Origin of the sequence: Sphingobium agrisoli (assembly GCF_041877245.1) — a bacterium.
GTDB lineage: Bacteria > Pseudomonadota > Alphaproteobacteria > Sphingomonadales > Sphingomonadaceae > Sphingobium.
The window spans coordinates 219,374-275,136 of sequence record NZ_JBHDJI010000003.1; the positions used below are offsets into that span (position 1 = coordinate 219,374).

At 65.5% G+C, this 55,763-nt stretch carries 56 protein-coding genes and 2 tRNA genes (2 of these 58 running past the window's edge); 30 read left to right on the forward strand and 28 right to left on the reverse strand.

Annotation, left to right across the window (positions count from 1 at the left end; all coding sequences use genetic code 11):
* A protein-coding gene (tgt, locus tag ACETPF_RS07565; protein WP_373933799.1) for a tRNA guanosine(34) transglycosylase Tgt crosses the window boundary here: on the reverse strand, positions 1-1,086 show its 5' portion. The gene continues 45 nt to the left of window position 1, outside the view; only the first 1,086 of its 1,131 coding nucleotides appear in the window; the start codon lies at positions 1,084-1,086; its stop codon lies off the left edge, out of view.
* A 44-nt stretch (positions 1,087-1,130) separates the two neighbouring features.
* The gene (locus ACETPF_RS07570) at positions 1,131-1,310 is read right to left on the reverse strand and encodes a hypothetical protein (protein WP_373933801.1); all 180 of its coding nucleotides are present in this window, start codon (positions 1,308-1,310) and stop codon (positions 1,131-1,133) included.
* A gap of 236 nt (positions 1,311-1,546) precedes the next feature.
* On the opposite strand from ACETPF_RS07570, the gene ACETPF_RS07575 reads away from it, so the two are divergent.
* Complete coding sequence (locus ACETPF_RS07575; protein ID WP_373933803.1) at positions 1,547-2,503, forward strand: crotonase/enoyl-CoA hydratase family protein; 957 nt, start codon at positions 1,547-1,549, stop codon at positions 2,501-2,503.
* A gap of 120 nt (positions 2,504-2,623) precedes the next feature.
* On the opposite strand, the gene bdcA is transcribed toward ACETPF_RS07575, so the two are convergent.
* A complete protein-coding gene (gene bdcA / locus ACETPF_RS07580; RefSeq protein WP_373933805.1) occupies positions 2,624-3,337 on the reverse strand; it encodes an SDR family oxidoreductase in 714 nt (237 codons plus the stop codon).
* A gap of 73 nt (positions 3,338-3,410) precedes the next feature.
* Between bdcA and ACETPF_RS07585 the strand changes: the two genes are divergently transcribed.
* Positions 3,411-4,004, forward strand: a complete 594-nt coding sequence (locus ACETPF_RS07585) for a TetR/AcrR family transcriptional regulator (protein WP_373933807.1) — start codon at positions 3,411-3,413, stop codon at positions 4,002-4,004.
* On the opposite strand, the gene ACETPF_RS07590 is transcribed toward ACETPF_RS07585, so the two are convergent.
* The 4 genes from ACETPF_RS07590 to ACETPF_RS07605 form a co-directional block, all read right to left on the reverse strand.
* Positions 4,001-4,987, reverse strand: a complete 987-nt coding sequence (locus ACETPF_RS07590) for a nucleotidyltransferase domain-containing protein (RefSeq protein WP_373933809.1) — start codon at positions 4,985-4,987, stop codon at positions 4,001-4,003. The genes ACETPF_RS07585 and ACETPF_RS07590 overlap by 4 nt on opposite strands.
* Positions 4,984-5,847 carry an HprK-related kinase A gene (locus ACETPF_RS07595; protein ID WP_373933810.1) on the reverse strand — a complete coding sequence of 288 codons (864 nt, stop codon included), beginning with the start codon at positions 5,845-5,847 and terminating at the stop codon, positions 4,984-4,986. Before ACETPF_RS07595 ends, ACETPF_RS07590 begins: the two co-directional genes overlap by 4 nt.
* Entirely contained in the window at positions 5,844-6,026 is a 183-nt protein-coding gene (locus tag ACETPF_RS07600; RefSeq protein ID WP_373933811.1) for an HPr-rel-A system PqqD family peptide chaperone, read from the reverse strand. The genes ACETPF_RS07595 and ACETPF_RS07600 overlap by 4 nt, the downstream gene beginning before the upstream one ends.
* Positions 6,027-6,205: 179 nt before the next feature.
* Positions 6,206-6,631 (reverse strand): hypothetical protein, encoded by a 426-nt coding sequence (locus ACETPF_RS07605; RefSeq protein ID WP_373933971.1) that lies wholly within the window; start codon positions 6,629-6,631, stop codon positions 6,206-6,208.
* 100 nt (positions 6,632-6,731) lie between these two features.
* Between ACETPF_RS07605 and ACETPF_RS07610 the strand changes: the two genes are divergently transcribed.
* The 7 genes from ACETPF_RS07610 (at position 6,732) to phoB (ending at position 14,131) form a co-directional block, all read left to right on the forward strand.
* Positions 6,732-8,024 (forward strand): ATP-binding protein, encoded by a 1,293-nt coding sequence (locus ACETPF_RS07610; RefSeq protein ID WP_373933813.1) that lies wholly within the window; start codon positions 6,732-6,734, stop codon positions 8,022-8,024.
* Between the two features lie 105 nt (positions 8,025-8,129).
* Positions 8,130-9,179, forward strand: a complete 1,050-nt coding sequence (locus ACETPF_RS07615) for a substrate-binding domain-containing protein (protein ID WP_373933814.1) — start codon at positions 8,130-8,132, stop codon at positions 9,177-9,179.
* Positions 9,180-9,191: 12 nt separating this feature from the next.
* Entirely contained in the window at positions 9,192-10,586 is a 1,395-nt protein-coding gene (pstC, locus tag ACETPF_RS07620; protein WP_373933816.1) for a phosphate ABC transporter permease subunit PstC, read from the forward strand.
* Positions 10,583-11,830: a phosphate ABC transporter permease PstA gene (gene pstA / locus ACETPF_RS07625; protein WP_373933818.1), complete on the forward strand. Its 1,248-nt coding sequence runs from the start codon at positions 10,583-10,585 to the stop codon at positions 11,828-11,830. Before pstC ends, pstA begins: the two co-directional genes overlap by 4 nt.
* A gap of 5 nt (positions 11,831-11,835) precedes the next feature.
* Entirely contained in the window at positions 11,836-12,624 is a 789-nt protein-coding gene (pstB, locus tag ACETPF_RS07630) for a phosphate ABC transporter ATP-binding protein PstB (protein ID WP_373933820.1), read from the forward strand.
* 107 nt (positions 12,625-12,731) lie between these two features.
* Entirely contained in the window at positions 12,732-13,427 is a 696-nt protein-coding gene (gene phoU, locus ACETPF_RS07635; protein WP_373933821.1) for a phosphate signaling complex protein PhoU, read from the forward strand.
* Positions 13,428-13,429: 2 nt separating this feature from the next.
* Entirely contained in the window at positions 13,430-14,131 is a 702-nt protein-coding gene (gene phoB, locus ACETPF_RS07640; RefSeq protein WP_373933823.1) for a phosphate regulon transcriptional regulator PhoB, read from the forward strand.
* 4 nt (positions 14,132-14,135) lie between these two features.
* Here phoB and ACETPF_RS07645 read toward each other — a convergent pair whose 3' ends face one another.
* From ACETPF_RS07645 to recR, 4 genes are all read right to left on the reverse strand, one after another.
* Positions 14,136-14,804, reverse strand: a complete 669-nt coding sequence (locus ACETPF_RS07645) for a hypothetical protein (RefSeq protein ID WP_373933824.1) — start codon at positions 14,802-14,804, stop codon at positions 14,136-14,138.
* A 64-nt stretch (positions 14,805-14,868) separates the two neighbouring features.
* Positions 14,869-15,171 carry a hypothetical protein gene (locus tag ACETPF_RS07650; RefSeq protein WP_373933826.1) on the reverse strand — a complete coding sequence of 101 codons (303 nt, stop codon included), beginning with the start codon at positions 15,169-15,171 and terminating at the stop codon, positions 14,869-14,871.
* Between the two features lie 207 nt (positions 15,172-15,378).
* The gene (gene def, locus ACETPF_RS07655) at positions 15,379-15,909 is read right to left on the reverse strand and encodes a peptide deformylase (RefSeq protein ID WP_373933828.1); all 531 of its coding nucleotides are present in this window, start codon (positions 15,907-15,909) and stop codon (positions 15,379-15,381) included.
* Positions 15,910-15,946: 37 nt separating this feature from the next.
* Positions 15,947-16,543, reverse strand: a complete 597-nt coding sequence (gene recR, locus ACETPF_RS07660; protein ID WP_373933829.1) for a recombination mediator RecR — start codon at positions 16,541-16,543, stop codon at positions 15,947-15,949.
* Positions 16,544-16,596: 53 nt separating this feature from the next.
* Here recR and fmt point away from each other — a divergent pair, with 53 nt between their 5' ends.
* Positions 16,597-17,505 carry a methionyl-tRNA formyltransferase gene (gene fmt / locus ACETPF_RS07665; RefSeq protein ID WP_373933831.1) on the forward strand — a complete coding sequence of 303 codons (909 nt, stop codon included), beginning with the start codon at positions 16,597-16,599 and terminating at the stop codon, positions 17,503-17,505.
* 5 nt (positions 17,506-17,510) lie between these two features.
* Entirely contained in the window at positions 17,511-18,266 is a 756-nt protein-coding gene (truA, locus tag ACETPF_RS07670) for a tRNA pseudouridine(38-40) synthase TruA (protein ID WP_373933833.1), read from the forward strand.
* Here truA and ACETPF_RS07675 read toward each other — a convergent pair.
* Together ACETPF_RS07675 and ACETPF_RS07680 are read right to left on the reverse strand one after the other, a co-directional pair.
* The gene (locus ACETPF_RS07675; protein ID WP_373933835.1) at positions 18,259-19,218 is read right to left on the reverse strand and encodes a GGDEF domain-containing protein; all 960 of its coding nucleotides are present in this window, start codon (positions 19,216-19,218) and stop codon (positions 18,259-18,261) included. The genes truA and ACETPF_RS07675 overlap by 8 nt on opposite strands.
* A gap of 53 nt (positions 19,219-19,271) precedes the next feature.
* The gene (locus ACETPF_RS07680) at positions 19,272-19,991 is read right to left on the reverse strand and encodes a queuosine precursor transporter (RefSeq protein ID WP_373933837.1); all 720 of its coding nucleotides are present in this window, start codon (positions 19,989-19,991) and stop codon (positions 19,272-19,274) included.
* 68 nt (positions 19,992-20,059) lie between these two features.
* On the opposite strand from ACETPF_RS07680, the gene ACETPF_RS07685 reads away from it, so the two are divergent.
* The 4 genes from ACETPF_RS07685 to ACETPF_RS07700 all read left to right on the forward strand — a co-directional run bounded on the left by ACETPF_RS07685 (position 20,060) and on the right by ACETPF_RS07700 (position 23,173).
* A tRNA-Arg gene (locus tag ACETPF_RS07685) sits at positions 20,060-20,136 on the forward strand.
* A 90-nt stretch (positions 20,137-20,226) separates the two neighbouring features.
* Positions 20,227-21,132, forward strand: a complete 906-nt coding sequence (locus ACETPF_RS07690; protein ID WP_373933841.1) for an aldo/keto reductase — start codon at positions 20,227-20,229, stop codon at positions 21,130-21,132.
* Between the two features lie 97 nt (positions 21,133-21,229).
* Positions 21,230-22,090, forward strand: a complete 861-nt coding sequence (locus ACETPF_RS07695; protein ID WP_373933843.1) for a hypothetical protein — start codon at positions 21,230-21,232, stop codon at positions 22,088-22,090.
* A gap of 123 nt (positions 22,091-22,213) precedes the next feature.
* Positions 22,214-23,173: a hypothetical protein gene (locus tag ACETPF_RS07700; RefSeq protein WP_373933845.1), complete on the forward strand. Its 960-nt coding sequence runs from the start codon at positions 22,214-22,216 to the stop codon at positions 23,171-23,173.
* A gap of 31 nt (positions 23,174-23,204) precedes the next feature.
* On the opposite strand, the gene ACETPF_RS07705 is transcribed toward ACETPF_RS07700, so the two are convergent.
* On the reverse strand, positions 23,205-24,287 hold the full coding sequence (locus ACETPF_RS07705; RefSeq protein ID WP_373933846.1) for an anhydro-N-acetylmuramic acid kinase: 1,083 nt from the start codon (positions 24,285-24,287) through the stop codon (positions 23,205-23,207).
* A gap of 55 nt (positions 24,288-24,342) precedes the next feature.
* On the opposite strand from ACETPF_RS07705, the gene tyrS reads away from it, so the two are divergent.
* The 6 genes from tyrS (at position 24,343) to ACETPF_RS07735 (ending at position 30,647) form a co-directional block, all read left to right on the forward strand.
* Positions 24,343-25,560, forward strand: a complete 1,218-nt coding sequence (tyrS, locus tag ACETPF_RS07710) for a tyrosine--tRNA ligase (protein ID WP_373933848.1) — start codon at positions 24,343-24,345, stop codon at positions 25,558-25,560.
* A gap of 76 nt (positions 25,561-25,636) precedes the next feature.
* Complete coding sequence (locus ACETPF_RS07715; RefSeq protein WP_373933849.1) at positions 25,637-25,996, forward strand: PilZ domain-containing protein; 360 nt, start codon at positions 25,637-25,639, stop codon at positions 25,994-25,996.
* A 102-nt stretch (positions 25,997-26,098) separates the two neighbouring features.
* The gene (locus tag ACETPF_RS07720; protein WP_373933851.1) at positions 26,099-26,689 is read left to right on the forward strand and encodes an anthranilate synthase component II; all 591 of its coding nucleotides are present in this window, start codon (positions 26,099-26,101) and stop codon (positions 26,687-26,689) included.
* Positions 26,690-26,795: 106 nt separating this feature from the next.
* Complete coding sequence (locus ACETPF_RS07725; RefSeq protein WP_373933853.1) at positions 26,796-28,001, forward strand: saccharopine dehydrogenase family protein; 1,206 nt, start codon at positions 26,796-26,798, stop codon at positions 27,999-28,001.
* Positions 28,002-28,106: 105 nt separating this feature from the next.
* The gene (locus ACETPF_RS07730) at positions 28,107-29,294 is read left to right on the forward strand and encodes a carboxynorspermidine decarboxylase (protein ID WP_373933854.1); all 1,188 of its coding nucleotides are present in this window, start codon (positions 28,107-28,109) and stop codon (positions 29,292-29,294) included.
* A 147-nt stretch (positions 29,295-29,441) separates the two neighbouring features.
* Complete coding sequence (locus ACETPF_RS07735; protein WP_373933856.1) at positions 29,442-30,647, forward strand: type III PLP-dependent enzyme; 1,206 nt, start codon at positions 29,442-29,444, stop codon at positions 30,645-30,647.
* Positions 30,648-30,709: 62 nt separating this feature from the next.
* Here ACETPF_RS07735 and ACETPF_RS07740 read toward each other — a convergent pair whose 3' ends face one another.
* Genes ACETPF_RS07740 through ACETPF_RS07770 form a run of 7 tightly spaced genes read right to left on the reverse strand, consistent with a single transcriptional unit; the run spans position 30,710 to position 38,546 of the window.
* Positions 30,710-31,915, reverse strand: a complete 1,206-nt coding sequence (locus ACETPF_RS07740) for a class I SAM-dependent RNA methyltransferase (RefSeq protein ID WP_373933858.1) — start codon at positions 31,913-31,915, stop codon at positions 30,710-30,712.
* Positions 31,912-33,303 (reverse strand): NAD(P)H-hydrate dehydratase, encoded by a 1,392-nt coding sequence (locus ACETPF_RS07745; RefSeq protein WP_373933860.1) that lies wholly within the window; start codon positions 33,301-33,303, stop codon positions 31,912-31,914. Before ACETPF_RS07745 ends, ACETPF_RS07740 begins: the two co-directional genes overlap by 4 nt.
* Positions 33,300-33,674 (reverse strand): hypothetical protein, encoded by a 375-nt coding sequence (locus ACETPF_RS07750; RefSeq protein WP_373933862.1) that lies wholly within the window; start codon positions 33,672-33,674, stop codon positions 33,300-33,302. The genes ACETPF_RS07745 and ACETPF_RS07750 overlap by 4 nt, the downstream gene beginning before the upstream one ends.
* Entirely contained in the window at positions 33,671-34,387 is a 717-nt protein-coding gene (locus ACETPF_RS07755) for an N-formylglutamate amidohydrolase (RefSeq protein ID WP_373933864.1), read from the reverse strand. The genes ACETPF_RS07750 and ACETPF_RS07755 overlap by 4 nt, the downstream gene beginning before the upstream one ends.
* Positions 34,384-35,265, reverse strand: a complete 882-nt coding sequence (locus ACETPF_RS07760; RefSeq protein WP_373933866.1) for a 4-(cytidine 5'-diphospho)-2-C-methyl-D-erythritol kinase — start codon at positions 35,263-35,265, stop codon at positions 34,384-34,386. Before ACETPF_RS07760 ends, ACETPF_RS07755 begins: the two co-directional genes overlap by 4 nt.
* The gene (locus tag ACETPF_RS07765) at positions 35,252-36,874 is read right to left on the reverse strand and encodes a tetratricopeptide repeat protein (protein WP_373933972.1); all 1,623 of its coding nucleotides are present in this window, start codon (positions 36,872-36,874) and stop codon (positions 35,252-35,254) included. The genes ACETPF_RS07760 and ACETPF_RS07765 overlap by 14 nt, the downstream gene beginning before the upstream one ends.
* 19 nt (positions 36,875-36,893) lie before the next feature.
* Positions 36,894-38,546 carry an electron transfer flavoprotein-ubiquinone oxidoreductase gene (locus ACETPF_RS07770; RefSeq protein ID WP_373933973.1) on the reverse strand — a complete coding sequence of 551 codons (1,653 nt, stop codon included), beginning with the start codon at positions 38,544-38,546 and terminating at the stop codon, positions 36,894-36,896.
* A gap of 132 nt (positions 38,547-38,678) precedes the next feature.
* On the opposite strand from ACETPF_RS07770, the gene ACETPF_RS07775 reads away from it, so the two are divergent.
* The 4 genes from ACETPF_RS07775 (at position 38,679) to ACETPF_RS07790 (ending at position 42,958) form a co-directional block, all read left to right on the forward strand.
* On the forward strand, positions 38,679-39,410 hold the full coding sequence (locus tag ACETPF_RS07775; RefSeq protein WP_373933868.1) for a uracil-DNA glycosylase family protein: 732 nt from the start codon (positions 38,679-38,681) through the stop codon (positions 39,408-39,410).
* Positions 39,407-41,191, forward strand: a complete 1,785-nt coding sequence (locus ACETPF_RS07780) for a lytic transglycosylase domain-containing protein (RefSeq protein ID WP_373933870.1) — start codon at positions 39,407-39,409, stop codon at positions 41,189-41,191. The genes ACETPF_RS07775 and ACETPF_RS07780 overlap by 4 nt, the downstream gene beginning before the upstream one ends.
* Positions 41,191-41,718, forward strand: coding sequence for a molybdenum cofactor biosynthesis protein B (gene moaB / locus ACETPF_RS07785; protein ID WP_373933871.1), 528 nt, complete (start codon positions 41,191-41,193; stop codon positions 41,716-41,718). The genes ACETPF_RS07780 and moaB overlap by 1 nt, the downstream gene beginning before the upstream one ends.
* 172 nt (positions 41,719-41,890) lie before the next feature.
* The gene (locus ACETPF_RS07790; protein WP_373933872.1) at positions 41,891-42,958 is read left to right on the forward strand and encodes a PA0069 family radical SAM protein; all 1,068 of its coding nucleotides are present in this window, start codon (positions 41,891-41,893) and stop codon (positions 42,956-42,958) included.
* Positions 42,959-42,987: 29 nt separating this feature from the next.
* Here ACETPF_RS07790 and ACETPF_RS07795 read toward each other — a convergent pair whose 3' ends face one another.
* Entirely contained in the window at positions 42,988-43,551 is a 564-nt protein-coding gene (locus ACETPF_RS07795) for a TetR family transcriptional regulator (RefSeq protein ID WP_373933873.1), read from the reverse strand.
* Between the two features lie 86 nt (positions 43,552-43,637).
* Between ACETPF_RS07795 and ACETPF_RS07800 the strand changes: the two genes are divergently transcribed.
* Both ACETPF_RS07800 and mtgA read left to right on the forward strand, forming a co-directional pair.
* Positions 43,638-44,927 carry an MFS transporter gene (locus tag ACETPF_RS07800; protein WP_373933874.1) on the forward strand — a complete coding sequence of 430 codons (1,290 nt, stop codon included), beginning with the start codon at positions 43,638-43,640 and terminating at the stop codon, positions 44,925-44,927.
* A gap of 30 nt (positions 44,928-44,957) precedes the next feature.
* A complete protein-coding gene (gene mtgA / locus ACETPF_RS07805) occupies positions 44,958-45,656 on the forward strand; it encodes a monofunctional biosynthetic peptidoglycan transglycosylase (protein WP_373933875.1) in 699 nt (232 codons plus the stop codon).
* 52 nt (positions 45,657-45,708) lie between these two features.
* Here mtgA and ACETPF_RS07810 read toward each other — a convergent pair whose 3' ends face one another.
* The 6 genes from ACETPF_RS07810 to ACETPF_RS07835 all read right to left on the reverse strand — a co-directional run bounded on the left by ACETPF_RS07810 (position 45,709) and on the right by ACETPF_RS07835 (position 53,859).
* A complete protein-coding gene (locus ACETPF_RS07810; protein ID WP_373933876.1) occupies positions 45,709-48,291 on the reverse strand; it encodes a TonB-dependent receptor in 2,583 nt (860 codons plus the stop codon).
* Positions 48,292-48,658: 367 nt separating this feature from the next.
* Entirely contained in the window at positions 48,659-49,927 is a 1,269-nt protein-coding gene (gene clpX, locus ACETPF_RS07815) for an ATP-dependent Clp protease ATP-binding subunit ClpX (protein WP_373933877.1), read from the reverse strand.
* Positions 49,928-50,068: 141 nt separating this feature from the next.
* The gene (clpP, locus tag ACETPF_RS07820) at positions 50,069-50,704 is read right to left on the reverse strand and encodes an ATP-dependent Clp endopeptidase proteolytic subunit ClpP (protein WP_328274229.1); all 636 of its coding nucleotides are present in this window, start codon (positions 50,702-50,704) and stop codon (positions 50,069-50,071) included.
* Positions 50,705-50,793: 89 nt separating this feature from the next.
* Positions 50,794-51,771, reverse strand: a complete 978-nt coding sequence (locus ACETPF_RS07825) for a glycosyltransferase family 2 protein (protein WP_373933878.1) — start codon at positions 51,769-51,771, stop codon at positions 50,794-50,796.
* Positions 51,772-52,087: 316 nt separating this feature from the next.
* The gene (gene tig, locus ACETPF_RS07830) at positions 52,088-53,707 is read right to left on the reverse strand and encodes a trigger factor (protein WP_373933879.1); all 1,620 of its coding nucleotides are present in this window, start codon (positions 53,705-53,707) and stop codon (positions 52,088-52,090) included.
* A gap of 67 nt (positions 53,708-53,774) precedes the next feature.
* A tRNA-Leu gene (locus tag ACETPF_RS07835) sits at positions 53,775-53,859 on the reverse strand.
* A gap of 123 nt (positions 53,860-53,982) precedes the next feature.
* On the opposite strand from ACETPF_RS07835, the gene ACETPF_RS07840 reads away from it, so the two are divergent.
* The 3 genes from ACETPF_RS07840 to ACETPF_RS07850 all read left to right on the forward strand — a co-directional run.
* Positions 53,983-54,180, forward strand: coding sequence for a hypothetical protein (locus tag ACETPF_RS07840; RefSeq protein WP_373933880.1), 198 nt, complete (start codon positions 53,983-53,985; stop codon positions 54,178-54,180).
* 200 nt (positions 54,181-54,380) lie between these two features.
* The gene (locus ACETPF_RS07845; RefSeq protein ID WP_373933974.1) at positions 54,381-54,986 is read left to right on the forward strand and encodes a sigma-70 family RNA polymerase sigma factor; all 606 of its coding nucleotides are present in this window, start codon (positions 54,381-54,383) and stop codon (positions 54,984-54,986) included.
* Positions 54,904-55,763 carry the 5' portion of a FecR family protein gene (locus ACETPF_RS07850; protein WP_373933881.1) on the forward strand. Its footprint extends 163 nt past the window's final position, so only the first 860 of its 1,023 coding nucleotides appear in the window; the start codon lies at positions 54,904-54,906; its stop codon lies beyond the right edge, outside the window. Before ACETPF_RS07845 ends, ACETPF_RS07850 begins: the two co-directional genes overlap by 83 nt.

The following is a 55,763-nucleotide window of genomic DNA, read 5'->3' on the forward strand; positions in this document are numbered from 1 at the left end:
AAATCGCCCGGCAGCGATATTCTCGCGGATCGCCTGCATCAGTTCCTGATAGAAATGGATATTATGCTGGGTCATCAGCATCGCCCCCAGCATCTCGCCCGCCTTGACCAGATGATGCAGATAGGCGCGGCTCCACGTCGCGCATACCGGGCATCCGCATCGCGGATCGATCGGCCCCTGATCCTCGTTGAACTTCGCGTTGCGGATGTTGAGCGGCCCCGCCCAGGTGAATGCCTGCCCGTTCCGCCCGGACCGGGTCGGCAGCACGCAATCGAACATGTCGATGCCGCGCTCGACCGCGCCGACGATGTCGTCAGGCTTGCCCACGCCCATCAGGTAGCGGGGCCGGTCGGCCGGCAGCATGTCCGGCGCGAAATCGAGCGTGGCGAACATCGCCTCCTGCCCCTCGCCCACCGCCAGCCCGCCCACGGCATAACCGTCGAAGCCGATCTCGATCAGCTTCTCCGCCGACACCCGCCGCAGCCCTTCGTCCAGCGATCCCTGCTGGATGCCGAACAACGCCGCCCGCTGCGCATGGTCGCCGCCCGCATCGAACCCGTCGCGCGACCGCCTGGCCCAGCGCATCGATCGCTCCATCGACCGCCCGGCCTCGTCATGTGTGCAGCCATTTTTGGTGCATTCGTCGAATGCCATGACGATGTCGCTGTCCAGCAGCCGCTGGATCTCCATCGACCGCTCGGGCGTCAGCATATGCTTCGACCCGTCGATATGGCTCGAAAAGGCGACGCCCTCCTCGCTCATCTTGGTGAGGGCGGACAGGCTCATCACCTGATATCCGCCGCTGTCGGTCAGGATCGGCCGGTCCCACCCCATGAAGCCATGCAGCCCGCCCAGCCGTGCGACCCGCTCGGCGCCGGGGCGCAGCATCAGATGATAGGTATTGCCCAGGATGATGTCGGCGCCCGCCGCGCGCACTTCGGCCGGGCGCATCGCCTTGACCGTCGCGGCCGTTCCGACCGGCATGAAGGCCGGCGTGCGAATGTCGCCCCGGCGCATCCGTATCGTGCCGGTGCGCGCCTTGCCGTCGGTGGCGCTGATGGAGAAGGAAAAACGTGGTCTGATCATCGCGGCCCTCTACCGGCCCGCGCCGCCGCATTCAAGGATGTGGCTCAGCCCGCCCGGCGCACGCCGTCGAACAGGGCCATGGCGTCGATATGGAAGCCCTCGACCCGGCGATAGGGACCGATGAAGCGCAGGCAATCGGCTGACAGCCGCAACGGCCATGGCTCGCCCTGCGAATCGTGCAGGGCCAGAGTTACCGGAGGAGAAGGACGGCGCACTTGGGTCATGCCCCGCTCATAATTAATAAAGGTTAACAAAGGCCTGCACGGCGAATCTTACATATGTCAAACATGTGTTTTTGTGACTTTTGCGCAACATCCCCGCAATTTGACCTGCTTTATGGCTGCTGCGATGCAACAGTCATCACCAAAAATGGTTAATGGCCTGTCAATCATGTTTCGATTGGTTGCATCCTGCCACCCGCGCTTGTTGTGGTTTCGCCACACAAGAAACGGGGACGCATATGATTGATTCTGGACGGTTTCATCCCGACCGAGATGATGTGGAGCAGGCATCGGTCGAGCATCTGGTCGAATTGGGCGACCGGCCGCCGCTTGCCGCTGCGGAAACGCCGCTTGCCGCCGCCTTTCGCCAGTCCACCCTGTTCGATCTGGGACAGATCGACGTGCGCTGGGACGCCGACCTGTCGACCCTCTGGGCCTTCATGACTCCGCATGACCGCCCCAATTCCAACCTCGGCCTGATCCGCGACACCATGGCCTGGCAGCGCGAGAGCCGCCGCGTGTTCGGGGAAAAAGGCGGGCTGCTCAAATATATGGTGCTGGGCTCGCGCTTCCCCGGCGTGTTCAACCTGGGCGGCGACCTTGAAATGTTCGCCGAATGCATCCAGCGCCGCGACCGTGATACGCTGCTCAAATATGGCATCGCCTGCTGCGAGATCGTCGATCGCATCTGGCATTGCAACGACATGAACATCATCAACATCGGCCTGGCGCAGGGTGACGCGCTGGGCGGCGGGCTCGAAGCGCTGATGTGCTTCGACGTCATCATTGCCGAGCGGCAGGCCCGCTTCGGACTGCCCGAAGTGCTGTTCGGCCTCTTCCCCGGCATGGGCGCCTATTCGATCCTCTCGCGCAAGGTCGGCCCGGTTCAGGCCCGCCGGATGATCACCGACGGGCGCATCTACACCGCTGAGGAGATGTGCGACATGGGCGTCGTCACGCAAGTGGTCGATACCGGCGAAGGCGAAGCGGCGACGGCCGCCTGGATTCGCGATCATATGCCGCATCATGCCGGCTATGTGGGCATCAACCGCGCGGGCCGCCGGGTCAACCCGATGACGCTGGAAGAATTGATCGACATCGTCGAAACCTGGACCGACACCGCGCTTGCGCTTTCGGATCGCGACCTTCGCATGATGCGCCGCCTCGCCGCCGCTCAGACCAAGCTGCGGCACTGACGGGCAAGGGGACCGCGGCCCGTCGGTCCCTGCCATCCACGGCGCGCGTTGCCTGAGCTTCGCCCTTGGTCCCCGGCCTGCGCCGGGGAACCACGCGCTACATCTGTCCTGATAGAGCTCTCACGCCCCAAAGCCGCCGTCGATCGTGTGCATCGCGCCAGTGACATAGGACGCCTCCGGCCCGGCCAGATAGGCGACCAGACCGGCAATCTCCTCCGCCTTGCCATAGCGCTTGATCGCCAGGAATGGCTTGACGACCTCCGCGATCCCGCCGTCCGCCGGGTTCATGTCGGTATCGACCGGGCCGGGCTGAACGATGTTGACGGTAATCCCGCGCTCGCCGAAATCACGGGCCAGGCCGCGCGCCATCCCCTGCAAGGCCGATTTTGTGAGTGAGTAGGCCGCAGCCCCGGCAAAGCCGGTGCGATCGCCATTGATCGATCCGATCACGATGATCCGCCCGCCGTCCGGCATTTGCCGCGCCGCTTCGACCGCCGCATGGTACGGCGCGCGGACGTTGATGTCGATCATCCGGTCCACCGCGTCGGGATCGAAGCTCAGCGGATCGCCGATCATCGCGACGCCGGCATTGACGACCAATATGTCGAGCGGCCCCTGCTCGGCCACGACCCCGATCACCTGGGCGCGATCGGCCGCGTCGGACTTCACGGCGCTCGCACCCGTCTCCGCCGCTACCGCCTGCGCCGCGTCATGCGATCCAGAGTAGGTGAAGGTCACGCGCGCTCCGTCCTTCGCGAATCGGCGCACGATCGCCGCACCGATGCCACGGCTTCCGCCGATGATGAGCGCACTTTTGTTGGTCAGGTCGGTCATGATGGTCATCCTTGAGAATTTCTGTACCGATCGCTATATAAATAACAGCCCCCGCCGTTCAAGGATTTACTTAGTGATCGATACAGAAAAAATAAGAAAGCGCGGCCGCCCCCGCGCTTTCGACCGCGACGCGGCGCTGGCGTCAGCGCAGGCGCTGTTTCACGCCCATGGCTATGAAGGCGTCGGCGTCGCCGCGCTGGCCGAGGCCATGGGCATAAACCCGCCCAGCCTCTACGCCGCCTTCGGCAGCAAAGCCGCGCTCTATGACGAAGTGCTCGCCCGCTACGGCCAGTCCGCCCTCCCGGTCGACGGGCTGCTGATCCCGGAAGCCGACACCACCAAAGCGCTCCAGGCGCTGCTGCGCGAAGCCGCGCGCCTCTATACCGGCGATCCCGTCACGGTCGGCTGCATGGTGCTGGAGGGCGCGCGCGGCGTGGATGCGGACGCGGCCCGTTGCGCGCAGAATCGCAAGGCCGCCGCCCACCGGCAACTCGCCGATTTCATCGCGCTCCATCACCCGGACAAGGCCGACCTCGTCGCCGATTATATGGTGATGCTGATGTCCGGCCTCTCCGCCGACGCCCGCGCCGGCACCCCGCCCGACCGTCTGCGCGCCGTCGCCGAGATGGGCGGCCTCGCGATCGAGGCGATGCTGGGCCGCGCCTAGGGTCGATGCCCCTTGCGCCACTTGGTCCACAAATGCCGCGCCAGCATCATCGGCGGCATCCGCAGCAGGTGCGATCGAATATAGAAAGCGAACGCCAGCGCCTTGCGCGTCTCGCGCCCCCACCCGTCGCGCGCCAGTAATCGCGCCCGAACGATCCGGTCCCACAGGCCCAGCGTCGCCCCCTCGCCATAGAGCGCCGCCGCCAGCCTCCCTGCCTGCGCCACATGCGGCCCCAGCCCGTGCAGCCGGGCCCGCGCCGCCAGCCGCGCCGGGTCCCCATCCGGCAACAGGCAGTATATGTCCCACAGGTTCCTCAGGCCGCCCTGCAAGTCCCCGTCGGCCAGCATATGCGCTGCTGCATGAACGACCCGATCCTCGGGCGACAGCACCCATAACCCGTCGGCCACGGGGACGGCCTCCGCCAGCATCGCCGCCGCATCGGGTTTCGGCCGCGCCGTCAACGGCAGGATCGTGTGATGCACGTCGATCATCCGGTCGCGCTCGACATGGATCATCGGCGGCAGTTCGTGCATCCAAGTGCGGTAATAGGCGGCGTCATAGGCGTCTTCCTTGACCCACTCCCATCCCGCCGCCATCAGCGCGCGCTCGACCGCCGGCATCGCGTCGCGCGGCACCAATATGTCGAGGTCGCCGATGAACCGCCCCTCGCCCGCCTTCAGTCCCGCCGCGACATAGGCCGTGCCTTTCAGCAGCACGACCCGCACGCCCAACTCCCGCAGCGCCAACGCCGCCCGGTCCGCTTCCCACAGCGCCTGCCGCGCCTCGGTCGCCGCCTCGCGCCGCGCATCGTCCAGGATCGGCCCCGCCGCATCCGGCACCGCCATCCCGGACAGCCGGCAAGCGAGCGTCCCGATCAGCCGCTCGGCCCGCGCCGCCGCAATCAGGCCGTTCCACCCCGCAGCATCCAGTCCCGCGACCGACCCCGGATCGCGCAAGGCGCGCACCAGCAGCGCCGCGCTCACGCCACCTCGCTCCACAGCCGCTCGACCATCGCGATCGCCGCCTCGCCGCTCGGAAAGTCGATCGCCCGCGCCGGCACTTGCCGCACGAAGCGGGTGAGCGCGGCAAAGGCCGGTTCGCCGAGCGCCACATAATTGGTGGAAGCCTGCGTCAGCCGCATGAAAATCTCGCCCTGTCCCACGTCCCGCACATCGGCATCATGGCCGAAACGCGGGAAGAGAAGCAGCGCCGGCTGCCCTCCCTCGTCCATCCGCGCCACCGCCTCGCCGCGCGGCGCCATATGGCGAATGTCGCCCTTCGCCGTCGCGCGCAGCAGCGGTCCCATCCGGCCCTCGCCGACCTCAGCCGCCACCACGTCGATCGCCCGGTTCTTCAGGCTGACGAGGCGGGGAAAGGGCAGGATCGCGCCCGTCGCCATGTCGAGCAGCGCGAACTCGTCCCCCATCAGCCGCCAGCCCCGCTCGCCCAGCAATGCCGCCAGCGTCGACTTGCCCGACCCGGATTCGCCGGTCATCACCAGCACCCGCCCGTCCTTCTCGGCGCTCGACGCATGGAGCAGCAGGTGCCGCCGCCACCCCAGCGCCATCTGGAGGTTCATCCCCATTTCCGCCGCCAGCAGCCCGTGCGCCAGGCTCATCGGCGCGGCGTCGGCCAGACCATGATCGCCGGTGATAAAGATGGAGGGCCGCACCCACCGCCGCAGCAGGCTCGTCGGCTGCAACCGCACGGTGAAATCGGCGATCGCGCCGCCGACGTCGGGATAGCCGGCATAAAGCCGCGCCAGTTCATCGATCGGCTTGCCCCAGGCCGACCCGATGCGAAAGGTCGCCGGCCCGATCCGCAGCGTGATGCTGTGCTTCATGCCGGCCTGACCAGCCCCAGCGCCACCAGCGCGTCCAGATGCGCCCCGATCTCCGCAATCGCCGCATCCCGTTCGCCCAGGTCGAAGTCGCGCGCCAGCCGGTCATGCATCGCTTCCGCGTCCACCGCCGCGCCGTCGGCCATCCGGTCCAATATCTCGGGCACGGGGCTGATGACCATATGCGTCTGGCCGGATGTCCTATGGTATAATAATACCATGTCATCGAGCGGGCAGGCTATGACCTTGTCCCCCTCATCCCGGCGATAGCCTGTCTCCACCCGTGGCCCCTGCCATTACGCCAAACAACTGTACAGATCGCTGTACAACGCGCCCGCCGCCACGCCCGGAAAAAGGCGGATCAGCGCGGCATCTGGAGCGAGGCGTAGCAGGTGAAACCGCTCGTTCCCCGCTGCAACCGGCGGATATAGTTCAGATAGGCCTGGTTCTGCTCGTAGCTGGTGCCCGGCAACGGCCGCCCGCGCATCGCCTGCTTCACCTGCTCGCCGGTGAAGCTGCGCCCGGTCCCCGGAAACGCGCCCGGCGTGCCTGCCGGCACCACCTGTCCGTTGGGTGCGATCGCGCTGCCCGCCCGCCCCTGATCAGGCACGGGAATGGTGCAGTTCAGCACCGATGCCACCGTGTTCGCCAGCGCCGGCCGGATCGACACGATCGCCGATGCCGCCACCGCCCCGCCCATCAGCAGCTGGCGGCGCGAGGGCGCAGGCAATCCGGCCTTATCGGCTCCGGTCTCCTGGCTCTGCGGATCGGGCGTCGCCTCGCTCATCTCGTTCTTGTCCGTTGCTTGCGCTTGCCAAAGCGTCATGATTGGCCGCTATTGGAAACAGACATCGCAGCAAATGCGCGACAAATCCAGCGCGGTAACCATGAATCGACTGACCATTTCGCAGATCACGGCATCGCTCGCCACCCTGCTGCTGGGGGCGGGCGGCGCTCTGATCCTGGGCTCCCCGCTGCTGCCGCTGGCGCTGCTGACGCTGGTGGGGCTCGCCATCCTGCTCATCTGCGCGGGCGACGCCGACCCGCCGCCCGCCGCCGAACCAGCACTGGTTCTGCCCGACGCCCTCGACCTTATCGGCCACCCCGACTTCGCCAGTCTGCTCGAAGGGATATCGGACCCGCTGATGCTGGTCGAGCGCGGCCGCATCCGCCACGCCAATCGCGCCGCCCAGCGGCTGCTCGGCAGCCATATCGAGGGCGAGGACGCGCGCATCGCCATCCGGCACCCCGCCGCCGCCGAACGGCTGGCCAGCCCCGCCCCGCTCGCCGACCCGGTCATGATCGAGCTGGTGGGCCTGGGCGCGCGCGACCAGCGCTGGCAGATGCGGATCGCCCCGGTGGGCGCGGTCGCCGACATGCGCCGCCTCGTGCACCTTGCAGACCATAGCGGCCCCCATGCCGCCGAAAAGATGCGGGTCGATTTCGTCGCCAACGCCAGCCACGAACTGCGCACGCCGCTCGCGGGCATATTGGGCTTCATCGAAACGCTGGCCGACCCGGAAATGGGCAAGGATGTCGAAACCCGCGAACGCTTCCTCGCCATCATGGAACGGGAAGCGCGCCGGATGCAGCGCCTGATCGACGACCTCATCTCCCTCTCGCGCATCGAATCGGAACGCTATCGCCTGCCCGACGCCAGCGTGGACATGTCCGAACTCACCGCCGAGGTCGTCGGCGTCATCCGCTCCAGCCATGGCGATCGCGGCCGCGACGTGGAAATGGAGATCGCGCCGCAACTCGCGCCGGTTCAGGGCGACCGCGCGCAATTGTCGCAGCTGCTCCACAATCTCATCGGCAACTCGATCAAATATGGCCGCCCCGGCACCCCCATCCGCGTGTCGCTGACCGAAGGGCCGAGCGGCATGACCCGCCTCATCGTCGCGGATGAAGGCGAGGGCATCGGCCCCGATCATCTTCCCCGGCTCACCGAACGCTTCTACCGCGTCGATTCGGGCCGCAGCCGTGCGGTCGGCGGCACCGGCCTCGGCCTTGCCATCGTCAAGCATATCGTCGAGCGGCACCGCGGCCGGCTCGACATCGCCAGCACGCTCGGCAAAGGCACGACCATCACTATCCTCCTGCCTCCCCCCGTCGAGGAAAGCCAGGGCCGGCAGGACGAGAAGAAGCGCCCGTCGACGCTTTCGGACGCCGTGTCATGAAACTGCAATCTATCCGTCACAAAGGCGCGATGGTCCGCGACTAGGCCGCCCTTCCAGGGGGGGCAGCGATCAGAGCGACTCGCGGCCGCATGATGGAGGTTTCCCGTGAAGACGTTCGCCCTGCTCGCCGCGACGACCGTGAGCGTGCTCGGCCTTGCCGGGTGCACCGACGAGGCCGGCAGCGCCAGCACGCGCGATCAGATCCGCGCCGTGGGTTCCTCCACCGTCTATCCCTTCGCCACCGCAGCCGCCGAACTCTTCGTCCAGGGCAATCCGGGCATGAAGTCCCCCATCATCGAAGCGACGGGCACGGGCGGCGGCATCAAGCTGTTCTGCACCGGCGTCGGCGCGCAATTTCCCGATGTCGCCAACGCCTCGCGCCGGATGAAGAAGGCCGAGTATGAGCAGTGCGCCGCCAATGGCGTCAAGCAGATCGTCGAAATCCAGGTCGGCGTTGACGGCCTCGCCTTCGCCGAATCGAACAAGGGCCCCGGCCTCAAACTCACGCCCAAGATCGTTTACGAGGCGCTGGCCGCCAATCCCTATGGCAGGGGACCGAACAAGACGCAGAGCTGGAGGGACGTGGACCCCAGCCTTCCCGCCATCCCCATCTCGGTCTTTGGCCCGCCCTCGACCAGCGGCACCCGCGATTCGCTCGCCGAACTGATCCTGGAGAAGGGCTGCCAGAGCGACCCGGCGATGAAGGCGCTCAAGGAACAAGACGAGGATCGGTACAAGGCGACCTGCACCCGCGTCCGCGAAGACGGCAAATATGTCGATTCGGGCGAGAATGACAATCTGATCGTCCAGAAGCTGAACGCCAATCCCAACGCGGTCGGCGTGTTCGGCTTCAGCTTTCTCGAAGAGAATAAGGACAGTTTGAACGACGTGCCGATCAACGGCATCCAGGCGACCTATGAAACCGTTTCCACCGGCCAATATCCCGGCGCGCGTCCGCTCTACATCTATGTGAAGAAGGCGCATATGCAGGCCATTCCCGGTCTCAAGCTGTTCCTCGACAGCTTCGCGGCGAACTGGGGGCCGGGCGGCGTGCTCACCCGACGCGGCATGGTCGCCGCGCCGGACGATGTGCGCCGCAAAAGCGCCGATACCGTGAAATCGCTCGCCGTCCTCGACGGCGCCGACCTCAAATAAGCGAAAGGCCCCATGACCGGACCCGCTATACTTCTGCTGTTGGCAGGCCTCGGCGCGATCGCCTGGGTCACCGCCCGCGCTCGCGCGCTGCGGCTTCAGGCGGTTGCGCGCGACACCGGGCGGCGGGACGCCGTCCACAGCCTGCCGGGCTATCATGGCTGGTACGTCGCGCTCTGGACGCTGATTCCGGCGGGACTCTTTCTCGCCGTCTGGGCCAATGTCTCGCCCGGCCTCGTTACGCAGTCCGTGCTGACGCAGCCGGCCGCGCAGAGCCTTCCCGCCGACCGCTTCGCCCGCGCCGCGATATTGGGCGAAGCGCGCGCCATCGCATCGGGCGCTCAGGCCGCCGCCTTCAATCCGGCGAGCGAGCCGCTGGTCGAACCCTATCGGCAGGCGCTCGGCACCTATGGCCTCGCGGGCGGCGCGCTGGCGCTGATCCTTGCCTTTGCTGGCGGCGCTTACGCCTTCACCCGCATCCGGCCGGACTTCCGCGCCCGCACCAGGGTCGAACGGCTGGTGATGGCGACGCTGCTCGTCGCCTCGCTGCTCGCGATCGTGACGACTCTCGGCATTGTCGCGTCCCTATTGTGGGAAAGCTTCCGCTTCTTCTCGATGGTGAACCCCATCGACTTCCTCTTCGGCCTTAAATGGAGCCCGCAGTCGGCCGCCATGGGCTATGGCAATGATGATGCGTTCGGCGCGGTGCCGCTCTTCTGGGGCACCATCTTCATCGGCGCCATCATCGCCATGATCGTCGCCATTCCGCTCGGCCTCATGAGCGCTGTCTATCTGACGCAATATGCCAGCCCCACCATCCGCAAATGGATGAAGCCGATGCTGGAGGTGCTCGCCGGTGTACCGACGGTCGTCTATGGCTATTTCGCCGCGCTGACGGTTGCCCCCGCGCTGCGCGACTTCGCCGTGGCGATCGGCATCAGCGGCGCTTCCTCCGAAAGCGCGCTCGCCGCCGGTCTCGTCATGGGGGTGATGATCATCCCCTTCGTCTCCTCTATGGCCGACGACAGCATCGCCGCCGTGCCGCAATCGATGCGCGACGGCAGCCTCGCCATGGGCGCGACAACCAGCGAAACGATCAGCCGCGTCCTCATTCCGGCGGCTCTCCCCGGCGTCGTGGGCGGCGTTCTGCTCGCGGTCAGCCGCGCCATCGGCGAAACGATGATCGTCGTCATGGCCGCCGGCCTCGCCGCCAACCTGACCCTCAACCCCTTCGCCAGCGTGACGACAGTGACGACGCAGATCGTACAGCTGCTCACCGGCGACCAGGAATTTGACAGCGCCAAGACGCTCGCCGCCTTCGCGCTCGGCCTCGTCCTGTTCGTCGTCACCCTGCTGCTCAACATCGTGGCCCTGCGGGTCGTGAAGAAATACCGTGAGGCTTACGAATGAGCGTGCCCGAACGCCTCCCCACCGACTGGAAGTCGGACGCGATGCGGCGCCGCATCGCGCGCCGCTACGCCGCCGAGCGCCGCTTCAAGCTGGCCGGTTTCCTCGCCGTGCTGCTCTCGGCCGCGTTCCTGACCTTCCTTCTCGCAACCATGATGGGCAACGGCCTGCGCGGCTTCACCCGTACGGAAATCGCGCTCAAGGTCGATTTTCCTGCGACACGCCTGCCGCTCAATCCCTCCGCCATCACCGATATGGCGCTGGTTAACGCCAACCTTCCGGTAGTCACGGCCGAGATTGCGGAGAAGTCGCTGGGCAAAGATGCCGACACCCTGCTCGCGCCGACTGCCTGGCTCAGCCTGCGCGACGCGATCAAGGCCGACCCGACGATCCTCTCACGCACCGAAACGATCCGCGTGCCCGCTTCCACGGGGCTCGACCTGGCTGCAAAGAGCGACGGATCACCGGAATTTGAAGCCAGCTACGACCGGCTTCGCAGCCAAGGCATAGTCCATACCGGCTTCAACTGGAACTTCCTTGGCTCCAGCGACGGCACCGATCCGGTCCAGGTCGGCATCTGGGGCGCGTTCAAGGGTTCGTTGCTGACGATGTTGGTGACTCTGCTGCTCAGCTTTCCGATCGGCGTCGCCACTGCCCTCTATCTGGAGGAATATGCGCCCAAGACCTGGTGGACCGACATCATCGAGGTGTCGATCAACAATCTGGCGGCGGTGCCCTCGATCATCTTCGGCCTGCTCGGCCTCTCGATCTTCCTCAATTTCCTGCATCTGCCGCGCTCCGCCGCGCTGGTCGGCGGCATGACGCTGGCGCTCATGACCATGCCGGTCATCGTCATCGCCGGCCGCAACGCGATCAAGTCGGTGCCGCCCAGCATCCGCGACGCCGCGCTCGGCATCGGCGCGTCGCCGGTGCAGGTCGTGTTCCAGCATGTCCTACCCCTCGCCCTCCCCGGCATCCTCACCGGCACGATCATCGGCATGGCGCGCGCATTGGGCGAGACCGCGCCGCTGCTGATGATCGGGATGCGCGCCTTCATCGCCACGCCGCCCGGCGGCGTCACTGACCCCGCCACCGTCCTGCCGGTGCAGATCTTCCTCTGGTCCGACGAAGTCTCCAAAGGCTTCGTCGAAAAGACCTCCGCCGCCATCATCGTCCTGCTGCTCTTCCTGCTCGCGATGAACGGCCTCGCCATCTACCTCCGCAACAAATTCGAGAAACGGTGGTAATCGCCATGACCGAAGAACAGAAAAATCTCGCCCCCGCCAACCCGAAGATGACCGCGCGCGACGTCAAGGTCTTCTACGGCCCCAAACAGGCGATCAAGGGTGTGTCGATCGACGTCGACATGGACAATGTCACCGCCTTCATCGGCCCGTCGGGCTGCGGCAAATCGACCTTCCTGCGGACCCTCAACCGCATGAACGACACCGTCGCCTCGGCGCGGGTCGAAGGAGACATCACGCTCGACGGGGAGGATATCTATGCCCCCTCGATGGACGTGGTGCAGCTCCGCGCGCGGGTCGGCATGGTGTTCCAGAAGCCCAATCCCTTCCCCAAGTCGATCTACGAGAATATCGCCTACGGCCCGCGCATCCACGGCCTCGCCGCCGGCAAGGCCGACATGGACGTGATCGTCGAAAAGTCGCTCCGCCGCGCGGGTCTGTGGGATGAAGTCAAGGATCGCTTGCAGGACAGCGGCACCGCGCTCTCCGGCGGCCAGCAGCAGCGCCTCTGCATCGGCCGCGCCATCGCGGTCGAACCCGAAGTCATCCTGATGGACGAGCCCTGCTCGGCGCTCGACCCGATCGCGACCGCCAGGATCGAGGAACTGATCCACGAACTGCGCGGCCGCTACGCCATCGTCATCGTCACGCACAATATGCAGCAGGCCGCCCGCGTGTCGCAACGCACCGCCTTCTTCCATCTGGGCGAACTGGTCGAATATGGCGTGACATCCGACATCTTCACCAATCCAAAGGCGGAACGGACCAAGGATTACATCACGGGACGCTACGGCTGAGACACCCCCACCCCATTCGGTTCGATAAGCCCTATCGAGACCAGTTCTAGACAGGCTCGAACCGAACGGCGGAAGCACAGCGCGCGCGGCGCGCAACGGAGCTTATGATGGCAGAACATACGATCAAAGCATTTGACGAGGATATCGACCGGCTGCGCGGGCTGATCGCCGAAATGGGCGGGCGCGCCGAAGCGGCGATCGAGAATGCGATGCTGGCGCTCCAGCGGCAGGACCAGGCCCTCGCCGCCGAAGTCGTAGCCGACGACAAGCGGATCGACGCGATCGAGGCGGAGGTCGAGAAACTGGTGATCCAGGTCATTGCCCTGCGCGCGCCGATGGCGAACGATCTGCGCGATGTGATCGCCGCGCTCAAGATCGTCAACGTGGTCGAGCGGATCGGCGACTATGCGAAGAACATCGCCAAGCGCGTGCCGCTTGTCGCCACCAATACCCGCACGCTCGAACCGATTTCGCTGCTCCCGTCGATGGGCCAGGTGGCGGGCGAGATGGTGCATGATGCGCTCAACGCCTTCGCCGCGCGCGACCCCGAACTGGCGCTCGCGGTGGTCGAGCGCGACACCGTGGTCGACGATTTCTATAACAGCGTCTTCCGCACGCTCGTGACCTTCATGGTCGAAAATCCCAAGACGATCAGCGAATGCGCGCACTTGCTGTTCATCGCCAAGAATATCGAACGCATCGGCGACCATGCGACCAATGTCGCGGAAATGGTCTATTACGCCGCCACCGGCCAGACCCTGCCGGAACGCGAGCGCGGCGCCGACATCCAGCCGGAGGACTGAGCATGGCACGGGCGAAGATGCTGCTGGTGGAGGATGATGCGGCGCTCGCCGAACTCCTGATCTGGCATTTCAAGCGCGAGGATTTCGACGTCGCTCACACGGTCGACGGCGAAGAAGCGCTGCTGATGGCGCAGGAAAGCACGCCCGACATCGTGCTGCTCGACTGGATGGTCGAAAGCCTGTCGGGGATTGAGGTCTGCCGCCGCCTGCGCCGCATGAACGGCACCGCCAATATCCCGATCATCATGCTCACCGCGCGTGGCGAGGAAGAGGACCGCGTGCGCGGCCTAGAAACCGGCGCGGACGATTATGTGACCAAGCCCTTCTCGCCCCGCGAACTGGTGGCACGCGTCGGCGCGGTGCTGCGCCGCGTGCGCCCGGCGCTCGCCGGCGAAACGCTGACCTTCGCCGATGTCGAGATGGACACGGTCGGGCACAAGGTTCGTCGCGGCGGCCAGGTCATCCCGCTCGGCCCGACCGAATTCCGCCTCCTGAAGCATTTTCTGGAGCATCCCGGCTGGGTCTTCTCGCGCGAACGGCTGCTCGACAGCGTCTGGGGGCAGGACAGCGACATCGAACTGCGGACCGTCGACGTCCATATCCGCCGCCTCCGCAAGGCGATCAACGCCGACGGCCATTATCAGGACATCATCCGCACCGTTCGGTCGGCCGGCTACGCGCTCGACACCGACGGCATGGGGTGACCGCTCAACCCGCCGCGGGATAGGCGTGAAGCTGCGGAAAAACCTCTTCCATCGCCTTCACGTCGGGCAGGACATAGACATAACCGCCCTTCTTGCGGAACAACGGCCCGATCTGGGCATAGGTGCGTTTGGGCAGGTTGATGCAGCCGAAGGTGATGCGATTGTCGGCGACGTCGGGCGACAGCATCCGCTCGCGACGTTTCTCGCTCGCCGTTCCCGGCGGGATGGTGTGCAGCGCGACCGAGGTCGCATAATCGACCCACAGCACCCGCGTTCGCCCGGCCGCAACCCCGAACTTCGCCAGGAATCGGCCGGCCGGCGTCGTCTTTTCCGCCGGGCCGATCTCCGCCAGCGACTTGGCCCCGACCCCCGGCGTCGCATCGTCCCCCGGCGCGATCCCGATCAGCACCGGTGCGTCGGCGATCCTCTGGCCCTTGGCGTCATAAAGCCACAGCCGCGCCGCCGCCTTGTCTATGACCGCATAGGGCAGCGCGCCATGATCCCCGGACGCCGCGACCCAGCCCAGCAGCCGGGCTGCCGAAGGCGTCGGATCGACCCGCATGTCCATCGCGTCGGGCGCCTTTACCGGCTTGGCGATGTCTTGCGCCGCAAAGACCGGCTTTGCGATCAGGAGAGAAAGAACGGACAGCGCCAGCCGCGACGGGATCAGCATCGGGTAAACTCACTCCTGGGGTTGCCATGGCCGGCGCGCGCACGCCGGCCATGGGGAATTGGGGTCAGTGGCGCGGCCGCTTGCGCTGCGCTTCGACCATCCGCTGCTCCACGCTGTCGACGCGGGCGTTGAGCTGATCGAGCCGCTGCCCGTTCTGCTGCGCCTGCCCCGCGGCCGAACGCGCTTCGCCGAGCGCCTGCTGCGCCGTGCCGTCGGTCGTCTGGAGCCGCTGCTCCAGCGCATCGACGCGCTGGCTCACCGTGGCGACCTGCTCGCGCACGAAGCCCTTGGTGGCGCACCCGCCCAGGCCCAGCGAGCCGATGAGCACGACCGACAGGGGTAGAATCTGCTTGATGGATAGCGACATATTTTCTCCTCTTCTTGAACCAAGCGGAGCGGACAGAGCCGAGCCCGACATTTCCGACAAGCAACATTCCGACAGATTGTGCAGCAGGCCGGACCAGCAGAGGCAGATGAACGGATTGAAAGAAAAGGATTTTTCGCGCGTTTCAACGAAAAACGCCCCGACCGCACGGGTCAGGGGGTTGCTTTATCTATGCTTTTCGATGGCGCGTCAGGCCGCCTTGCGCGCCTTCGCCAGCTTCTTGAGCAGCATGTCGCGTTTCAGCCGCGACAGATGATCGATGAAGAGAATCCCCTCCAGATGATCCATCTCATGCTGGAGGCAGGTGGCGAGCAACCCTTCCAGCTGCTCCTCATGAATGCGGCCATCCCGGTCCATCCAGCTCGCCCGGATGACGGCCGGCCGCTCGACCTCGGCAAATTGGTCGGGCACCGACAGGCAGCCCTCGTTATAGACCGATTGCTCGTCCGAGCCCTTCAAAATCTGCGGATTGATGAAGACCAGCGGCTTCTTGACCGGCGGCGCGCCTTCCTCGTCCGATTCGGGCTCCTGAAGGTCGATCACCAGCACCCGCTTGGGCACGCCCACCTGGATCGCCGCCAGCCCGATGCCGGGCGCGTCGTACATAGTGTCGAACATGTCGTCGATCAGCGTCTGGAGATCGTCATCGATCGCCTCGACAGGGGCCGAAATGGTACGCAGGCGCGGGTCGGGCGCTTCCAGGATGGGACGAATAGCCATGGCACGAACATAGGCGGAACGTGCGCGATTATCAAGCTCAGCCGATCGGCCGCCGCGCCCGCAACGCCTGCGCCAGCGTACCCTCGTCCAGATAGTCCAGTTCCCCGCCGACCGGCACCCCATGCGCCAGTTGCGTCAGGCGAATGGGGAAGCGCTCCAGCCGTTCGGCGAGATAATGGGCGGTCGTCTGCCCCTCCAGCGTGGCGTTCATCGCCAACACCACTTCATCGATGCCGCCAGCCTCCACCCGGCTCACCAGCGCCTCGATCGTCAGATCCTCGGGCCGCACCCCCTCCAGTGCCGACAGCCGCCCGCCCAGCACATGGAAACGGCCGGGGAAGAGTCGCGACTTGTCCAGCGCCCACAAGTCCGCCACATCCTCGACCACGCACAGCGCCCGCGCGTCCCGTCGCGGATCGGCGCAGATGCCGCAGGGATCGACCGTGTCGACATTGCCGCAGATGTGGCAGCTCACCAGCCGTTCGTTCACCGCCTCCAGCGCGCGCAGCAGCGGCGCCATCGCGCCCTCGCGCTTTTTCAGCAGATGCAGCACCGCGCGCCGCGCCGATCGCGGTCCCAGTCCGGGCAGGCGGGACAGCGCTTGCGTCAGCGCCTCGATTTCCGGTGAAGCCATATGCCGAGATAAGGGGTTGCAACCGGCACAGACAAGGGGTTTGAGAGGCCGTCATGGATATCGTCTATATGGGCACCCCCGATTTCGCCGTTCCCGCGCTCGATGCGCTGGCGCATGCCGGGCACCGGATCGTCGCGGTTTACAGCCAGCCGCCTCGCCCCGCCGGCCGGGGCAAGGCGCTGCGCCCCTCCCCGGTCCATCTGCGCGCCGAACAACTGGGAATGGAAGTCCGAACCCCCGCCTCGCTGAAGGACGCCGACGCGCAGGCCGCCTTCGCCGCGCTCGGGGCCGATGTCGCGGTGGTCGCGGCCTATGGCCTCATCCTGCCGCCCGCCATATTGGCCGCGCCGCGCCATGGCTGCCTCAACATCCACGCTTCGCTGCTGCCGCGCTGGCGCGGCGCCGCGCCGATCCAGCGCGCGATCCTGGCCGGCGACAATGTGACTGGCGTCACCATCATGGACATGGAGGCGGGCCTCGACACCGGCCCGATGCGCGCCAAGCACGTCACTCCTGTCGAGGACAAGACTGCCGGCGCGCTGACCGCCGAACTGGCGCAGGCCGGCGCGGAACTGATGGTCGAGGTGCTGGACGACCTGTCGCTCCACCCGCCGATGGCCCAGCCCGATGAGGGCGTCACCTACGCCGCCAAGATCGACAAGGCCGAAGCGCGGATCGACTTCACCCATGGCGCGCACCACGCCGAACGGCAGGTCCGCGCGTTCAATCCCGTCCCTGGCGCCTTCTTCGCCTATCGCGGCGAACGCTTCCGCATCCTCGCCGCCCAGTGCGAGCATCATGCCGGCGAACCGGGCCTGCTGCTGGACGACAGCCTTTTGATCGGCTGCGGCGCGGACGCGCTGCGCCCGACGCTGATCCAGCGCGCGGGCAAGGCGGCGATGAGCGCGGGCGAGCTGCTGCGCGGTTTCGATATGCCCGCGGGCAGTCGCGTCGATCCCTGATCGCCATGACCCGCTTTGCCTTCACCGTCGAATTTGACGGCCGGCCTTTCATGGGCTGGCAGCGGCAGGCGCATGGCCCGAGCGTGCAGCAGGCAATCGAGGATGCGATCTTCGCCGTCACCGGCGATCGCGCGATCCTCCACGCCGCCGGCCGGACCGACGCAGGGGTCCATGGCCTTGCCATGCGCGCCCATGCCGATATCGCCAAGCCGATCGCGCCCTTCCGCCTGATGGAGGCGATCAACGCGCATCTGCGCCCCGCCCCGGTCGCGATCCTCGCTTGCGAAAGCGTGGCGGACGATTGGCACGCCCGTTTCTCCTGCACCGGCCGCGCCTATGTCTATCGCATCGCCAACCGCCGCGCGCCGCTCACCTTCGAGCAGGGCCTGGTCTGGCGCGTCATCCAGCCGCTCGATGCCGAGGCAATGCACGAGGCTGCGCAGCAACTGATCGGGCGCCACGACTTCACCACCTTCCGCTCCGCCCATTGCCAGGCCGAAAGCCCGGTCAAGACGCTCGACCGGCTGGACGTGGTGCGCCACGGCGACCGCATCGCCATCCATGCCGCCGCCCGCTCCTTCCTGCATCATCAGGTGCGATCGATGGTCGGCTGCCTGGTGATGGTCGGCATGGGCCGCTGGTCCGCCGCCGACCTGAAAGCCGCGCTCGATGCCCGCGATCGCGCCGCGCTCGGCCTCAACGCCCCGCCCGACGGCCTCTATTTCGTGCGCGCGACCTACGCCGATTCGCCGCTCAGCTAGGGCGAGCCACCCGCACCCGGTTCTTCCCCGCCTGCTTGGCGCCGCGCATCGCCTCATCGGCGCAGGCAACCAGCCTGTCGAGGTCGTCGGGCGCAGCCTGACCCATCACGGCCAAGCCGATGCTGCCGCTTATGCCGCTACCACAATCGGCCAGAGCCGCGCGCACCCGCTCGGCCGACGCGCGGGATGCCCCATCGCCAAGGCCCGCCGCCATGATCAGAAACTCGTCGCCCCCCAGCCGAGCGACCACGTCGCCCTCGCGCGCTGCCGCCCGCAACTGCCCGGCCACCGCGATCAGGCAATCGTCGCCAGCGGCATGGCCCAGATCGTCGTTCAGCTGCTTGAACCCGTCGAGGTCGAGGAACAGCAGCGACACGCCCGCTCCCGCCCGCGCCGCTTCGCTCAGCAGGTCGCGTCCGCGCGCCTCGAAGCCACGCCGGTTGAGCAGGCCCGTCAGCGGGTCGTGCATCGCCTCGAAACTCGCCTGCCGCAGTTCCGACAGATCCTCGACCACCGCGACATAAAATTCGGGCTCGCCGGCGTCATCGCGCGCCATCGCGACCGTCAGCTTGACCCAGATGATCGTGCCGTCCGCCCGGACATAGCGCTTCTCCATCGCGTAACGCGGCAGTTCGCCGGCATATAGGCGCGCCAGCAGCGCCTCGTCGGCGTGAAGGTCATCGGGGTGCGTGATCTGCCGAAATCCGGTGCGGATCAGCGTATCGGCGTCATACCCGCTGATTGCGCAGAAGCGCGGATTGACCTGGATGAAGCTGCCGTCGAGCGCCACATGGGCGATGCCGACCGGCGCGTGATGAAAGGTCGCCTCGAACCGCCGCTGCGCCCGCGCCAATTCGGCTATCACTCCCGGGCCAAGCAAATCCCGCTCCGCCGCCAATGGCAAAGCTTTGCCGGGATCGATCGCGAAATCGCCTTGCATCATCCTGCTCATGCGGCGCTTCTGCACGCGCAATCGTAAAGGGATGCTTTACCCTGATCGGAAATTTAGAGGCGGGCGCGGAACGGGGTGAAGTCTGTCCCCTCGTCGTAAATGTCCAGCCCCTCGCGCCGCTTGACGAAGCCGACCACGGCATAGGTGACCGGGGTCAGCAGCGCTTCCCACCCGACCTTCATCGCCCAGTTGGTGACCATCACGGTCAGCACCTGATCGCTGGTCCATATGCCCCAGAAAGCGAGCGGGTAGAAGATCAGGCTGTCCACCCCCTGCCCCACGACCGTCGATCCGATCGTCCGCATCCAGAGGTGCCGGCCCTGCGTCCGCAGCTTCATCCGCGCCAGCACGAAACTGTTCGCCAGCTCGCCGGCCCAGAAGGCGACGAGCGACGCGAACACGATCCGCCAGGTGCTGCCGAACACGGCCTCATAGGCTTTCTGGTCGGGCCAGCCATCGGCCGGCGGCAGCGCCACCACCACCCAGCTCATCAGCGCCATGAACAGCATTGCGCCGAACCCCGCCCATACGCACCGCCGCGCGCGGGCATAGCCATAGACTTCGGTCAGCACGTCGCCCAGCACATAGCCGAGCGGGAAGAAGAGAATGCCCGCGCCGAACGTGAAGCCGCCGACCGTCGACAGCTTGGCCGCGCCGATCAGGTTGGACAGCAGAAGGATCGCGACGAACGCCGCCATGAAGAAGTCATAATAACGCAGCGGCCGCGCGCCCAGCGCGCCTGCATCGACCTTCCGAACCGCCCCGTCGTTCATGCGCCCTGCTTATCGCGTCGGCAGGCGATTGCAACCCGCCCGCCCGCCCGCTATCGCGGCGAACGCACGGCCCCGTAGCTCAGTTGGATAGAGCATCCGCCTTCTAAGCGGATGGTCGCAGGTTCGAATCCTGCCGGGGTCGCCAGTTGCCTCCATGGCTTGACTGTTCACCCGACTTGGCTGCTGGCATAGTATTTGTCTTTGCCGAAGGCCAAGACCATGCTACGGTTGTGCGATGCAATATACGAGCTTGAGAGGCGACCGCCTTCGCGTATCCCGCGTTGGAATCGGTACATTCAATACGGTGTCGCGCCAGGCGGATATGAACGTGGTCGTTGATGCGGCGTTGGATGTAGGAATTACTCTGTTCGACACTGCCGAAAGCTATCGCAACGGCGGCATGGAAAACATGCTCGGCAAGGCGCTGGGGGGCAAACGCGATCAGGCGATCATCGCTACTAAATGGGGGCTGAAGGAAAGCGAATTGCCCGCCAGTTCACCCAACTATATCGTTCAGGCATGCGAGCGTAGTCTAAAACGGCTGGGAACTGATCGCATCGACCTCTATCAATATCATCATTTCGACCGCTCCGTGCCTATAGAGGACACGCTGGGTGCGCTGCAAGCCCTTCAACAGCAGGGCAAGATCATCGAATACGGCCTTTCCAACGTGAAAGCTCCGCTTTTCAAGAAGGTCGTGGCCGAAGCGAAGCGCGCCGGAGCGCCGCTGCCCGTGACTTCACAGGAGCATTACAGCTATCTTCACCGGGACGTGGAAGAGGATTTTCTCGCCACACTGAACAAGGAACAAGCCTGTCTTCTGGCCTATTATCCGCTTGAGGCGGGATTGCTGACTGGCAAATATCGACAAGGTGAAACGCCGGCCAGCGGCACTAGGTTAGGCCGGAAACCCGACGCGCCGGCGGTGCAGAAGAGACTGCAAGGCGCCGATTGGCCCCGCATCGCCGAACTGGACGATTTCGCCTCATCACAACGGGTTACGGTGGGCCAAGCCGCCTTGGCGTGGATTTTGAGGAAGCAAGAGGTGGCAAGCGTTCTTGCCGGCGCGACTTCGGCGGAACAAGTAAAGCAGAATGCTGAGGCGGCTGCATTGGCCCAAACGCTCGAGTTTCCCGATTAAAAGTGTCGCTTGGGCGCAAAAATAATGTAAAAAGCTAAGCATGACGGTAGAGAGTCGGTAAGGTCGTATTCGAGACGGATTTGTTAGGGGAATAGGAATGAATCAAGCGGATTTGAGGGCGCATATCGAGCAGAAGATCCGGTCGGCCCGGCTGGAGATCCTCCCTTTTCCTCACATGATCATTAATGATTTCCTGCCTCAGGAAGTCTATGACAAGGTGTTGGAGTATAATCTTTTTACCACCAACGATGGAACGCCCTGGAACTCCGGGTCGGGCAAGACGACGACACGATCGATCAACGCGACGCCCTATCAGCTTCGCAGCCAGATCAACTTCCACAAGCGTGCGCCGGAATTCGAAGCCGCGCCAGAGGTTACCGAATTTTGGGACATGATCCAGAGCACCTTCTTGTCAGATACCTGGTTTCCTCGCACGATCTTCTCGAAGTTTCCTGAATACTTCTATCTGCGGTTTGGCGAGAACGCGGAACGCGACGATTTTTGGACGATCTGCCGCAAGGCGCTTTTCGTACAGCGGCACAAGATGGGCTATGATCTTGGGCCGCACACCGATATTCCTACCCGCATTTTCACCTGCCTCTTCTCCTTCCCGGAGACTGCGGGCTATGAACAATATGGCACGGCGCTGCTGCGGCATACGACGCCCTACACCATTTCGACCGGGCATCGGCATCACAGCTTCGACGGCTTTGAAACCGTCAAGATGAACGAGTATAAGCCGAATAATTTCATGTGCTTCTTTAAGACGGTGCACGCCTTCCATGCGGTGCCGCCGATCAAGGAAGAATTGCCGAACCAGCGTTATGGCATGCAGTTCCAGTTCCATGAACCGCTAAAGGGTCTGCTTCAAGAACTGGGCGCTTCGATCGCGCCTTCGGCTCAGGAAAAGATCGCCGCCAAACGTGCCGAACCGGAATCAGTTACGATCTCCGCCTGATGAACGCTCGATGGAGGGCTGCGGACCAGCAGCCTTCCATCGTCGCAGACGATATGCGGCGTTTGTAGATCCCGCTGGCGCGCCCCGTCGCATATTCCTTCCCGACTGGCCGGGAGCACCCCGTTGCACTTGATTTACGAAGACCGGCATGTCGAAATCTATCACCAGCCTGGCCCCAGCCCGCGCGCTATGGTGATAACCTTCAATAATATGCAGATGGTGGCGAGCGGGGACACATTCTGGGGCAAGCCCGTAATGGAAAAGCTCGGCCTCCCCGCCATAGGTGTTATGAGTCGCGCCCGCAATTGGTTCCCGATGGAATCAATGGACTCCGCAGCCCCCGTCGTGCGCCGTCTTGCCAAGGAGTATTCCAACGTCATCGCCTATGGTGCGTCGATGGGCGGCTATGGGGCGCTCAAACATGGCAAGCGGTTGGGAGCAACCCATTCCGTCGCTTTTTCGCCGCAGCACTCGATCGATCCGGCCCAAGTTCACCCCTGGGACAAACGTTACTCGCGCTATTATGACAGCGCGCTGCACGGCCCCGCCATGCAAGTTGAAGGGCTTGATATGACAGATCGGGCCCATATTTTTTTCGATCCGTTCCTGCCCCCTGATCATCGGCATGTAAGAAATCTAGTTGCTGAAAACGCAAATGTCGCGCTGCACAAACTTTTCTGTGCCGGTCATGAAGCCGTTTCTCTTTTTGCCGGTACCAAGACGATCGACACGTTAATAGAAGGCGTAACGAGCGGAGACTTGAACGCCATCCATGGTCAAATCTCTCAGCTACGCCGTACCCACAAAAATCGCCGCTTTCATCTTCTGAAGACACTCCTTTTCCGCAAAAGAGCGTCCAATCTCCATTCGACTCTGCTGGAAAATGCCGATACCCTCGACCCTGCGCTGCTGGCTGAGTTGATGGCGATTTCAGCCCGCTACGCCATGTATCGCAAAGACATCGGCGCTGCATATAAAAGTATACTTAAGGCGGTCGAAATCAATCCGCAGCACCAGACCTATCGAAAGCTCCGTAAGGAGATCGAAAGCCGGCAGCTGGCACAGCCCGCTTTTGTTGACTGAATGCAGCCGAGCTTAGCTGCTCCGGCAGGCGCTAAGCAAACATCACCCCGCCCGTCATCGGTACAGGCGCGCCGGTCGTGCCGGGGAAGCTGATCGGCAGGCCTTTCATGCTCCGCACCGCCATATAGGCGAAACCCTGCGCCTCCAGCGCGTCGCCATCCCAGCCAAGCCCGTCGACGGGCAGCACCTGCGCGCCCGTCCGCTCCGCCAGCATCGCCATCAAGGTCAGGTTGTGGCGTCCGCCGCCCGCGACATGGATGGTCGCCGGGCGCGCGGGAAGATGGTCGATCGCGCGCGCCACGCTGGCGGCGGTGAAGGCGGTCAGCGTCGCCGCGCCGTCCTCCAGCGGCAGGCCGTGCACCGCCTCGGTGCCGAAGCGCTCCCGGTCGATGCTTTTGGGCGGCGGCGCGTCGAACCACGGGTCTGCCATCATCGCCGCCAGCCGCTCCGCATCTACCGTGCCACGCGCCGCGCATTCCCCGCCCGCGTCGAAGGCGACGCCGCCCCGCGCCTGCATCCAGTTATCGATAAGCCCGCTCGCCATCCCCGTGTCGAACGCGATCAATGTCCCGTCGGCACCGACGAAGGTTATATTCGCCACCCCGCCCAGATTGAGCACCGCCGCCGGCTTCTCCAGCCCATCGGCCAATGCCCGGTGATAGACCGGCAGCAGCGGCGCACCCTGCCCGCCCGCCGCCACGTCCGCGCTCCGCAGGTCGCCCACGACCGGAATGCCGAACGCCCCGGCGAGCGCCGCGCCATCGCCGATCTGCCACGTCCAGCCCCGCTCGGGCCGGTGCGCGACGGTATGGCCGTGAAAGCCGATCACGCCCACATCCTGCGCGATATGCCCGCTCCGCCCCAACAGGTCGGCGATGGCGCGCACATGCAATTCGGTAAGGTCCGCCTCCACCGACGCGATCAGCGGCTCGAACCCCGGCGCCTCCATCGCCATTGCCCGGGCGCATGCTTCGGCCAGCCGCAGCCGGAAGCCCTCGTCATAGGCCATGGCGTGAAATTCGACCGGCCGGACCGTGCCTTCGCCATCGGTCTCGATCAATGCCGCGTCGATCCCGTCGCGCGACGTGCCCGACATCAGGCCGATTGCGAGCATGGGTGAAAACTCCGCCTCTTTTACACGAACAATCGCAATGCTACAGGCGCGCGCCATGAGCAACTACCAGTCCGACCTCCTGCGCCTGCTCGACGAGCGCGGCTACATCCACCAGTTGACCGACGCGGCGGGGCTGGATGCCCTGGCGGCGCGTGAAGTGGTGCCGGGCTATATCGGTTTCGATCCCACCGCGCCCTCGCTCCACGTCGGCAGCCTGGTGCAGATCATGATGCTGCGCCGGATGCAGCAGGCGGGGCACAAGCCGATCGTGTTGATGGGCGGTGGCACCGGCAAGATCGGCGACCCTTCGCTCCGCGACGAGGCGCGCTCGCTGCTGACGGTCGAGAAGATCAACGAGAATGTGAACAGCATCAAGCACGTGTTCGAACGCTTTCTCACCTTCGGCGACGGGCCGACCGACGCGATCATGGTCGATAATGCCGGTTGGCTCGACGCGCTCGAATATATCCCCTTCCTGCGCGACATCGGCCAGCATTTCTCGGTCAACCGGATGCTCAGCTTCGATTCGGTCAAGCTGCGGCTGGACCGGGAGCAGTCGCTCAGCTTCCTCGAATTCAACTATATGATCCTGCAAGCCTACGACTTTCTCGAACTGTCGCGCCGCGCCGGCTGCCGGCTCCAGATGGGCGGGTCGGATCAGTGGGGCAATATCGTCAATGGCATCGAATTGTCCCGCCGCGTCGATGGCACACAGGTGTTCGGCCTCACCTCCCCGCTCATCACCACCGCGGACGGCGGCAAGATGGGCAAGACCGCCAAGGGCGCGGTGTGGCTGAACGCCGACGCGCTCTCGCCCTATGATTACTGGCAATTCTGGCGCAACACCCAGGATGCCGACGTCGGCCGTTTCATGCGCCTGTTCACCGACCTGCCGCTCGACGAGATCGCGCGGCTGGACGCGCTGGAAGGGGCGGAGATCAACGAGGCCAAGAAAATCCTCGCTCACGCCGCGACCGCCATGGCGCATGGCGAGGAAGCCGCCACCGCCGCCGCCGAAACCGCCAGGCTGACGTTCGAGGAAGGCGCATCGGATACGAACCTCCCGACCGTCAGCCTGGGGACCGACAGCCTTACCGTCGTCCAGGCTACCACCGCGCTCGGCTTCGCCACCTCCAACAAGGAAGTGCGCCGCAAGCTTGGCGAAGGCGCGATCCGCGTGAACGGCGATGTCGTCACCGATCCCGCCGTCACGCTCAAGGCCGGCGACAAGCTCAGCTTCGGCGCGAAGAAACACGGCCTGATCGTCGCCTGACCGGCAAAGAGCGTTAGCCTTCCGTTAACGCTCTTTCCTATCAAACCGTCCATTTTCAGCAGCTTAGGCTGCATCCATGTCCACATCCTCGGTCTTCGCCAATCTGGGTCATGTTCTGCGCTCGCGCGATCCTGCGGTGGATCAGCGCCGCGCGAACCGCGACCTTGTGGATATGGTCAGCCACGCGACCTTACGTGGCCGCAGCCAGGGCGTGCGGATCATCAACATCTCCGCGCTCGGCCTTATGTGCCGCAGCGACACGGACCTGATCGCCGGCGAGCGGATCAGCATCTGGCTCCCGGTTCTGAAAGACTATCCGGCCGAAATTCGCTGGGTCGAGGACCGGCGCGCGGGCATGGAGTTTTTCGAGCCGATCCCGCCCCGCATCTATGACGCGATGCTCGCGCTCATCCCGCCGCGCCGAACCGCCTGGTAGCGGCCCAGGGCGGATCGATTTCCCGGACGCCGGAACTGAACGGCTGGACCGGCGGACTTTGCCGCTTGCCGCGCATCGCGCCCGCGCGCTAAGGCATCGGCCATGATCCTCGTCATCGACAATTATGACAGCTTCACCTGGAACCTCGTCCATTATCTCATGGAACTGGGCGCGAAGGTGGAGGTCGTGCGGAACGACGCCATTTCCGCCGGCCAGGCGCTGTCCACCGGCGCGAAGGCATTTCTGCTGTCGCCCGGTCCCTGCACCCCCAATGAAGCGGGGGTCAGCCTCGATCTCGTCGCCGCCTGCGCCGATGCGGGCGCGCCGCTGCTGGGCGTGTGCCTCGGCCATCAGTCGATCGGCCAGCATTTCGGCGGCAAAGTGGTGCGCGGCGGCCTGATGCATGGCAAGACCTCGCCGGTCAGCCACGATGGCACCGGCCTCTTCGCCGGCATCCCCTCCCCCTTCACCGCGACCCGCTACCACTCGCTGATCGTGGAGGATATTCCGGACAGCCTCGTCGTCAACGCGACCAGCGAGGATGGCTCGGTCATGGCCTTCCGCCACGCGACCCTGCCGATCCACTCGGTCCAGTTCCACCCGGAAAGCATCGCCACCGAATATGGGCATGAGATGCTGGCGAACTTTCTGCGGATCGCCGGCTTCCCGGTGCGCGGCCGCGCCGCCGCCTGACGGGTCAGGACAACCCCGTCCCGATCAACGTCTTTGCGCTGTCACGTCGCGCCCCTATATGGGCGCTTTCGCGCGTCCCGGCGCGGGCAGATGAATGGAGAAAAGATTGAGCAAGGTTCTGGTCATCGGCGCGGGCGGCGTCGGCTCTGTCGCGGTTCACAAGATGGCGATGAATCCCGATATCTTCAGCCACATCACGCTCGCCAGCCGCCGGATCGTCAGCTGCCAGAAGGTCGCCGAATCGGTAAAGGCGCGCACCGGCGTCACCATCGACGTGGCTCAGGTCGATGCGGACAATGTGGACGAGACCATCGCGCTCATCCAGAAGGTGCAGCCCAAACTGGTCGTGAACCTGGCGCTTCCCTATCAGGATCTGGCGATCATGGACGCGTGCCTCGCGACCAAGACCGACTATCTCGACACCGCCAATTACGAGCCGCGCGACACCGCCAAGTTCGAATATAGCTGGCAATGGGCCTATCAGGATCGCTTCAAGGACGCCGGCATCATGGCGCTGCTCGGCTCCGGCTTCGACCCCGGCGTCACCAGCGTCTTTGCGTCCTACATCAAGAAGCATCTGCTCGACCGGATCGACACGCTCGACATTCTCGACTGCAACGGCGGCGACCACGGCCAGCATTTCGCGACGAACTTCAACCCCGAAATCAACATCCGCGAAGTGACCGCGCCCTCGCGCCACTGGGCGAACGGCGAATGGGTCGAAGGGCCGGCGCTCAGCCACAAACAGGTTTTCGATTTCGATCAGGTCGGCGAAAAGAACATGTACCTCATGTATCATGAGGAACTGGAAAGCCTTGCCACCCACTATCCCGAAATCAAGCGCATCCGCTTCTGGATGACCTTCGGCGACGCGTACCTCAAGCATCTCGAAGTGCTCCAGAATGTCGGCATGACCCGGATCGACCCGGTCATGTATAATGGTCAGGAGATCATCCCGCTCCAGTTCCTCAAAGCCGTGCTGCCCGAACCGTCCAGCCTCGGCTCCACCACCAAGGGCAAGACCAACATCGGCGACATCGCGACGGGTCAGAAGGACGGTCAGGAAAAGACCGTCTATGTCTATAATGTCTGCGACCATGAGGACGCCTATGCCGAAACCGGCAACCAGGCGGTCAGCTACACCACCGGCGTCCCGGCGATGATCGGCGCGGCGCTGATGCTGACCGGCGCGTGGAAGGGCGAAGGCGTGTTCAACATCGAACAGTTCGATCCCGATCCCTTCATGGACATGCTGAACAAACACGGCCTGCCCTGGCAGGTGAAGGAACTGGACGTGCCGCTGGACTTCTGACGACTTTAGTCGTCACCCCGGCGAAGGCCGGGGTCTCGTGCGGCTGGGTCGTGCCCTATCGCCTGAGACCCCGGCCTTCGCCGGGGTGACGGGAGAAATACAATCATGGAAACCCGCGCCGGCGATCCCGCCGCCTTCGCCCGCTTCGATCTGTATCGCGTCCCCTCGCCCGCCTTCGTGGTGGATGAGGCCGCGATCCGCCGCAACCTCGCCGTCCTGCGCGACATCGGCGACCGTGCGGGCATCAAGGTGCTGGGTGCGCTCAAGGCGTTCTCCATGTGGTCGCTTGGGCCTGTCGTCGCCGACTATCTCGACGGCGTCTGCGCGTCCGGCATCTACGAAGCGCGCCTTGGCCGCGAGGAATATGCCGGCACCCATAATGACAAGGAGGTCGCGACCTACTGCGCCGCCTACAAGCCCGACGATCTCGCCGAAATCCTCAAGATCAGCGATCATGTGATCTTCAACAGCCCCGGCCAGATCGCGCGCATGAAGCCCGTCATCGATGCGGCACGCAGCAACGGTGTGAACTTCGACATCGGCCTGCGGCTCAACCCCCTCCATGCCGAGGGCGACGTGCCGAAATATGACCCGTCGCAGCCGCACAGCCGCCTGGGCTTCCCCATCGACCAGCTTCGCCCCGAGCATCTTGAAGGCGTCGACGGCCTCCACATCCATAACCTGTGCGAACAGGATTTCCTGCCGCTTGCACGAACCTGGGCCGCGATCGAATCGCGGGTGATGCCCCATGTCGCGGAGCTCAAATGGCTGAACTTCGGCGGCGGCCACCATGTCACCCGCGCCGACTATCAGATCGACGACCTGATCGCCTTCTTGGCAAAGATCAAGGTGCAGACGGGCCTGGAACTCTACATCGAACCGGGCGAAGCGATGGCGCTCGACGCCGGCATATTGGTGGGCGAAATCCTCGACGTGATCGACAATGGCATGCCCGTCGCCATCACCGACATCAGCGCCACCTGCCATATGCCCGACGTGATCGAGGCGCCTTACCGCCCCGCCATGCTGCACGAAGCGAGCGAAGGTCCGGTCACGAGACTCGGCGGCCCCTCCTGCCTCGCCGGCGACATCATCGGCGACTATCGCATCCCCGGCGGCGCGGAGCCGGGGGCGCGCATCGCTTTCCTCGACCAGGCGCATTATTCGATGGTCAAGACCAACACGTTCAACGGCGTGCCCCTTCCCGCCATCTGGCTGTGGAACAGCGAAACCGATCAACTCACGGAAATCAAATCCTTTTCTTACGCCGACTTCAAGGCTCGTCTCTCCTGACGCACATTTCGTAGCGGACCGCGCAACAAAATTTACGCATGCGCTTTACAGGGGGGACCCCTCCGCATATATCGACCGTCCGCTGCCCCATGGGACTTCCACCGCAAGGCAGCTTTTTCGCCTGAACTACACTGGAGGTCCCTTGAGTTGCACAAGCATCATAGCGCGCTGGGGGTAGCGACCGCCCTCAAACCGGCAGCACCGGTAACGCTGATTCGTCCCGACGCCGCGGCTCGGGCTGCCCGCTTCTTTGTCGAGAAGTTTCCGGGGCGGTCCCTGTATGCGGTGAAGGCGAACCCGTCGCCTGACCTGATCCGCACGCTCTACGCCTCGGGAATCACGCATTTCGACGTGGCCTCGATCGCGGAGGTGCGCCTGGTCGCCGACGCGCTCGCCGCCATGGGCGCGCAGGCGAAGCTCTGCTTCATGCACCCGGTCAAGGCCGAGGAAGCGATTGCCGAAGCCTATCATGCCTATGGTGTCCGCACCTTCTCGCTCGACAGCATGGACGAGCTGGAAAAGATCATGCGCGCGACCAGCGGCGCGACCGATCTGGAGCTGTGCGTTCGCCTGCGCGTGTCGTCCGAACATAGCGAACTCTCCCTCGCGTCGAAATTCGGCGCTGAGCTCGGCGAAACCCGCGAACTGCTGATGGCCACCCGCCAGGCCGCCGACGCGCTCGGCATCTGCTTCCATGTCGGCAGCCAGGCGATGAGCCCGCAGGCCTATAGCGACGCGATCGAGCGGGTCCGCGCGGCGATCGTCGACGCGGCGGTCACGGTCGACATCATCGATGTCGGCGGCGGCTTCCCGTCGGTCTATCCGGGCATGGAGCCAGTCGCGCTCGAACATTATTTCGAGGCGATCCATCGCGGCTTCGAAAGCCTGCCGGTCAGCTATTCGTCGGAACTCTGGTGCGAGCCGGGCCGGGCGCTGTCCGCCGAATATAGCTCGGTCGTGGTGCGCGTGGAGCGGCGTCGCGGCAACGAACTCTACATCAACGACGGCGCCTATGGCGCGCTGTTCGACGCGGCGCATATCGGCTGGCGGTTCCCGGTCGAGCTGCTGCGCGAGGAGGCGAGCATCGAGCCGATGGAGGCTTTCTCCTTCTACGGCCCGACCTGCGACGACATGGACCATATGGTCGGCCCCTTCCTGCTCCCGGCGGACGTGAAGGCGGGCGACTATATCGAAATCGGGATGCTGGGCGCTTATGGCGCAGCGATGCGGACCGGCTTCAACGGCTTCACGTCGGACGCGACGATCGAGGTGGAGGACGAGCCGATGGCCAGCCTCTACAGCGAATCCATCGCCCCGCGCCGCCGCGCCACGATCATCAAGCTGGGCAAATAAGGCCCAAGCCCCCCTTTGGAGAGGGTGCCTACCCCCATCGCGAAAGCGATGGGGGTTTTTTTTTATCGCCGGAATATCCCGACCAGCTCGACATGGGTGGACCAGCGGAACTGCCCCACCGGCCTGACGCTCTCAAGGCCGTAGCCGGCGCCCACCAGATGCGCCGCATCCCGCGCGAAACTCGCCGGATTGCACGAGACATAGGCGATCACCGGCACCGCCGCCTCCGCCAGTTGCAGCACCTGCTCCCGCGCGCCCGCGCGTGGCGGATCGAGCACCACGGCGGCAAAGCGGTTTAACTCCTCGGGCACAAGCGGTCGCCGGAACAGGTCGCGATGATCCGCCGCGACCCTGCGCTGCGCCCGCCCCGCGCCAGCCTTCAGCGCCAGCACGACATCGCGCGCCCCCTCCGCCGCATAAACCGGCCGCCCGCCGCCGATCGCCAGCGCAAAGGTGCCGAGGCCGCAGAATAAATCCGCCACCGCGCCCGCCTCCGGCAAGGCATCGCGCACCGCCCCCACCAGCGCCGCCTCGCCGTCGGGCGTCGCCTGAAGGAAGGCGAAGGGCGGAAATCCGACCGCCACGCCCCCGAAGCTCACCGTCGCCGCCTCCGGCTCCCACCGCGTCTGCGGCCCGTCGCCCTCGTCGATCGTCAGCCGCGCCAGCTCCTGCGCCTGCGCGAAATCCCCCAGCGCCTCGTCCGCCGCCAGCCCCTCGACCCGCACGCCTTCCAGCAGCAGATCCACGCCCTGGTCGATCAGCGACATCTTCACATGCGCCGCGCGCTTGTCGGGCAGGATCTTCGCCAGCAGCCTGCGGAGCGGCTCCACCAGCGCGAACAGCCGCTTGTCCATCACCGCGCACATCTGAAGGTCGATCAGCCGGTGGCTCCCCTCCTCGGCAAAGCCGATCGTCACCCGCCTGCCCGCCCGCGCCGCGCGCAGCGCCACCCGCCGCCGCGTCATCGGCGGCGAGATATGCGGCGGCAGCACAACGGCGGGCGTCACCCCCTGCCCCGCCAGTGCGCCCACGACCCGCCCGGTCACGAAATCGGCATAGCTGTCCTCGTCCAGATGCTGGAGCTGGCACCCGCCACAGGCCGGAAAATGGACGCACGGCGGCTCGACATGATGCGGGCCGGCATGCACCGTCCCGTCCGCCGCCACGCGATCACCCGGCGCGGTCAGGGGAACATGCCGGCCATCGGCGGTCACGCCGTCGCCCTTGGCCGCGATACGGATGATGGTCTCTGGGTCGGTGCCTGTCACAATCGCGCGGCGATAGCCGCTGGCAGCGCGCGGAGCAAATCATCCGCGATGAAGGCCGCGCCGCATCGCCGCGCCGCCTCCCCATGCAGCCACACCGCCTCGCATGCCGCGCGGAACGGATCGCCCGCCACCGCCAGCCGCCCCGCCGCCAGCCCCGCCAGCACATCGCCCGTCCCGGCGGTCGATAGCCAGGGCGAAGCGCCGTCCGCCACCCGCGCCTGTCCATCCGGGGCGGCAATCACCGTATCCGCGCCCTTATACACCACGACCGCGCCGGAGCCCCGCGCCGCTGCCACCGCCCGCTCGATCTTGCTCCCCGGCATCTTGCCGAACAGCCGCCCGAACTCCCCTTCATGCGGGGTCAGGATCGCGCCGGCAGGAATCGCCAGAGCATCGTCCCGCCCGATCAAGGTCAACGCATCGGCGTCCAGCACCAGCGGCCGTCCCGCCGCCAGCGCCACCCCCAGCCGTGCCACCGCCTCCGCATCCAGCCCTAATCCCGGACCGACCAGCAAAGCCCTGATCCGCTCGTCCTTCAGTTGGTCGGCAATCTCCTCGGGCCGCTCCACCCGCCGGTTGATGATCGCATACGGCCCCGCCGCCGGCATATCCTCAGCGAAGCGCCGCACCGACCCCGCGCCTGAATGCGCCGCCGCCACCGCCGCGAGCATGCTCGCCCCCGGCATCCCGCCACCGATGACCGCCACCAGCCCGCGCGTATATTTATGCGCGTCGGCGTCGGGCGCGCGTAACGCAGGCGCCTCAAGCCGCCGCACCCTGCTCTCCACCGCGATCCCGAGATCGGCCAGCACCAGCCGCCCGATCCGCCCCGCCGCCGGATGCAGCAGATGCGCCGGCTTATACGCCCCCAGCGCGATGCAGACATCGAAGCGCGGCACCGGCGACAGCAAAGCCCCGCCATCGGTCTCCACCCCGCTCGGCAGATCGATGGCGTAGCTGGTCGTCGCCGCCTCGGCCAAAGCGCCCAGCCGCCCCGCCACATCCGCGTCCAGACCCCTAGCCAGCCCGGTCCCGAACAGCGCATCGACCAGCTGCGTCGCTGGCTTCGCACCCTGTAAATCCTCGACCGGCCCATCCCACGCCGCGCGCGCCCGCCGCGCCGACTCCGTCCGGCTCTCGCCCAGCGCCGCCACCCGCACCGGCACGCCCCGCGCGCGCAGCAGCCGCGCGATCACATAGCCGTCGCCGCCATTATTGCCCGGTCCGCACAGGACCAACGTGTCGCGCCGATGCCCCGCCCGCCAGATGATCTCCGCCGCCGCCGCGCCCGCTGTCTCCATCAGCGCATAGGGATCGACGCCCTTGTCGAACGCCGCCTGCTCCGCGTCCCGCATCTGCGCCGCCGTCAGGATCGGCGCCCCGCTCATCGCGCGCCGGCGACCTGCGCGGGCAGCCGGTATCGGTCCGCGCCCGCCGTCACCTCGATCTGGCGGTCGCCCACGATCTTCACGACCGCCGGCTCGGCCCCGTCCGCCGCCTCCAGCCCGCGCCCGTCCGCCAGCACGCGAAAGCGCCGAAACCCGCCATCGGCATGGCGGATCGTCAGCATGTCGCCTTCGCGCTCGACCAGGCAGTCGCGCGCCCATTCCTCCGCCCCGTCAATCCGACAATCGGCCTTGCCGTCATTCACCGGCACCGCCTCGGTCTCTTCGGCTGCGCCGATCAGATTGCCGGGCTTCGACGCCTCCCCGCCGCACCCCGCCAGCGCAACCAACGCCACTATTACAGCGCCCCTCATGCCAAGCTGCTCCGACATTCCAGCACCACCGGCCCCAATATTCCCGCAAACCGCGCCTGCCCGGCCGCGTCGCCCACCAGATCCTGCCGCATCTCGATCCCCAGATAGGGGATGCCGTTCGCCTCGGCATGGCGGTTCATGGTCGCGTTGAGCAGCGCGCCCGAATAGGGCTGCTGGTCCCCGACGATCAGTCCCGCCGCCTTCAGCATCGGAATGGCGATCCGCGCCGCGCGATCGTCCTTGTTATACAGCACCCCAATCTCCCATGGCCGTGTCTGCCCCGGATCGCTTGCCAGACGCGGGGTGAAGCTATGCACCGACAGGATGAAGGGCGACGCCATGCCGGCAAGCAGCGCCGCGATCCGATCATGATAGGGATGATAGAAACGCCGCATCCGCACGCCCAGATCGGCCGAGCGGTTCCCCGCAATGGCATGGCCGTCGCTCATCACCGGCAACAGCCCCGGCGCGTCCTCTTCCCGGTTGAGGTCGATCACCAGCCGCGACACGCCCCCCAATATCGCCCGGCACCCCAGTTGCGCCGCCAGCAGCCGGCTCACCGCCGCCGCCCCGATATCGACCGCGATATGCTCGCTCAGCAGTGCAGGATCGATGCCGAGATCGATATCGGCCGGTACATGAGCCGACGCATGATCGGCGACGATCAGTAGGTCCAGCCTGCCCGCGCCGACATCCTCATAGGCCTCGCTCATCCGCGTCTGATCCTCGTCTGCATCACCCACCATCCCGGATGCGCGGCCTTGATCCCCGCAGCCGCGCCCGCGCAAGCGGCGTCGTCGCCAAACAGCGCGAAGCACGTCGCCCCGGATCCCGACATGCGCGCGATCAGCCGTCCGTCCTGCCCATCCAACGCCTCCAGCGCTCCCGCAATTTCGGGCGCTACCGCGATCGCCGGCACTTGCAGGTCATTGCGCCCCCGCTCGATCAGCGCGGTAAGGCTCCCGGCATCCAGCGCCCCGCGATCCAGCCCGTCCCAACCGCTAAACACCCGCCCGGTCGGCACCGCCACGCCCGGATTGACCAGCAGCATCGCCAGCCCCTCAAGCCCGTCGACCGCGTGGCGCGCCAGATGCTCGCCGCGTCCCGTCACCATCTGCGTGACGCTCGCCACACAAGCCGGCACGTCCGACCCCAGGTCCAGCGCCAGCCCCGCCAGCTCGCCCGCCTCGATCCGCACCTCCCACAACCGTGCCAGCAGCCGCAGAGTCGCCGCCGCGTCGGCCGATCCGCCGCCGATCCCCGACGCCACCGGCAATCGCTTGGTCAGCCGGATCGCCGCGCCGCGCTGCTCGCCCAGATAGGATTGCAGCGCCCGCGCGGCCTTCATCACCAGATTGTCCGGCCCAGCCTCCAGCGCGGCCCCGAACGGCCCGTCGATCGCCAGATCTATCGCCCCGTCATCGGTGGCGCACCCGGTCAGCCGGTCGCCATCCTCGGCAAAGACGAACAGGCTCTCCAGCGCATGGTAGCCATCGTCCCGCCGCGCCCGCACATGCAGCGCGACATTAACCTTGGCATAGGCGATTTCGGTCAGCGTTTCGGCCTGCGCCGCAGCGTCAGGGTGCGGCATATTCGGGCTTCATGCCTTCTCTGACCTTGGCCGCCAGCCGCGCCGCGACATCCCCCTCGGCATAGACCGACGCCGCCGCCCAGGCATAGCGCGCCTCATATCGCCGCCCGGCGCTCCACAGCGCGTCGCCCAGATGTTCGTTGATCGTCGCATCGCCCGGCGCGCCCGCCGCCGCGCGCTCCAGCACCGGAACCGCCGCGCCCACGTCGCCGGTCACATAATGCGCCCAGCCCAGCGAATCGGTGATCGCCGCGTCCTGGGGTTTCAGCGCGCTCGCCTTCGTCAGCAGCGCCAGCGCCGCATCGACATTCTGCCGCCGCTCGATCTGCGCGTAGCCCAGATAGTTGAGGATCAGCGGCTCGTTGGGCGCCAGTTTCGCCGCCCGCTCCAGCACCGCCCGCGCTTCGTCCCATCGCTTCGCCTGGTCGAGCGCGCTGCCCTCGAACAGCAGCAGCGTCCAGGGCAGCTTGTCCGGCTCATAGCCCGCCTGCGCCGCCCGGAAAGCCGCCGCCGCGCCCTGAAAATCGCGCTGCTCGGCCAGCAAGCGACCCAGCCGCACCTGCCGCTCCGCCTCCGCGCCCGGCACGTCCGCCTGCGCCCGCGCCAGCGCCAGCGCGCCCGCCTTGTCCCCGGACGCCGCCAGCGCGTCGATCAGCTCCGCTTGCCCCAGCGCCGCATACCAGCTTTTCGCCGGCACCCGCCGCGCCGCCTCGACGGCACCGGCCCCATAGCCCTGCGCCGTCAGCAGCCGCGCGGCGACGATCGCCGGCTCGGCCCCGGCCGGATCGGCAAAGGTCGCGATCCGCGCCAGCCGCAGCCCCATCGGCGCACCCGCCGGATCGGCGGCGATGTCGACCGCCAGCCGCGCCAGCAGCCGCGCAAATCCCTGCGCCGGCGTCATCGCCGCGCCCGCGGCCTTCAAACCCTTGTTCTTCGCAATGTCAGCCCGCGCCGCCGCGAAATTGGCGCTGGCGGCAGGCAGCAGCATCAGCGCCTCCGCTTGTGCCCCCTGCGCCGCCAGTTGCCCGGCAAAGGCGATCCGCAGCGCCGCCCCGTCGCTGCTCCGCACCGCCAGCGCCCGCCGGATCGCCGGCACCGCTGCCGCCACATCCTTGCGCCCCAAAGCCTGAAACGCCGCATGTTCGTCCGAATATCGCAACGCCAACGCCGCGAACTTGTCGCGGTCATTGATCTGCGGCGGCGCATAACGCCCCTGCCCGATCGCGATCCAGCTCTGCACGATGGGGGCGAGGAAGCTGAAATTCCCCTCCTCCGCCATCCGGTCGGTCAGCGACGCCGCGCCCGCCCAGTCCTTGCGCGCCAGCGCGTCCCCGATCCGCAGCAGCGTGCCGTCGCGCGGCAGCAGCCCCTCCCCGTCGAGCAGCATCGCCGACTTGAGCGCCAGCGCCCCGTCCCCGCTCTCGATCCCCTGGACATAGGATCGGCGGGCGATCTCCACCCGCGCCGGGTCCATCGTCAGCGCGTCGCGATAGCTCGCCACCGCTTGGGCAAGCGCCCCGTCCCCGTCCGCCAGCCGCGCCCGCGCATAGGCGTGCAGCGCCGCGTCGGGATCGACCGACGCACCGGCGGCCACGGGGGCCGCCAGCAGCAGCAACGGGACGATGCGCCTACATGTTCGGATAATTCGGTCCTCCGCCGCCTTCGGGCACGACCCAATTGATATTCTGGGTCGGGTCCTTGATGTCGCACGTCTTGCAGTGGACGCAATTCTGCGCGTTGATCTGGAACCGGGGATTGCCCTCTTCCTGACCGACCACCTCATAGACGCCGGCGGGACAATAGCGTTGCGCCGGCTCGTCATAAAGGGGCAGGTTGTAGGCGATCGGAACCGCCGGGTCTTTCAGTTGCAGGTGGACCGGCTGGTCCTCCTCATGATTGGTGTTGGACAGGAACACCGACGACAGCCGGTCGAAACTGATGACGCCATCGGGCTTGGGATAGGCGATTTTCGCGCACGCCTCCTTGCGCCAGATGCCTTCATTGTCCGGGTGGTGCTTCATCGTGAAGGGCAGCCCGATCTTCAGCGTCCGCATCCACATGTCGATGCCCGCCAGCACCGTGCCCAGCGTGTTGCCGAACTTCGCCAGCATCGGCCCGGCATTCTTGACGAGTTGCAGCTCGCTGTCGATCCAGCTTGCCCGCACCGCCGGCTCATAGTCGGCCAGCACATCGCTGCTCCGGTCCGCCTGCACTGCCGCGAACGCCGCCTCGGCCGCCAGCATGCCCGACTTCATCGCCGTATGCGTGCCCTTGATGCGCGGCACGTTCACGAACCCGGCCGAACAACCGATCAGCGCGCCACCGGGGAAGGCCAGCGTCGGGATCGACTGCCACCCGCCCTCGTTGATCGCCCGCGCGCCATAGGAGACCCTCCGGCCGCCCTCCAGATACTGCCGGATCGCGGGATGCTGCTTCCAGCGCTGGAACTCCTCGAACGGATAGAGATGCGGGTTGCGGTATCCCAGCCCCACGACGAAGCCCAAGGCCACCTGCCCGTTCGCCTGATGGTAGAGGAACCCGCCGCCATAGGCATCGGTCAGCGGCCAGCCCTGGGTATGGATGACGAGGCCGGGCTGATGCTTGTCGGGATCGATGTCCCACAGCTCTTTCATGCCCAAACCATAGACTTGCGGCTCGCTGTTCGCATCCAATGCGAACTGGCGCTTCAACACCTTGGTCAGGTGCCCGCGCGCGCCTTCGGCAAAGAAGGTATAGCGCGCATGCAACTCCAGTCCCGGCTGATAGTCGGGCTTGCGATTGCCCTCCCGATCCACGCCCATGTCGCCGGTCGCAACGCCCTTCACGCTGCCATCTTCATGATAGAGGATTTCCGCCGCCGCGAAGCCGGGGAAAATCTCGACGCCCAGCCCCTCGGCCTGCTCCGCGAGCCAGCGGCACAAATTGCCGAGCGACCCGGTATAGGTGCCCTTGTTGTGCATCCAGCCCGGCGTCATCAGGTGCGGCATCGCCATCTTGCCGCCCTTCGTCAGGAACCAGTGGCGATTGTCGGTCACCGGCACGTCGGCCAGCGGACAGCCGCTCGTGCGCCATTCGGGCAGCAGTTCGTCCAGCGCCTTGGGATCGATCACCGCGCCCGACAGGATATGCGCGCCGATCTCCGACCCCTTCTCCAGGACGCAGACGGCCAGCTCCTGCCCAGCTGCGTCCGCCAGCTGCTTCAGCCGGATCGCCGCGGACAGCCCCGCCGGACCGCCGCCGACGATGACGATGTCATAGGGCATAGATTCCCGTTCGCTCATTCCATCCTCCACCAGCGCGACCGGCGGGCTGCACCCCGCTGCATCCGATCGGCGCATTGTAACACCAGTTTGGCAAGGAAAGGCGATGGAGCAGCTTGACCCCCTCGTCAACCTCTGGCCCAAGGGATGGCGATGCGGGGTTCACTTATGGACAATGCGGCGGTTGCTGCCGACGCCTATCTGGCGTGGTGGCGGCTGGCCGGCGTGGAATGCGCCGTGGGGCAGGAGCCGGTCAACTGGCTGCGTCCCGCGCCCGTGCCCACGTCCTCCACGCGCCCGGCCACGCTCGTCGAACCGGCCACAGCGCCGCTCCCCGCCGATCTCGCCGCCTTCCATCTCTGGCTGGAAACCGATGCGTCCCACCCCGAACGACGCTGGCCGGCGCGCGCCATCTACCCGGCGGGTCCGGCCGACGCCCCGCTGATGGTGGTCAGCGACATGCCCGATCCGGCCGACATGGACGCGGGGCGGCTGCTGGCGGACAAGGCCGGCGCCTTGTTCGACGCGATGCTCCGCGCCATCGGCCTCGACCGCGCGCACATCTACGTCGGCTCGCTCTTCTTCGCCCGCCCGCCCGGCGGCATGGTGGAGGCAACCGACCTCGCCGCCGCCGCCGCCCGGATGCGAACCCACATCCATCTCGCCCGCCCGCGCCGGCTGTTGCTGCTCGGCGATCGGGCGACCCGTGCTCTGATGCCGACGGATGGATCAGACCAAGCCGTTGGTTTACGCGATTTTAATCATGATGGCGGCACTGTGCCTGCCGTCGCCACATTTCACCCGCGCCTGCTGCTGGGGCAGCCGACTGCGAAGGCGGAATGCTGGCGCACCCTGCAAAGCCTGATCGAGGAAGCCCGTCCGTGATTCGCGCCGCGACCCATTTGTCCCGCCTCGCCCTTCTCGCCGCGGGGCTGGCGTCCGCCGCGCCCGCGCTCGCCGACACAACCACCACCGATCTGCCGCCCACCGCCATCAACGCCGACGCCTCGCCGCTCCTGCTGAGCGATGGCGACAAGGCCCGCTACCGCGCCATCTTCACCGCGCTCGCCGCTCAGCAATGGACCGACGCGAAGGCGATGATCGCCGCGCTCGACCCGCAGGACGCCGTGCGCCCGGTCGCCCTCTCCGAACTCTATCTGGCGAAGGGGTCGCCCAAGGTCGAACTGTTCGACCTGCTCGACCTCGTCAACAAGGCGCCCTGGCTGCCCAAGGCGGACCAGCTTTCCCGCCTCGCGCAAAAGCGCGGCGCGACCATCCTGCCTAGGCTTCCGCAGATCCAGAAACTCGTCTGGCTCGGCTCCGCCCCCCGCCGCCAATATGTCGCCGCCACCAAGACCGATGTCGCCGCGCAGGCGCTCGCCGGCCAGATCCAGACCTTCGTCAAGAATGACGATCCGGTCGGCGCGGAGGCGTTGCTCGTCACCGGCGAAACCGGCCTGACCCCCGAAGGGCTGACCGAAGTGCGCCAGCGCGTCGCCTGGGCCTATTATATCGAAAATGACGACGCCAACGCCCGCCGCATGGCGGCCAAGGCGCTCGAAGCCCGCGCCGGCGGCGACTGGATGGTGCAGGCGCACTGGACAAGCGGTCTGGCAAGCTGGCGTCAGAATGACTGCCGCGCCGCCGCCCCCGCTTTCGCCAATGTCGCGGCGATGGCGGGCGACGCGGACATGCGCGCCGCCGGCGCCTATTGGGCCTCGCGCGCCTATATGGTCTGCGGCGAGGCGGACAAGGTCGAAAATTATCTGAAGCAGGCTGCCCGATCCGAAGAGACTTTCTACGGCCTGCTCGCCCGCGAATCGCTCGGCATGACATTGGGCGGCACCCCGGCCGCCAGCCGCTTCGGCGCGACCGAATGGCAGAAACTCAGGGCCAGCCCCAACGCCCGCGCCGCCATCGCCCTGTCGGCGGTCGGCGAAAATGGCCGCGCCGACGAACTTCTGCGCTATCAGGCGAAGATCGGCGGCACCCCGCAATATGACGCGCTGCTCCGCCTCGCCAGCGCGCTCAACCTGCCCGCGACGCAGCTTTACCTCGCCCATAACGGCCCGGCCGGCACCCAGCCCGCCAGCTTCGCCCGCTTCCCCGCGCCCGACTGGCGGCCCGACGGCGGCTGGCGTGTCGACCCCTCGCTTATCTACGCGCACACGCTTCAGGAATCGGGCTTCCGCACCGATGTCGTCTCCAGCGCCGGCGCACGCGGCCTGATGCAGGTGCGCCCCGGCACCGCCGGGGACGTGGGCCTGGCCGACGCTTCGCAGCTGTTCGTCCCCTCCACCAACATGGAATATGGCCAGCGTTATCTGGAGGCGCTGCGCGACATGCGCGCGACCGGCGGCCTGCTGCCCAAGGTGATGGCCGCCTACAATGCCGGCCCGCTCCCGGTCGAACGCTGGAACGCGCAGGTGAAGGACAAGGGCGATCCGCTGCTCTTCATGGAATCGCTGCCTTATTACGAAACCCGCGCTTACGTGAACATCGTGATGCGGAACTACTGGATGTACCAGATCCAGGCGAAGGGCAGCGCCGATTGCCTGACCGGCATGGCGCAGGGCCTCTGGCCGACCTTCCCCACCGCCAAGGGCATGAAGCTCGTCCGCCTCAGCCAGGCGGACAATGGCGGCGCGCTCGGCGGCGCGCACTGATGCCGATCGACGAAAGCCGGACATTCATCCCCGTCCGCATCGCCGTCCTCACCGTTTCGGACACGCGGGGCCTTGCCGAGGATCGCTCGGGCGACGCCCTGGTCGATCGGCTGGAAAGCGCCGGCCATATCCTCGCCGCCCGTTATATCGAGCGGGACGACAGGAGCGCCATCGTCGCCCGACTCCACGCCTGGATCGATGACCCGCAAATCGACGTGATCCTCACCACCGGCGGCACTGGCGTCACCGGCCGCGACGTGACGCCCGAAGCGCTCGCCCAGGTGCAGGACAAGGAAATCCCCGGCTTCGGCGAGCTGTTCCGCTGGCTCAGCTACCAAAGCATCGGCACTTCGACCATCCAGTCCCGCGCCACCGCCTGCGTCGCGCGCGGAACCTATATCTTCGCGCTCCCCGGCTCGACCGGCGCCGTCAGGGACGCCTGGGACGGCATCCTCGTCACCCAATTGGACAGCCGGTTCCGCCCTTGCAACTTCGTGGACCTCCTGCCCCGCCTCACCGAACGCTGAGCAACGATCCACGCAAAGGGCCTCTCGCCGGAGACAAGTTCTCGACTATATACCTGATAATAAACGGTATTTTCCCATTTCATTAGCATCCTAACGATTTTCGCATACCGATTCAGCTGTACAACTCGCTGTACAAATTGACACGGCGTTCCCAATATGTTCTCCTGACACCATGGCGATCGAAAAAGGCCGTGGCGCGACTCTGAACGGCGAAAGCTACCGCTTCAACCTGCCCCAGCGGCAGGCGGATGGCGACTGGCTCGACGCGGTCGAGACTCTGGATGGCCCGGTCCCCCGCCGCCACACGCAGGTGACGATCGAGCATTCCCGCACCATCCTCACCCGCAACGCCAGCCCCGACATCAATTTCGACCAGTCGATCAATGCCTATCGCGGCTGCGAACATGGCTGCATCTACTGCTTCGCCCGGCCCAGCCACGCCTATCATGACCTTTCCCCCGGCCTCGATTTTGAGACCAAGCTCTTTGCCAAGCCCGACGCCGCCAAGCTGCTGCGGGCCGAACTCTCGAAGAAGAGCTACCGGGTCGCCACCATCGCCATGGGCACCAATACCGATCCCTATCAGCCGATCGAAAAGGACTGGCGCATCACCCGCTCCATCCTTGAGGTGCTGGTCGAAACCCGGCATCCGACCTACATCACCACCAAATCCGACCGTATCCTCCACGACATCGACCTGATCGCCGACCTGGCCCGTGACGGACTGGCAGGCGTCATGCTCTCGGTCACCAGCCTCGACCCTGCCGTTGCCCGCACGCTGGAGCCCCGCGCCCCCCATCCGCTGCGCCGATTGGACGCGATCCGTCGCCTGGCCGACGCCGGCGTCCCCGTCACCGCCAGCATCTCCCCCGTCATCCCCGCCATCACCGATCATGAGATGGAAGCGCTGATCGCCCGCGTGGCGGAGGCGGGCGCCCGCGAAGTCACGTACATCCCCGTCCGTCTGCCGCATGAGGTCGCCCCCCTGTTCCGCGCCTGGCTCGACGCCCATTATCCCGACCGCGCGGCCAAGGTGATGGCGATCATCAACGACCTGCGCGGCGGGCGGGACAATGATCCGAACTTCGGCACCCGGATGAGGGGGCAAGGCGTCTGGGCCGATCTCCTGCGCACCCGCTTCCTCAAGGCCCGCAAGCGCGCGGGCCTCGGCGGCGAAAGGCTCGCCCTTCGAACCGACCTCTTCCGCCCCCCGGAAGGCGCGCAGATGCGGTTGTTTTGACGCATTGAGGAACTGCTGGCGCGGCGCGGTTAATCCGCGCCGCCAAGACCGGCCGCTTGGCGCGCTGCCGCCATGATGTCGTCGGACAGCGCCGGATCGCTGACGCCGCGCGCCAGGGCGACCGCGCCGACCATTTGCGCCAGCCGCGCCAGTGTGGCGGGGCGATCCATATCCGGCGCGGCGTTCTGGACTATCCCGGCAAGCGTTTCGAGGCCGGCGCCGAACGCTTCGGCCAGCGCTCCGCCCTGCCGCGCCGCGTCCGCGCAAAGGCCCACGAGCGCGCAGCCGGCTTCGGGTGAATCGCGATTGCGGGCGCTCAGATAATCGTCCGCGATCGCGCGGACCGGATCGTCGGCCTGCCCGGCCAGCGCGCGCCATCGCTCAGCGCTCTTGGCCAGCGCCGCCGCGCAGGCTTCGGCCGCCAAAGCCTCCTTCGACGCGAACTGGTTATAAAAGCCGCCATGGGTGAGCCCGCTCGCGCGCATGACATCGCCGATCCCGACCCCACCGACGCCCTGCGCCCGGAACAGGCGCGAAGCAGTGTGCACCACCGCTTCGCGATTGCGCGCGGCCTGTTCCCGACTGACCTTCATATCCGCTTCGCTCCGACTGGCATCTTGACCTTATATATGTCACTCGTAATTTAACGCCAGCCCGAAATCAGCCAAGGGGGATGCCCATGCTCTCGACCACGCTTGCCGCCAGCCTGTCCGCGCGGCGTATCCATTATGGATGGGCGGTCGTGGTCGCGACCTTCCTCACCATGCTGGTCGTAGCCGGCGCGGTCGGCGCGCCCGGCGTGTTCATCGTGCCGCTGCAAGAGGAATATGGCTGGAGCGCGGCCGACATCAGCGGCGCGCTCGCCATCCGTTTCCTGCTGTTCGGCGGCATCGGGCCGTTCGCCGCCGCCTTCATGAACCGCTTCGGGGTGCGGCGGATGATGCTCGTTTCGCTATCGATCGTCATCGGCGGGCTGCTCCTCTCGCTCGGCATGACGCAACTATGGCAACTCGTGCTGCTGTGGGGCGTGGTGATCGGCATCGGCACCGGCCTGACTGCGATGGTGCTGGGCGCGACCGTGGCGACGCGCTGGTTCGGGCAGCGGCGCGGGCTCGTCATGGGGCTGCTGTCGGCCAGCACGGCGACCGGCCAGCTCGCCTTCCTGCCACTGCTTGCAGGCCTCACCGAAAGACAGGGTTGGCGCGCGGCGCTGCTGCTGGTGTGCGGCGCGATCCTGATCGCGGCGCTGGTCGTGCTGCTGCTGATGCGCGATCGGCCCGCCGATCTTGGCCTTGCCCCTTATGGCGAGACCCAGGTTCAGCCCGCCCCGCCGCAACCAGCAAGCCTCGGCGCGCTGCTGCGGAGTCCGATCGCCATCCTGCGCGACGCGGCACGGGTGCCGACCTTCTGGATTCTCTTCTTCTCCTTCTTCATCTGCGGTGCCAGCACCAATGGCCTCGTCCAGACCCATTTCATCCCGCTGTGCGGCGATTATGGGCTGGCGGCGGTGGGCGCGGCATCCATGCTGGCGATGATGGGGCTGTTCGATTTCTTCGGCACGCTGGCGTCCGGCTGGCTGTCCGACCGGTTCGACAATCGCTGGCTGCTCTTCTGGTATTATGGCCTGCGCGGCCTGTCTCTCCTTTACCTGCCGTTCAGCGACTTCTCGCTCTACAGCCTGTCGATCTTCGCGATCTTCTACGGTCTCGACTGGGTCGCTACCGTGCCGCCGACGGTCAAGCTCACCGCGCAGCGCTTCGGCCCGGAAAAGGCGAATATCGTCTTCGGCTGGATCTTTGCCGGGCACCAACTCGGCGCGGCCAGCGCGGCGCTGGCCGGCGGCGTCGCCCGCACCGTCTGGGCAAGCTATATGCCCGCCTTCATCGGCGCGGGGCTGCTCTGCCTGATCGGCGCGGGGCTCGTGCTGCTGATCAATCGCGGACGGCAGTCGACGCTCGCCCCTGCTTGAACCCGGCGGCGGCTCAGCTAGTTTGGCGGGATGACAGCCCCCGCCCCCCCCTCACGCCGCCGCCATTTCCGCTGGTTCAGCATCCCGCTCAAGATCATCGGCGGCTTCATCCTCCTGTCGCTGCTGATGGTCGCGATCTACCGCTTCCTGCCCCCGCCGGTGACGCTGACGATGCTGCTCGATCCCAACGGCATCACCAAGGACTGGAAAAGCCTGGACGACATCGACCCCAATATGGCCCGCGCGGCGATCGCGGCGGAGGACGGGAAGTTTTGCCGCCATCACGGCTTCGATGTGGACGCGATCGCCAAGGCGGCGATCCATAATGCGAGCGGCGGGCGGATACGCGGCGGCTCCACCATCAGCCAACAGACCGCGAAGAATGTGTTCCTCTGGCAAGGTGGCGGCTTCGTCCGCAAGGGGCTGGAGGCGTGGTTCACGGTCCTCATCGAGGCGGTGTGGGGCAAACGCCGCATCATGGAAGTGTATCTGAACGTCGCGGAGACCGGCATCGGCACCTATGGCGTGCAGGCCGGCGCAATCCGCTATTTCCGCCATGGCGCGGGCAAGCTGACGCGGGCGGAGGCGGCGCGCATCGCCGCCGTCCTCCCCCTCCCCAAAAAGCGCGCCGCGATCGCGCCGAGCGGCTTCACCCGCCGCTACGGCAACAGCATCGCTCGCCGCATCGGCGTGGTCCAGGGCGACGGACTGGACCGCTGCCTCAAATGAAAAGGGCGGGGACATGCGCCCCGCCCTTTCGGTGCTTTGATATCGCTAAAAATCAGAAGCTGACGTGCACCGATCCCGACACGGCGCGTGGCGAGCCGATCTGTACGAAGCCGGGGCTGCCATAGACGCCCGTATTGACGGTGTAGGACTGGTTCAGACCGCCGCCAAAACCGCCAACGTAGAATTTGTCGAACAGGTTGCTAACGTTGAACTGGACCCAGGTGCCTTCCGCGCCGAACCGGGCGAGCGAAACGCGCGCGTCAAGATCGACCAGCGTGTAGGCCGGAGCCGCAGCGCCGTAGATCTGGACCGGGGTGAGCGCGCCCACGGCATTGCGGAATGTCGGCTCGTTGGTGTCGAACACGTATCGCTTGCCGGTGCGCTTCGCCTGCACGCCCAAGGTGACGCCCTCGAAATTCACTTCGGCCCGCCCACCCAGCGTATAAACTGGCGCGCCCGATTCCCGCTTCCCAGCGGTCGGAGCGTAGATTTCCTGGCCCACGGCGGTGCAGCCCGGAGCGGTCGTGTTGCCACAGACGCCGATCAGGATGTCGTCCTTGATCTTCGACTTGAGGTAAGAACCAAAGGCATAAACGGTGAAATATTCGATCGGCGTATAGCTGACGCTGCCATCGATGCCGTATTTCTCCACCGTGCCCAGGTTGCGATAGACGCTGGCATTGAGCTCCGGGTCGTATGACGATGCCAAGCGGTTCTTGTAGTTGGTGTACCACAGCGAAACCTGCGCCTGGAACTTGCGGCTGGTATAACGCGCGCCCAGATCGAAGCTGTCGGTCGTTTCAGGCTGCGGATTCGCGCCAGCTTCGTCACGCGGAAAGAAGAAGGCGTTGTAGAGCGAGTCCGTGCCGGGGACCGACAGGCCCTTGCTGTAGTTCGCGAACAGGCTGGCCTGCGGCGTGATCTTGAAGTTCAAGCCAGCGCTCGGTAGCACCTTGTCATATTTATAGGTGCGATTCTGGGGCGCGGCCCAGCCGGGGTTGAGCGTGCCGATATTGGCCGGGATGGTCGCGCCACTGCCGAAACATTCGACGAAGCCGGACGCGCTGCTGGTGAAGCAATTGTTCTGGAGCTTGCGCTTGAAGAAGGGCGCGCGCACGCCGGCCTGCACGGTCAGCTTTTCGTCCAGGAATTCACCCAGATATTCGGCCGAGACCTGATGCAAGATGGCATAGGACAACCGGTCCCGTTTCTGAAGGACCGACCCGTTCGCGTCCAGTTCCGGTGCATCAACCGGAAAAACGTCAAGGGCGCGGCCCGACGAGCCCAGCAGGCCGACTTCGCCGGTCTGGCGGTGGCGGCCGTGATCGAACGTGTAGGCGACGCGAACACGGTTGAATTCATTGATGTCATAGCGAAGCGAGCTGATGACGGCAAAACGATGGGTCTGCGTCTGGCTGGGCGCGAGGACATTGACCTGATCCAGAAGATCTCCGTCGCCATTAAGATCGCGCCCAAAATAAGGGCTACCCCCAAAATAGCCCGTTACATTCTGCACATTGGCGGCGCCAGAGGCCGGATTGATGTCGAAGAAGCCTTCGCGTGCCGTGGCCGTGCCGCCGCCGTTCGCCTTCACATATTGATAGCTGGGATCGACCGTCAGGATAAGGCCGTCCGCCAGCGTGAAGCGCGAATTAATGCGGATATTGCCAGTGTTCGACGGGTTGAAGCGGTAATCGAACAAAGTGCCGCAAGAGCCGGCTGCTTGGGCGCCGGGGCCGCCGGCCGGAAGCGAGCAGGCCGGAATGGTGTAGAAGCGCTCGGCGCGCTTAATCGGGTAGCGGTTGGTGGAAGCCGGACCGGCAACGCGCCCTTGATCGGTATCGACGCGCAGCGGCAACGACCCGAAGAAATTGTTGCGGTTGGCGTTCCAGTGCCCGGCGATCGAGACGAAGTCGCCGCTGCTGCCGATCGGCTGATAGATTTTGCCGTTATATTGTTGCTTGTCGATCTGGCCAACATTGTTGAAGACATTGTCGTTGCGCGTGGTCGATGCGGAGAACCACGCCTTCGTGCCAAACGGCGTGAACACGCCGGTTTCGATCAGGCCGAACAGGCGGAAGAAATCGTACGCACCCGCCGCGCCGACCAGCGTCGCCTTGAAATCGTCCGAACCGTTGATGGAACGGTAGTTCACGGTGCCGCCCGAGGCCGCCGCCGTAGGGCTGTCGACGTCAGTCGAGCCCAGATTGACGTTGATTTCCTCGATCAGCTCGGGGTCGAGTTGCTGATTCGAATAGATCGCATAGTTACCGGTGTCATTGAGCGGCATGCCATCGAAAGTCAGCGAGACGCGATCCGGGCCGAAGCCACGGATGTTCAGCGTACCGCCGGCCGAGCCATAGGGGTCGTTATTCTGGAAGCTCACGCCTGGAATCAGGTTGATGGCGTTCAAGATGGTGTTGCCCGAACCCTGCTTGGCGATGATTTCCTGCGTCAGAACGCCCTTTGCCTTGGTGGTGTCAGGCAGGACGACGCCGCTCACGCCATTGCTGGCGCGCGCGCCCGTAACGATGATGGTGTTCTCGAAATCTTGCGACCCCGTCGACTGCGCCATCGCGGCGGCAGGCATGGCGACGGCGATAATCGCAGCGCTGCCCATCAAAAATTGCTTCATGTGACCCTTGTCCCTTTTTCGTCGAGGGCACGGTCTCGCGCCCTTGGATGTCATGCTTTGTTCAAGCCGGCCGCCTCGTCGCGGCATCTGGCGACGCCCCTGTGATGCTGTGATTGCACTTTTGTTACAACGCGTCATGACAGCTGCCACAATGGAAAAACACCTGCCGGCCGCTGGTGCCGCGTATAGGGTAAACATACTATAAATAAGGCGATTTCAGCTACTTATACAGGCGTAAAATGCAAAACCTGCTCATGGTGCAATTTTGCAACGCGGCAAGAATTTTTGTGCGCTGCACGCGCCCGTAACGAAAAAGAGGCCGGCGATCGCCTCGCCGGCCCCTACTTCTAACCTATGTTGCCTGAGGTCAGGCCGCGTCTTCGGCGCGCTTGCCCTTGTCGCTGAACACGCGAATCGGCTCCTTGGTGCCGGCAACGACATCCTTGTCGACCACGACCTCGCCCACGCCTTCCATGCTGGGCAGGTCGAACATCGTGTCGAGCAGGATCGCTTCCAAAATGGAGCGCAGGCCCCGCGCGCCGGTCTTGCGCTCGATCGCCTTCTTGGCGATCGCGGTCAGAGCGTCGTCGGTGAAGCTCAGTTCCACATTCTCCATGTCGAACAGCTTGCCATATTGCTTCACCAGCGCGTTCTTTGGCTCGACCAGGATCTTGACCAGCGCGGCTACGTCCAAGTCTTCCAGCGTCGCGATGACCGGAAGGCGGCCGACGAATTCCGGGATGAGGCCGAACTTCAGCAGATCCTCAGGCTCGCTCTGGCGCAGCAACTCGCCGGTGCGCCGCTCTTCCGGCGCGGCGACATGCGCGCCGAATCCGATCGACTTCGCTTCTAAACGATCGCCAATGATCTTTTCGAGGCCCGCGAAAGCGCCGCCGCAGATGAACAGGATGTTGGTCGTGTCGACCTGAAGAAACTCCTGCTGCGGATGCTTGCGCCCGCCCTGCGGCGGAACGGAGGCGGTGGTGCCTTCCATCAGCTTGAGCAAAGCCTGCTGCACGCCCTCGCCCGACACGTCGCGCGTGATCGAGGGGTTCTCGGCCTTACGGCTGATCTTGTCGATCTCGTCGATATAGACGATGCCGCGCTGCGCCTTCTCGACATTATAGTCCGACGCCTGGAGCAGCTTGAGGATAATGTTCTCGACATCCTCGCCGACATAGCCGGCCTCGGTCAGCGTCGTCGCGTCCGCCATGGTGAAAGGCACGTCGAACGTCTTGGCGAGCGTCTGCGCCAGCAGCGTCTTGCCGCAGCCGGTCGGCCCGACCAGCAGGATGTTGGACTTCGCCAGTTCGACCTCGCCCGGCTTCGAGCCGTGGTTCAGGCGCTTGTAGTGATTATGGACCGCGACCGACAGCACCCGCTTCGCGCGGTTCTGCCCGATCACATAATCATCGAGCACGTCGCATATTTCCTGCGGAGTCGGCACGCCGCCATCCTTCTTGCCGACGAGACCGCCTTTGGTCTCCTCGCGGATGATGTCGTTGCACAGTTCCACGCACTCGTCGCAGATGAAGACGGTCGGCCCCGCGATCAGCTTGCGCACCTCATGCTGCGACTTGCCGCAGAAGGAGCAGTACAGCGTGCTTTTCGAGTCCGAACCGGTAAGCTTGGTCATTCGCTTTTTCTCTCTTCCCTGCCGGATGCTCGTGACGGAAACCACGTCCGGCAAGGGATTTTCTGGTCCAAAGGCCATCCTAGACCGCGGCGCGCCGGTTCCACAAGGGGAGAAAGTGACGCGCGGCGGTAAAGATAGTCTTTAGGCGTCGCTGGATTCCGCTGCGACAGGGCGGCGATCGAACACCTCGTCGACCAGGCCGAACGCCTTGGCTTCGTCTGCCTCCAGGAAGGTGTCGCGGTCCATTGCCCGCTCGACCGCCTCCAGCGTCTGGCCGGTATATTTGACGTAAAGATCGTTCAGGCGACGGCGAATCCGCAGGATTTCCTTGGCCTGAATCTCGATGTCGCTCGCCATGCCCTGCGCGCCACCCGAAGGCTGGTGCACCATGATGCGGGCGTTGCTCAGCGCGATGCGTTTGCCCGGTTCGCCGGCGGCAAGCAGGAAGCTGCCCATCGACGCGGCCTGGCCGATGCAGACGGTGCCGACCTGAGGCCGGATATATTTCATCGTGTCGTGGATCGCCATGCCGGCCGTCACCACCCCGCCCGGCGAGTTGATATACATCCAGATGTCCTTCTTCGGATTTTCCGATTCGAGGAACAGCAGCTGGGCGACAATCAGCGAGGCCATATGATCTTCGACCTGGCCCGTGATGAAGATGATCCGCTCGCGCAGGAGCCGCGAATAAATGTCGAAGCTGCGCTCGCCGCGGTTCGACTGTTCGATGACGATGGGGACCAGCGCGGCCATGGGATCGGACATGATATCGGTCATTGTTGCTCTTTTCCGGGTGATTGCTTTTGCCCGGACCCTACATCGGGACAAAAGCGACAGGGTTCAAGAGGGCTTGAGCCCCCGTCCGATCAGTCGCGCAGGGCGTAGTCCGACGGCGCGCGGAAAGCGAGATAGGCGAGCCGCCGCACCTCGCGCCGACCGCGCACCACCGTGTCGAGGATCAGTCCGCACATCACCGACAGCGTAGCCAGTATCATGAGGCCGGTGACCAGGATGGCGGTCGGGAAACGTGGCACCAGCCCGGTCTTCATATAGGTGAGGATCAGCGGCGCAGCCAGGCCCAGCCCTGCCGCCGCGAGGAAGGCCGCGATCACGCCGAAAAAAAGCACCGGCCGCTCGATGCGGTAAAGAGTGATGATGGTCCGCAGGATACGCCAGCCGTCGCGGTAGGTGGACAGCTTGCTGACCGATCCTTCGGGCCGGGCGCCATAGGCGGTCATGACCTCCGCCACCGGCATGGCGAGTTCGAGCGCATGGACGCTCATCTCGGTCTCGATCTCGAACCCGGCGGACAGGACGGGGAAGCTCTTGACGAAGCGGCGCGAAAAGACGCGATAGCCCGAGAGAATGTCGGTGAAGCTGCGCCCGAACAGTTGTTTCAGGAGGCTGGTCAGCGCCCAGTTGCCGAAACGGTGGCCGCGCCGATAGGCAGCCTCCACCTCGTCGCGACGCGCGCCGACAACCATGTCGAGATTATCCTCCAGCATGGCGGCGACCATGCGCGGCGCGGCAGCGGCTTCATAGGTCGCGTCGCCATCGGCCATGATATAGATATCGGCGTCGACATCGGCGAACATGCGGCGCACGACGTGGCCCTTGCCCTGCTGGCTGACGCGGCGCACGATCGCCCCCGCGCCCGCCGCCAGCTCCCGGCTGCCGTCGCTGCTGTTATTGTCGAAGACATAGATGTCGGCGGCCGGCAGCGCGCGGCGGAAATCCTCTACCGTCCGCACGATCGCCCCGGCTTCGTTATAGCAGGGCAGGATCACAGCAACGCGGGGGCTGGCGGTGGCGACCTCGCTGTTCACTGCCGGAAATTCCTTCATCGCCCTTTTACCCCTGCCCCGTCCATACGACGGACATGGCGCATCATGATTAAGATTCCGTCTGCCATGCCGCGCCCGAAATGAAAAGGCGCAGGCCGGCGGCACCGAAAAACCTGCCGTCTTTCTGATCCTACCCTGAGCGGGGAGGAGGGGAACCGCCACAAAGCGGTGGTGATGGGGTGCCGCCCTCCCGATCGCGAGACACCGCCCGTCACGCGCTCCGCGCGCGAGACGTCTTCTTGCAGGGAGGATGGCACTCAAACAAAAATACCCGGCTTCATCTGAAGCCGGGCGCCTTCGCTATACTGTCGATGCGTTATTCCGCCTTGGCGGCCGCTTTTTTGGGAGCGGCCTTCTTCTTAGGCTTCTCCTCGGCGGCCGGAGCCTCCTCGGTCACCGTCTCTTCCTTCTTGGCGGCGGCCTTCTTGGGCGAGGCTTTCTTGGCGGGGGCTTCGGCCTTCACCTCTTCGACGGCCGGAGCCTCGTCGGCGGCGGGTTCAGCGGCAGCTTTCTTGGCCGGGGCTTTCTTCGCCTTGGCGGGCTTATGGTCATGATCATGGTGATCATGGCCGCAGTCCGGACCATGGACATGGGGCTTGAGGTCGCCATCCTCGGCCTCGATCGCGGCTTCCAGCTCCTCGCGCGTCACTTCGCGGTCGGTGACTTCGGCCTTGTCGAACAGGAAATCGACGACCTTGTCCTCATAAAGCGGCGCGCGCAACTGGGCGGCGGCCATGGGATCCTGCCGGACATATTGGACGAAGCGTTCGCGGTCCTGCGGGCCATATTGCTGCGCGGCCTGCATGATGAGACGGTTCATCTCCTGGTCAGAAACGGTCACGCCATTGGCCTGGCCGATTTCGGAGAGCAGCAGGCCCAGTCGAACGCGACGCACGGCGATGGCGCGATAATCGTCCTTCTCCGCTTCCAGTTCCTTGAGCGCTGCTTCGGGGTCTTCCTCGTGGCTGGCTTCATGCTCCAGCTGCGCCCAGATCTGGCCGAACTCGGCCTCGACCATGCTCGGCGGCACGTCGAAGTCATGCGCGGCGGCGAGCTGGTCGAGCAGCTTGCGCTTCATGTGGGTACGGGTGAGGCCATTATGCTCCTGCTCGATCTGCCCCTTGAGCAGTTCGTTGAGCTTGTCGAGGCTTTCGAGACCGAGCGACTTGGCGAATTCATCGTCCAGCTTGGGCTTGTCGCCGTTCAGGACCGACTTGACCGTCACGTCGAAGGTCGCGGCCTTGCCGGCCAGATGCTCCGCGCCATAATCTTCGGGGAAGCTGACCTCGATGGTCTTTTCCTCACCCTTCTTGACGCCGGTCAGTTGCTCCTCGAAGCCCGGAATGAACTGGCCCGAACCAAGCTTCAGGCGGATGTCCTGCGCACTGCCACCGTCGAACGCCTCGCCATCGACCTTGCCGACGAAGTCGATCACCAGCGTGTCGCCATCGGCGGCGGCATGACCGTCTTCATATTCTTCCAGAGCGCCCTGCTGGCTGGCGATGCGGCCGGCGGATTCGGCGATCTGCGCATCGGCGACCGGCACGGTCAGCCGCTCCAGCTTCAGCCCCTCGATGCTGGGCGCCTCGATCTGCGGAAGCACTTCCAGCGCGACCTTCACCTCCGCGTCCTTGCCGAACTCGAAGCCTTCGCCGAGCTCGACCGAAGGCTGCATCGCAGGACGCAGCTTCTGATCGGCGATCAGCTTCTGCACGCCGTCCTGGATCGAATTGTTGAGCGCATCGCGCTGCAACGCCTCGCCGTGCATCTTCTTGACGAGATTGGCGGGCACCTTGCCGGGACGGAAGCCGGGCATGCGGACCTGCGGGGCGATCGCCTTCACTTCCTTGTCGACGCGGGCGTCGATGTCTTTTGACGGGATGGTCAGGGTGTAGGCGCGCTTCAGGCCCTCGTTCAACGTCTCGACAGTATGCATCTCTTCTCTCAAACGCTTTCTTCAGCTGAATCCGGGTGGCGCCTGCGATGCTCCGGGCCTGGCGCACTGGTGCGGGCGAAGGGACTCGAACCCCCACATCTTGCGATACCAGAACCTAAATCTGGCGCGTCTACCAGTTTCGCCACGCCCGCATCGGTCGCCGGTCGGCGCGGCATAGAGAAAAGCGGATGAAGAGGCAAGGGATAGTGGCGAACCCCCCGGAACCCCTCATCCACCCCGTGCGTAGCCCCTTTCCATGACAGAGGAGAGACATGATGGCGACCCGCCCCGACCCCGGCCCAGACGCCCTTCCCGGTCCCGACATCATCGAGCCGCAATCGCCGCAGGAGATGCCTGTGCCCTCCAACCCGGACGAGACGCCGATGGAGGAGCCTGACGAGATCACTCCGGTCGGCCCGGACTATGACCAACCCGACAACGCGCCGGCGGAGCTGCCGCCGCCACCGGACTGAACACCCCATCAGGGCAGCGGACGACATGAACTGTGCGCCGCCGGACACATATCCACAATAAATTTGCGTCGGCCCGGAACTTCCGGGCCGATTGTTAAAAAATGGCCTTCTGCCCGCTGGACAGCCCCCTGCAAGCATGATTGAACTATGACAAACAGAAGAAAGCAGGAGAGGCGCGGCTGACAATCAAGGGGGTCGACGTGCATCGGGTTCGGGCAAAGCTGGAATGGTTCAAGACCGTCATCCTGCCGCAGGAAGCCGCGCTGCGCGGCCGTCTCCGGCGCATCCTGCCCTCCACCCACGAGCTGGACGACATGGTCGCCGAAGTTATGACCCGCGCCTATGCCACGGAAAATTGGGAGAATGTGACGACGGGTCGGGCCTATCTGTTCACCATCGCCCGAAACCTCGTGATCGACACCGCCCGCCGCAACAAGGTGGTGAGTTTCGAAACGATCGCCGATCTGGAGCTGCTGGGTGGCGAGAACAATATGGAATCGCAACTGCACGCCCGCGAGGCGTTGCGGCAGGTCGAGGCGATCGTCGAGTCGCTCCCCACCCAGTGCCGCCGGGTCTTCATCCTCCGCCGCATCCAGGAAAAATCCATGCTGGAAATAGCGGAGGAAATGGCCCTGTCCGTTTCTACAGTTGAAAAACATCTGGCCAAAGCCATCGCGATAGTTATGCGGGCCTGGGCGGAACGTGAGGAAACGGACTTCGAACGTGCAGGCGTCGGGACCAGGTTCGGACAGCGCGGGCAGGATCGCGATCGAAGCGGAAGCCGCGCGCCTGCTGGCCAGGCTTAACAGCGACCCGACACCGCAAGACGAAGCCGCGATTTGCGCCTGGGTCGAATCGGACCCTGCCCATGGCGTCGCCTTCGCCCGCGCCGAGGCCGCGTGGGAAGCCGCCCAGCGCCTGAAGAGCGCGGCGGCCGAAGTCACCCTCCCCCCGATCGAGCAGATCGTCAGCGAAGAGCAACAGCGCCGCCTGTCGCGCAACATCTGGATCGTCGCTGGAGTCGCGGTGCTGCTTTTCATCATAGCCGCCATCGTCACCATCCGCACGTTCAACGGGGTAGAGCGCTACGAAACCGGGGTCGGCCAGACGCGCGACGTGGCCCTGGAGGACGGCTCCGTCCTTCACCTCAACAGTGACAGCGCGGCGGAGGTGCGCTTTACCGCCAATGGCCGCAAGGTCCGGCTGCTGAAGGGCGAGGCCGCGTTTGACGTCGCACATGATCCGACCCGCCCGTTCGACGTGGAGGCGCGCGCCGCCGTGCTCCAGGCGGTCGGCACCGCGTTCAACCTGCGGATGCGCCCGTCGCTGGTGGAACTCACCGTCACGAAGGGCGCGGTCAAGGTTCATTCGGGGGGCGTCGCCAGCGGACAGGTGGCGGCAGGTGGCGGCGCGGTGATCCAGCCACGCGCCATATCGCTGACCCGGCTAGGCCCAGGGCTGGTCGGCCAGCGCACCGCCTGGCGTGAACGCATGGTCGCGCTGGATGGCGAAACGGTCGAACAGGCGGCGAGCGAGTTCAATCGCTATCGCACCGCGCCGATCCTGATCGGCGACACGCGTGT

What these genes read in the sequence shown, in the direction of transcription:
- ACETPF_RS07570 (WP_373933801.1), bottom strand. Translation starts at nt 1,310, where the DNA reads ATGACCCAAGTGCGCCGTCCTTCTCCTCCGGTAACTCTGGCCCTGCAC.
- ACETPF_RS07575 (WP_373933803.1), top strand. Translation starts at nt 1,547, where the DNA reads ATGATTGATTCTGGACGGTTTCATCCCGACCGAGATGATGTGGAGCAG.
- bdcA (WP_373933805.1), bottom strand. Translation starts at nt 3,337, where the DNA reads ATGACCGACCTGACCAACAAAAGTGCGCTCATCATCGGCGGAAGCCGT.
- ACETPF_RS07595 (WP_373933810.1), bottom strand. Translation starts at nt 5,847, where the DNA reads ATGAAGCACAGCATCACGCTGCGGATCGGGCCGGCGACCTTTCGCATC.
- ACETPF_RS07600 (WP_373933811.1), bottom strand. Translation starts at nt 6,026, where the DNA reads ATGGTCATCAGCCCCGTGCCCGAGATATTGGACCGGATGGCCGACGGC.
- ACETPF_RS07605 (WP_373933971.1), bottom strand. Translation starts at nt 6,631, where the DNA reads ATGAGCGAGGCGACGCCCGATCCGCAGAGCCAGGAGACCGGAGCCGAT.
- ACETPF_RS07610 (WP_373933813.1), top strand. Translation starts at nt 6,732, where the DNA reads ATGAATCGACTGACCATTTCGCAGATCACGGCATCGCTCGCCACCCTG.
- pstC (WP_373933816.1), top strand. Translation starts at nt 9,192, where the DNA reads ATGACCGGACCCGCTATACTTCTGCTGTTGGCAGGCCTCGGCGCGATC.
- pstA (WP_373933818.1), top strand. Translation starts at nt 10,583, where the DNA reads ATGAGCGTGCCCGAACGCCTCCCCACCGACTGGAAGTCGGACGCGATG.
- pstB (WP_373933820.1), top strand. Translation starts at nt 11,836, where the DNA reads ATGACCGAAGAACAGAAAAATCTCGCCCCCGCCAACCCGAAGATGACC.
- phoU (WP_373933821.1), top strand. Translation starts at nt 12,732, where the DNA reads ATGGCAGAACATACGATCAAAGCATTTGACGAGGATATCGACCGGCTG.
- phoB (WP_373933823.1), top strand. Translation starts at nt 13,430, where the DNA reads ATGGCACGGGCGAAGATGCTGCTGGTGGAGGATGATGCGGCGCTCGCC.
- ACETPF_RS07645 (WP_373933824.1), bottom strand. Translation starts at nt 14,804, where the DNA reads ATGCTGATCCCGTCGCGGCTGGCGCTGTCCGTTCTTTCTCTCCTGATC.
- ACETPF_RS07650 (WP_373933826.1), bottom strand. Translation starts at nt 15,171, where the DNA reads ATGTCGCTATCCATCAAGCAGATTCTACCCCTGTCGGTCGTGCTCATC.
- def (WP_373933828.1), bottom strand. Translation starts at nt 15,909, where the DNA reads ATGGCTATTCGTCCCATCCTGGAAGCGCCCGACCCGCGCCTGCGTACC.
- recR (WP_373933829.1), bottom strand. Translation starts at nt 16,543, where the DNA reads ATGGCTTCACCGGAAATCGAGGCGCTGACGCAAGCGCTGTCCCGCCTG.
- fmt (WP_373933831.1), top strand. Translation starts at nt 16,597, where the DNA reads ATGGATATCGTCTATATGGGCACCCCCGATTTCGCCGTTCCCGCGCTC.
- truA (WP_373933833.1), top strand. Translation starts at nt 17,511, where the DNA reads ATGACCCGCTTTGCCTTCACCGTCGAATTTGACGGCCGGCCTTTCATG.
- ACETPF_RS07675 (WP_373933835.1), bottom strand. Translation starts at nt 19,218, where the DNA reads ATGAGCAGGATGATGCAAGGCGATTTCGCGATCGATCCCGGCAAAGCT.
- ACETPF_RS07680 (WP_373933837.1), bottom strand. Translation starts at nt 19,991, where the DNA reads ATGAACGACGGGGCGGTTCGGAAGGTCGATGCAGGCGCGCTGGGCGCG.
- ACETPF_RS07690 (WP_373933841.1), top strand. Translation starts at nt 20,227, where the DNA reads ATGCAATATACGAGCTTGAGAGGCGACCGCCTTCGCGTATCCCGCGTT.
- ACETPF_RS07695 (WP_373933843.1), top strand. Translation starts at nt 21,230, where the DNA reads ATGAATCAAGCGGATTTGAGGGCGCATATCGAGCAGAAGATCCGGTCG.
- ACETPF_RS07705 (WP_373933846.1), bottom strand. Translation starts at nt 24,287, where the DNA reads ATGCTCGCAATCGGCCTGATGTCGGGCACGTCGCGCGACGGGATCGAC.
- tyrS (WP_373933848.1), top strand. Translation starts at nt 24,343, where the DNA reads ATGAGCAACTACCAGTCCGACCTCCTGCGCCTGCTCGACGAGCGCGGC.
- ACETPF_RS07715 (WP_373933849.1), top strand. Translation starts at nt 25,637, where the DNA reads ATGTCCACATCCTCGGTCTTCGCCAATCTGGGTCATGTTCTGCGCTCG.
- ACETPF_RS07720 (WP_373933851.1), top strand. Translation starts at nt 26,099, where the DNA reads ATGATCCTCGTCATCGACAATTATGACAGCTTCACCTGGAACCTCGTC.
- ACETPF_RS07730 (WP_373933854.1), top strand. Translation starts at nt 28,107, where the DNA reads ATGGAAACCCGCGCCGGCGATCCCGCCGCCTTCGCCCGCTTCGATCTG.
- ACETPF_RS07745 (WP_373933860.1), bottom strand. Translation starts at nt 33,303, where the DNA reads ATGAGCGGGGCGCCGATCCTGACGGCGGCGCAGATGCGGGACGCGGAG.
- ACETPF_RS07750 (WP_373933862.1), bottom strand. Translation starts at nt 33,674, where the DNA reads ATGAGGGGCGCTGTAATAGTGGCGTTGGTTGCGCTGGCGGGGTGCGGC.
- ACETPF_RS07755 (WP_373933864.1), bottom strand. Translation starts at nt 34,387, where the DNA reads ATGAGCGAGGCCTATGAGGATGTCGGCGCGGGCAGGCTGGACCTACTG.
- ACETPF_RS07760 (WP_373933866.1), bottom strand. Translation starts at nt 35,265, where the DNA reads ATGCCGCACCCTGACGCTGCGGCGCAGGCCGAAACGCTGACCGAAATC.
- ACETPF_RS07770 (WP_373933973.1), bottom strand. Translation starts at nt 38,546, where the DNA reads ATGAGCGAACGGGAATCTATGCCCTATGACATCGTCATCGTCGGCGGC.
- ACETPF_RS07775 (WP_373933868.1), top strand. Translation starts at nt 38,679, where the DNA reads ATGCGGGGTTCACTTATGGACAATGCGGCGGTTGCTGCCGACGCCTAT.
- moaB (WP_373933871.1), top strand. Translation starts at nt 41,191, where the DNA reads ATGCCGATCGACGAAAGCCGGACATTCATCCCCGTCCGCATCGCCGTC.
- ACETPF_RS07790 (WP_373933872.1), top strand. Translation starts at nt 41,891, where the DNA reads ATGGCGATCGAAAAAGGCCGTGGCGCGACTCTGAACGGCGAAAGCTAC.
- ACETPF_RS07795 (WP_373933873.1), bottom strand. Translation starts at nt 43,551, where the DNA reads ATGAAGGTCAGTCGGGAACAGGCCGCGCGCAATCGCGAAGCGGTGGTG.
- ACETPF_RS07800 (WP_373933874.1), top strand. Translation starts at nt 43,638, where the DNA reads ATGCTCTCGACCACGCTTGCCGCCAGCCTGTCCGCGCGGCGTATCCAT.
- mtgA (WP_373933875.1), top strand. Translation starts at nt 44,958, where the DNA reads ATGACAGCCCCCGCCCCCCCCTCACGCCGCCGCCATTTCCGCTGGTTC.
- ACETPF_RS07810 (WP_373933876.1), bottom strand. Translation starts at nt 48,291, where the DNA reads ATGAAGCAATTTTTGATGGGCAGCGCTGCGATTATCGCCGTCGCCATG.
- clpX (WP_373933877.1), bottom strand. Translation starts at nt 49,927, where the DNA reads ATGACCAAGCTTACCGGTTCGGACTCGAAAAGCACGCTGTACTGCTCC.
- clpP (WP_328274229.1), bottom strand. Translation starts at nt 50,704, where the DNA reads ATGACCGATATCATGTCCGATCCCATGGCCGCGCTGGTCCCCATCGTC.
- ACETPF_RS07825 (WP_373933878.1), bottom strand. Translation starts at nt 51,771, where the DNA reads ATGAAGGAATTTCCGGCAGTGAACAGCGAGGTCGCCACCGCCAGCCCC.
- tig (WP_373933879.1), bottom strand. Translation starts at nt 53,707, where the DNA reads ATGCATACTGTCGAGACGTTGAACGAGGGCCTGAAGCGCGCCTACACC.
- ACETPF_RS07840 (WP_373933880.1), top strand. Translation starts at nt 53,983, where the DNA reads ATGGCGACCCGCCCCGACCCCGGCCCAGACGCCCTTCCCGGTCCCGAC.